Source organism: Pseudomonas aylmerensis (assembly GCF_001702265.1).
Classification (GTDB): Bacteria; Pseudomonadota; Gammaproteobacteria; order Pseudomonadales; family Pseudomonadaceae; genus Aquipseudomonas; species Aquipseudomonas aylmerensis.
The window spans coordinates 170,715-225,756 of sequence record NZ_MAUE01000010.1 but is presented as its reverse complement, the minus strand read 5'-3'; the positions used below and the strand labels follow the sequence as shown (position 1 = coordinate 225,756).

At 62.7% G+C, this 55,042-nt stretch carries 59 protein-coding genes (2 of these 59 only partly in view); 39 read left to right on the top strand and 20 right to left on the bottom strand.

Translation table 11 applies throughout. The annotated features are described in order from the left end of the window. Positions 1-47, bottom strand: partial view of a class II 3-deoxy-7-phosphoheptulonate synthase gene (locus BBG20_RS07200; protein ID WP_065901698.1) — the start only. The gene continues 1,300 nt to the left of window position 1, outside the view; only the first 47 of its 1,347 coding nucleotides appear in the window; its start codon is at positions 45-47; the stop codon falls past the left edge of the window. A 124-nt stretch (positions 48-171) separates the two neighbouring features. On the opposite strand from BBG20_RS07200, the gene BBG20_RS07195 reads away from it, so the two are divergent. Continuing rightward, entirely contained in the window at positions 172-927 is a 756-nt protein-coding gene (locus tag BBG20_RS07195; RefSeq protein WP_065901696.1) for a spermidine synthase, read from the top strand. Between the two features lie 99 nt (positions 928-1,026). Here the strand turns inward: BBG20_RS07195 and BBG20_RS07190 are convergent, their stop codons facing one another. Continuing rightward, entirely contained in the window at positions 1,027-1,818 is a 792-nt protein-coding gene (locus BBG20_RS07190) for a crotonase/enoyl-CoA hydratase family protein (RefSeq protein ID WP_065901693.1), read from the bottom strand. Positions 1,819-2,240: 422 nt separating this feature from the next. Between BBG20_RS07190 and BBG20_RS07185 the strand changes: the two genes are divergently transcribed. Next, positions 2,241-3,914 carry a DEAD/DEAH box helicase gene (locus tag BBG20_RS07185; protein ID WP_065901692.1) on the top strand — a complete coding sequence of 558 codons (1,674 nt, stop codon included), beginning with the start codon at positions 2,241-2,243 and terminating at the stop codon, positions 3,912-3,914. Positions 3,915-4,042: 128 nt separating this feature from the next. Here the strand turns inward: BBG20_RS07185 and BBG20_RS07180 are convergent, their stop codons facing one another. After that, positions 4,043-4,810, bottom strand: coding sequence for a DODA-type extradiol aromatic ring-opening family dioxygenase (locus tag BBG20_RS07180; protein ID WP_065901690.1), 768 nt, complete (start codon positions 4,808-4,810; stop codon positions 4,043-4,045). Positions 4,811-4,913: 103 nt separating this feature from the next. Between BBG20_RS07180 and BBG20_RS07175 the strand changes: the two genes are divergently transcribed. Further along, positions 4,914-5,570, top strand: coding sequence for a thiopurine S-methyltransferase (locus tag BBG20_RS07175; protein ID WP_065901688.1), 657 nt, complete (start codon positions 4,914-4,916; stop codon positions 5,568-5,570). A 190-nt stretch (positions 5,571-5,760) separates the two neighbouring features. Here the strand turns inward: BBG20_RS07175 and htpX are convergent, their stop codons facing one another. Beyond that, positions 5,761-6,648, bottom strand: coding sequence for a protease HtpX (gene htpX / locus BBG20_RS07170; RefSeq protein ID WP_034102803.1), 888 nt, complete (start codon positions 6,646-6,648; stop codon positions 5,761-5,763). 304 nt (positions 6,649-6,952) lie between these two features. Beyond that, positions 6,953-8,164, bottom strand: coding sequence for a pyridoxal phosphate-dependent aminotransferase (locus tag BBG20_RS07165; protein ID WP_025857865.1), 1,212 nt, complete (start codon positions 8,162-8,164; stop codon positions 6,953-6,955). Positions 8,165-8,366: 202 nt separating this feature from the next. Here BBG20_RS07165 and msrB point away from each other — a divergent pair, with 202 nt between their 5' ends. From msrB to BBG20_RS07150, 3 genes are all read left to right on the top strand, one after another. Then, entirely contained in the window at positions 8,367-8,759 is a 393-nt protein-coding gene (gene msrB, locus BBG20_RS07160) for a peptide-methionine (R)-S-oxide reductase MsrB (RefSeq protein ID WP_065901686.1), read from the top strand. A gap of 191 nt (positions 8,760-8,950) precedes the next feature. Further along, a complete protein-coding gene (locus BBG20_RS07155; RefSeq protein WP_065901684.1) occupies positions 8,951-9,436 on the top strand; it encodes a glutathione peroxidase in 486 nt (161 codons plus the stop codon). Beyond that, positions 9,433-9,924 (top strand): MarR family winged helix-turn-helix transcriptional regulator, encoded by a 492-nt coding sequence (locus BBG20_RS07150; RefSeq protein WP_065901682.1) that lies wholly within the window; start codon positions 9,433-9,435, stop codon positions 9,922-9,924. Before BBG20_RS07155 ends, BBG20_RS07150 begins: the two co-directional genes overlap by 4 nt. Here the strand turns inward: BBG20_RS07150 and BBG20_RS07145 are convergent. Beyond that, positions 9,878-12,187 carry a hybrid sensor histidine kinase/response regulator gene (locus BBG20_RS07145; RefSeq protein ID WP_065901680.1) on the bottom strand — a complete coding sequence of 770 codons (2,310 nt, stop codon included), beginning with the start codon at positions 12,185-12,187 and terminating at the stop codon, positions 9,878-9,880. The genes BBG20_RS07150 and BBG20_RS07145 overlap by 47 nt on opposite strands. A gap of 162 nt (positions 12,188-12,349) precedes the next feature. Here BBG20_RS07145 and BBG20_RS07140 point away from each other — a divergent pair, with 162 nt between their 5' ends. Together BBG20_RS07140 and BBG20_RS07135 are read left to right on the top strand one after the other, a co-directional pair. Further along, a complete protein-coding gene (locus tag BBG20_RS07140) occupies positions 12,350-13,240 on the top strand; it encodes an ATP-binding protein (protein WP_065901679.1) in 891 nt (296 codons plus the stop codon). Then, positions 13,237-13,719 carry a GAF domain-containing protein gene (locus tag BBG20_RS07135; protein WP_065901677.1) on the top strand — a complete coding sequence of 161 codons (483 nt, stop codon included), beginning with the start codon at positions 13,237-13,239 and terminating at the stop codon, positions 13,717-13,719. The genes BBG20_RS07140 and BBG20_RS07135 overlap by 4 nt, the downstream gene beginning before the upstream one ends. A 26-nt stretch (positions 13,720-13,745) precedes the next feature. Here the strand turns inward: BBG20_RS07135 and BBG20_RS07130 are convergent, their stop codons facing one another. The 8 genes from BBG20_RS07130 to BBG20_RS07095 form a co-directional block, all read right to left on the bottom strand. Continuing rightward, on the bottom strand, positions 13,746-17,381 hold the full coding sequence (locus BBG20_RS07130; protein WP_065901675.1) for a transporter substrate-binding domain-containing protein: 3,636 nt from the start codon (positions 17,379-17,381) through the stop codon (positions 13,746-13,748). Between the two features lie 8 nt (positions 17,382-17,389). Beyond that, a complete protein-coding gene (locus BBG20_RS07125; protein WP_065901673.1) occupies positions 17,390-18,016 on the bottom strand; it encodes a response regulator transcription factor in 627 nt (208 codons plus the stop codon). 249 nt (positions 18,017-18,265) lie between these two features. Continuing rightward, complete coding sequence (locus tag BBG20_RS07120) at positions 18,266-18,667, bottom strand: response regulator (protein WP_065901671.1); 402 nt, start codon at positions 18,665-18,667, stop codon at positions 18,266-18,268. 172 nt (positions 18,668-18,839) lie between these two features. Next, the gene (locus tag BBG20_RS07115; protein ID WP_065901669.1) at positions 18,840-20,171 is read right to left on the bottom strand and encodes a deoxyguanosinetriphosphate triphosphohydrolase; all 1,332 of its coding nucleotides are present in this window, start codon (positions 20,169-20,171) and stop codon (positions 18,840-18,842) included. A 71-nt stretch (positions 20,172-20,242) separates the two neighbouring features. Then, the gene (locus tag BBG20_RS07110; RefSeq protein ID WP_065901667.1) at positions 20,243-21,406 is read right to left on the bottom strand and encodes an EAL domain-containing protein; all 1,164 of its coding nucleotides are present in this window, start codon (positions 21,404-21,406) and stop codon (positions 20,243-20,245) included. A 92-nt stretch (positions 21,407-21,498) separates the two neighbouring features. Beyond that, complete coding sequence (locus BBG20_RS07105) at positions 21,499-21,837, bottom strand: hypothetical protein (protein ID WP_065901665.1); 339 nt, start codon at positions 21,835-21,837, stop codon at positions 21,499-21,501. Further along, positions 21,834-22,217 (bottom strand): phage holin family protein, encoded by a 384-nt coding sequence (locus BBG20_RS07100; RefSeq protein WP_065901663.1) that lies wholly within the window; start codon positions 22,215-22,217, stop codon positions 21,834-21,836. The genes BBG20_RS07105 and BBG20_RS07100 overlap by 4 nt, the downstream gene beginning before the upstream one ends. Positions 22,218-22,220: 3 nt before the next feature. Then, entirely contained in the window at positions 22,221-22,535 is a 315-nt protein-coding gene (locus BBG20_RS07095; protein WP_065901661.1) for a DUF883 family protein, read from the bottom strand. A gap of 347 nt (positions 22,536-22,882) precedes the next feature. Here BBG20_RS07095 and BBG20_RS07090 point away from each other — a divergent pair, with 347 nt between their 5' ends. Next, complete coding sequence (locus tag BBG20_RS07090; protein ID WP_065901935.1) at positions 22,883-24,091, top strand: ammonium transporter; 1,209 nt, start codon at positions 22,883-22,885, stop codon at positions 24,089-24,091. On the opposite strand, the gene BBG20_RS07085 is transcribed toward BBG20_RS07090, so the two are convergent. After that, positions 24,078-25,814: a cation:proton antiporter gene (locus tag BBG20_RS07085; protein ID WP_083221340.1), complete on the bottom strand. Its 1,737-nt coding sequence runs from the start codon at positions 25,812-25,814 to the stop codon at positions 24,078-24,080. The two genes, BBG20_RS07090 and BBG20_RS07085, sit on opposite strands and share 14 nt — an antisense overlap. A 358-nt stretch (positions 25,815-26,172) precedes the next feature. On the opposite strand from BBG20_RS07085, the gene BBG20_RS07080 reads away from it, so the two are divergent. The 3 genes from BBG20_RS07080 to BBG20_RS07070 all read left to right on the top strand — a co-directional run bounded on the left by BBG20_RS07080 (position 26,173) and on the right by BBG20_RS07070 (position 27,781). Then, positions 26,173-26,409 (top strand): glutaredoxin family protein, encoded by a 237-nt coding sequence (locus BBG20_RS07080; protein ID WP_065901659.1) that lies wholly within the window; start codon positions 26,173-26,175, stop codon positions 26,407-26,409. A gap of 74 nt (positions 26,410-26,483) precedes the next feature. Next, positions 26,484-26,819: a transcriptional regulator gene (locus BBG20_RS07075; protein WP_065901657.1), complete on the top strand. Its 336-nt coding sequence runs from the start codon at positions 26,484-26,486 to the stop codon at positions 26,817-26,819. A 71-nt stretch (positions 26,820-26,890) separates the two neighbouring features. After that, positions 26,891-27,781: a pseudouridine synthase gene (locus tag BBG20_RS07070; RefSeq protein ID WP_065901655.1), complete on the top strand. Its 891-nt coding sequence runs from the start codon at positions 26,891-26,893 to the stop codon at positions 27,779-27,781. A 57-nt stretch (positions 27,782-27,838) separates the two neighbouring features. On the opposite strand, the gene BBG20_RS07065 is transcribed toward BBG20_RS07070, so the two are convergent. Next, complete coding sequence (locus BBG20_RS07065) at positions 27,839-28,060, bottom strand: YgdI/YgdR family lipoprotein (protein WP_065901933.1); 222 nt, start codon at positions 28,058-28,060, stop codon at positions 27,839-27,841. Positions 28,061-28,140: 80 nt separating this feature from the next. Next, positions 28,141-28,743: a molybdenum cofactor guanylyltransferase MobA gene (mobA, locus tag BBG20_RS07060; RefSeq protein ID WP_065901654.1), complete on the bottom strand. Its 603-nt coding sequence runs from the start codon at positions 28,741-28,743 to the stop codon at positions 28,141-28,143. 76 nt (positions 28,744-28,819) lie between these two features. Here mobA and moaB point away from each other — a divergent pair, with 76 nt between their 5' ends. Continuing rightward, positions 28,820-29,359, top strand: coding sequence for a molybdenum cofactor biosynthesis protein B (gene moaB, locus BBG20_RS07055; protein WP_065901653.1), 540 nt, complete (start codon positions 28,820-28,822; stop codon positions 29,357-29,359). Continuing rightward, the gene (locus BBG20_RS07050) at positions 29,343-30,569 is read left to right on the top strand and encodes a molybdopterin molybdotransferase MoeA (protein WP_065901652.1); all 1,227 of its coding nucleotides are present in this window, start codon (positions 29,343-29,345) and stop codon (positions 30,567-30,569) included. Before moaB ends, BBG20_RS07050 begins: the two co-directional genes overlap by 17 nt. Positions 30,570-30,599: 30 nt before the next feature. Here the strand turns inward: BBG20_RS07050 and BBG20_RS07045 are convergent, their stop codons facing one another. Continuing rightward, on the bottom strand, positions 30,600-30,929 hold the full coding sequence (locus BBG20_RS07045) for an EscU/YscU/HrcU family type III secretion system export apparatus switch protein (protein ID WP_065901651.1): 330 nt from the start codon (positions 30,927-30,929) through the stop codon (positions 30,600-30,602). Then, the gene (gene fliK / locus BBG20_RS07040) at positions 30,926-32,503 is read right to left on the bottom strand and encodes a flagellar hook-length control protein FliK (RefSeq protein ID WP_065901650.1); all 1,578 of its coding nucleotides are present in this window, start codon (positions 32,501-32,503) and stop codon (positions 30,926-30,928) included. Before fliK ends, BBG20_RS07045 begins: the two co-directional genes overlap by 4 nt. Before the next feature lie 200 nt (positions 32,504-32,703). On the opposite strand from fliK, the gene ccmA reads away from it, so the two are divergent. The 10 genes from ccmA to BBG20_RS06990 all read left to right on the top strand — a co-directional run bounded on the left by ccmA (position 32,704) and on the right by BBG20_RS06990 (position 40,054). Next, entirely contained in the window at positions 32,704-33,339 is a 636-nt protein-coding gene (ccmA, locus tag BBG20_RS07035) for a cytochrome c biogenesis heme-transporting ATPase CcmA (RefSeq protein ID WP_065901648.1), read from the top strand. Then, complete coding sequence (ccmB, locus tag BBG20_RS07030; RefSeq protein WP_017734375.1) at positions 33,336-34,004, top strand: heme exporter protein CcmB; 669 nt, start codon at positions 33,336-33,338, stop codon at positions 34,002-34,004. The genes ccmA and ccmB overlap by 4 nt, the downstream gene beginning before the upstream one ends. Before the next feature lie 86 nt (positions 34,005-34,090). Beyond that, positions 34,091-34,846, top strand: a complete 756-nt coding sequence (locus BBG20_RS07025; protein WP_065901645.1) for a heme ABC transporter permease — start codon at positions 34,091-34,093, stop codon at positions 34,844-34,846. After that, positions 34,843-35,019, top strand: a complete 177-nt coding sequence (gene ccmD / locus BBG20_RS07020; RefSeq protein ID WP_003172771.1) for a heme exporter protein CcmD — start codon at positions 34,843-34,845, stop codon at positions 35,017-35,019. The genes BBG20_RS07025 and ccmD overlap by 4 nt, the downstream gene beginning before the upstream one ends. Then, on the top strand, positions 35,016-35,471 hold the full coding sequence (ccmE, locus tag BBG20_RS07015) for a cytochrome c maturation protein CcmE (RefSeq protein WP_065901643.1): 456 nt from the start codon (positions 35,016-35,018) through the stop codon (positions 35,469-35,471). The genes ccmD and ccmE overlap by 4 nt, the downstream gene beginning before the upstream one ends. A 3-nt stretch (positions 35,472-35,474) precedes the next feature. After that, positions 35,475-37,463 (top strand): heme lyase CcmF/NrfE family subunit, encoded by a 1,989-nt coding sequence (locus tag BBG20_RS07010; RefSeq protein ID WP_065901642.1) that lies wholly within the window; start codon positions 35,475-35,477, stop codon positions 37,461-37,463. Continuing rightward, entirely contained in the window at positions 37,460-37,996 is a 537-nt protein-coding gene (locus tag BBG20_RS07005) for a DsbE family thiol:disulfide interchange protein (protein WP_016972113.1), read from the top strand. The genes BBG20_RS07010 and BBG20_RS07005 overlap by 4 nt, the downstream gene beginning before the upstream one ends. After that, positions 37,993-38,466, top strand: coding sequence for a cytochrome c-type biogenesis protein (locus BBG20_RS07000; protein ID WP_065901641.1), 474 nt, complete (start codon positions 37,993-37,995; stop codon positions 38,464-38,466). The genes BBG20_RS07005 and BBG20_RS07000 overlap by 4 nt, the downstream gene beginning before the upstream one ends. Then, complete coding sequence (gene ccmI, locus BBG20_RS06995) at positions 38,459-39,643, top strand: c-type cytochrome biogenesis protein CcmI (RefSeq protein WP_065901639.1); 1,185 nt, start codon at positions 38,459-38,461, stop codon at positions 39,641-39,643. The genes BBG20_RS07000 and ccmI overlap by 8 nt, the downstream gene beginning before the upstream one ends. A 15-nt stretch (positions 39,644-39,658) precedes the next feature. Further along, complete coding sequence (locus BBG20_RS06990; protein WP_065901637.1) at positions 39,659-40,054, top strand: hypothetical protein; 396 nt, start codon at positions 39,659-39,661, stop codon at positions 40,052-40,054. Between the two features lie 291 nt (positions 40,055-40,345). On the opposite strand, the gene BBG20_RS06985 is transcribed toward BBG20_RS06990, so the two are convergent. Beyond that, positions 40,346-41,551, bottom strand: coding sequence for an MFS transporter (locus BBG20_RS06985; protein ID WP_065901636.1), 1,206 nt, complete (start codon positions 41,549-41,551; stop codon positions 40,346-40,348). Between the two features lie 110 nt (positions 41,552-41,661). Between BBG20_RS06985 and BBG20_RS06980 the strand changes: the two genes are divergently transcribed. The 15 genes from BBG20_RS06980 to BBG20_RS06910 form a co-directional block, all read left to right on the top strand. Continuing rightward, a complete protein-coding gene (locus BBG20_RS06980) occupies positions 41,662-42,564 on the top strand; it encodes a LysR family transcriptional regulator (protein WP_065901635.1) in 903 nt (300 codons plus the stop codon). A 751-nt stretch (positions 42,565-43,315) separates the two neighbouring features. After that, on the top strand, positions 43,316-44,149 hold the full coding sequence (gene phnC / locus BBG20_RS06975; RefSeq protein ID WP_065901634.1) for a phosphonate ABC transporter ATP-binding protein: 834 nt from the start codon (positions 43,316-43,318) through the stop codon (positions 44,147-44,149). A gap of 32 nt (positions 44,150-44,181) precedes the next feature. Continuing rightward, positions 44,182-45,183, top strand: coding sequence for a phosphonate ABC transporter substrate-binding protein (gene phnD, locus BBG20_RS06970; RefSeq protein WP_065901633.1), 1,002 nt, complete (start codon positions 44,182-44,184; stop codon positions 45,181-45,183). Between the two features lie 148 nt (positions 45,184-45,331). Further along, positions 45,332-46,114 carry a phosphonate ABC transporter, permease protein PhnE gene (gene phnE / locus BBG20_RS06965; RefSeq protein WP_058427920.1) on the top strand — a complete coding sequence of 261 codons (783 nt, stop codon included), beginning with the start codon at positions 45,332-45,334 and terminating at the stop codon, positions 46,112-46,114. Between the two features lie 36 nt (positions 46,115-46,150). Next, positions 46,151-46,855, top strand: a complete 705-nt coding sequence (gene phnF, locus BBG20_RS06960) for a phosphonate metabolism transcriptional regulator PhnF (RefSeq protein WP_162946071.1) — start codon at positions 46,151-46,153, stop codon at positions 46,853-46,855. A gap of 11 nt (positions 46,856-46,866) precedes the next feature. After that, positions 46,867-47,304 (top strand): phosphonate C-P lyase system protein PhnG, encoded by a 438-nt coding sequence (gene phnG / locus BBG20_RS06955; protein WP_106804714.1) that lies wholly within the window; start codon positions 46,867-46,869, stop codon positions 47,302-47,304. Further along, the gene (phnH, locus tag BBG20_RS06950; RefSeq protein ID WP_065901627.1) at positions 47,304-47,894 is read left to right on the top strand and encodes a phosphonate C-P lyase system protein PhnH; all 591 of its coding nucleotides are present in this window, start codon (positions 47,304-47,306) and stop codon (positions 47,892-47,894) included. Before phnG ends, phnH begins: the two co-directional genes overlap by 1 nt. After that, positions 47,894-48,970 (top strand): carbon-phosphorus lyase complex subunit PhnI, encoded by a 1,077-nt coding sequence (locus BBG20_RS06945; protein ID WP_065901624.1) that lies wholly within the window; start codon positions 47,894-47,896, stop codon positions 48,968-48,970. Before phnH ends, BBG20_RS06945 begins: the two co-directional genes overlap by 1 nt. After that, a complete protein-coding gene (locus BBG20_RS06940; protein WP_065901622.1) occupies positions 48,963-49,829 on the top strand; it encodes an alpha-D-ribose 1-methylphosphonate 5-phosphate C-P-lyase PhnJ in 867 nt (288 codons plus the stop codon). Before BBG20_RS06945 ends, BBG20_RS06940 begins: the two co-directional genes overlap by 8 nt. Next, positions 49,790-50,599 (top strand): phosphonate C-P lyase system protein PhnK, encoded by an 810-nt coding sequence (phnK, locus tag BBG20_RS06935; protein ID WP_168167060.1) that lies wholly within the window; start codon positions 49,790-49,792, stop codon positions 50,597-50,599. The genes BBG20_RS06940 and phnK overlap by 40 nt, the downstream gene beginning before the upstream one ends. Beyond that, on the top strand, positions 50,596-51,318 hold the full coding sequence (gene phnL / locus BBG20_RS06930) for a phosphonate C-P lyase system protein PhnL (protein ID WP_065901619.1): 723 nt from the start codon (positions 50,596-50,598) through the stop codon (positions 51,316-51,318). Before phnK ends, phnL begins: the two co-directional genes overlap by 4 nt. Continuing rightward, positions 51,308-52,453, top strand: a complete 1,146-nt coding sequence (locus tag BBG20_RS06925; protein ID WP_065901617.1) for an alpha-D-ribose 1-methylphosphonate 5-triphosphate diphosphatase — start codon at positions 51,308-51,310, stop codon at positions 52,451-52,453. Before phnL ends, BBG20_RS06925 begins: the two co-directional genes overlap by 11 nt. Then, the gene (phnN, locus tag BBG20_RS06920; protein WP_065901615.1) at positions 52,453-53,025 is read left to right on the top strand and encodes a phosphonate metabolism protein/1,5-bisphosphokinase (PRPP-forming) PhnN; all 573 of its coding nucleotides are present in this window, start codon (positions 52,453-52,455) and stop codon (positions 53,023-53,025) included. The genes BBG20_RS06925 and phnN overlap by 1 nt, the downstream gene beginning before the upstream one ends. Next, complete coding sequence (phnP, locus tag BBG20_RS06915; protein ID WP_065901613.1) at positions 53,016-53,765, top strand: phosphonate metabolism protein PhnP; 750 nt, start codon at positions 53,016-53,018, stop codon at positions 53,763-53,765. The genes phnN and phnP overlap by 10 nt, the downstream gene beginning before the upstream one ends. A 348-nt stretch (positions 53,766-54,113) precedes the next feature. Next, positions 54,114-55,042, top strand: the 5' portion of a protein-coding gene (locus tag BBG20_RS06910; protein WP_065901610.1) for a M10 family metallopeptidase C-terminal domain-containing protein. Its footprint extends 568 nt past the window's final position; 929 of the gene's 1,497 nt are visible here — the first part of the coding sequence; its start codon is at positions 54,114-54,116; its stop codon lies off the right edge, out of view.

Here is a 55,042-nt window from a genome sequence, read left to right as displayed (position 1 = left end):
TGGATCGGCAGGGCGCGCCAGCTGTCGGGGCTCCAGGGTTGGCTCATCATGAACTCGATAGGGTGGTTGACGGTCGGGCGTCAATGTTATCAGCAATTAGTGCGTGACCTGTTGCCGCCGGTTGGCCGACAATCGCGCCTTTGCCGTGCGGTAAACCCTTTAGGAGTAGTGATGACCGAGGAGCGTGTCGAGCGCCTGCTGGCCGAAGTCCATGATGATTTCGGTATGATCCGTGTGCTCGAAGTGGCCGATTACCGCTTTCTCGAATTTGGCGACGCCATCGAGCAAAGCTGCGTGTTCACCGCCGACCCCAGCTGGCTGGAGTACGACTACACCCGCGCGATGCTGATCGGCGCGTTGTGCCATGAGCTGCCGGAGAGTGCACTGTTCCTCGGCCTGGGCGCCGGCACTTTGACCCAGGCGTGCCTCAAGTTTTTGCCGCTGGAAGACGTCGAAGCCATCGAACTGCGCCCCGACGTGCCGCGCCTGGCCATCGAGTACCTGGGGCTGGACGACGATCCGCGCCTGTACATCCGCATCGGCGACGCCCTGCAATTGCTCGATACAGCCGAGTCGGCCGACCTGATTTTCGTCGACCTTTATACCGATGTCGGCCCAGGCGTCGGGCACCTGGCCTGGACCTTCCTGGAAAACTGCCAGAAAAAACTCAACCCCGGCGGCTGGCTGGTGATCAACCAGTGGGCCACCGACGACGGCAAACCCCTGGGGGCGGCGTTGTTGCGCGGGTTGTACCACCGGCATTACTGGGAACTGCCGGTGAAGGAGGGCAATGTGATTCTGCTGGTGCCTTCGGAACTCGATCAGGCGCTGGACCTGGATGCGCTGTCGGCGCGTGCCGAGGCGCTGGCACCGCGATTGGGTTATTCGTTGCAGCCGTTGATCAAGGCGATTCGGCCGGCAACTTAGTCGCCTGCTTTAACGCTATCGCGGGCAAGCCCGGCTCCCACAGGTGGAAATGCGCACCGTGTGGGAGCGGGCTTGCCCGCCATAGCGCCATCAGCCGGTTCAGATCCCCTTGAACACCCCGGGACGCTTCTCGATCATCGCCCGCACGCCTTCCTTGGCATCCTCGCTGTTGAGCAACTTATCCACCATCGGCGGCAAGGCGGCGGCCGCGACGGTTTCGCCTTCGATGCGCGCCAGGCGTGCCGACATCAAGGTTGCCTGCACCCCAAGCGGTGCCTGGCGGGCGATGCGGCTGGCGAGCTCGATGGCGCGCGGCAGCAGGTCTTCACTCGCCATCACCTCCTGCACCAGGCCCAGGCGCAGGGCATCATGGGCGTCGAACTCATCGCCGGTGAGCAACCAGCGCATGGCGTTGCCCCAGCCGGCGACCTGATGAAAGCGCAAGGTCGCACCGCCAAAAGGAAAGATCCCACGTTGCACTTCCATCTGTGCGAAGCGGGTATTGCTCGCGCACAGGTTGATATCCGCCGCCAGCATCAACTCGATGCCGATGGTCAGGCAGTAACCCTGGGCCGCCACGATCACCGGTTTGCTCACCCTGGGACCGGCGAACACGCCCCACGGATCGCAGCCGCCCAGCGGCGGTTGCCAGCCTCCCGCCATCACGCCGCTGACGTTGGCCAGGTCCAGCCCGGCGGTGAAGTGGTCGCCGTGGGCGAATACCACCGCCACGCGCGCGTCTGCATTTCGATCAAATTCGCCATACGCCAGGCTCAGCTCATTGAGCAGATCCAGGTCGAACGCGTTGCGCTTGGCGACTCGATCCAGGCCCAACAGCAGGACATGACCCTGGAGTTCACGACTGACGCGGCTGCTGCTGGGTTGATTCATCGGGGGTGCCCTCGGGCGCAATGGAAGGTTTCGGACCAAAGGTGTTGATCGCCAGGTGAACCGTTTAAGCGTTACGACCAACGGGGCCGGGCCTTTGAAAAATAGACCCTTGCGGGCCGCCGCGCAAAGACTGTGGCGCAGCGCGGTTTATCGGCACTTTGCGATAAAAAAAGCTCCCTTTTTCAGCTATTTCCGGTATAGTGCGCGCCGGCCTTTAACCGGGCCGCGTTTAGGTAGCGCAATTCCCCGAAGTCAGCTTCGGCTGCACGTCCGCACAGCGGACTCTCCCTTGACGAATCTTTTTCATTCATTCGTTTTCGCAAATCCCCGCCGACAAAGCAGCCAGGGCGACTCTTGAGTCTCAACACGGCATGCGCAGCTTTGGAGCATGGGTCTTTGCGGATGCACTTAGAGGCAGACCCATGACCCAGGAAACCGGCGGCTTCGCCGCTTTTAATCTTAACCCGAATATTCTTGCAGCCGTCGCAGCGACCGGCTACGAAGAGCCTTCGGCGATTCAGCAGCAATCGATCCCGATCATCATGGCCGGCCAGGACATGATTGGCCAGGCGCAAACCGGTACCGGTAAAACCGCCGCGTTCGCCCTGCCTATCCTGCACTGCATCGATCCTGCCAAGCGCGAACCGCAAGCCCTGATCCTCGCGCCAACTCGTGAGTTGGCGCTGCAAGTAGCAACCGCTTTTGAAACCTACGCCAAGCAAATGCCAGGCGTTACCGTTGTGGCTGTCTACGGCGGCGCGCCGATGGGCCCGCAACTGAAAGCTATCCGTAACGGCGCACAGATCGTCGTTGCCACCCCGGGCCGTCTGTGCGACCACTTGCGTCGTGACGAGAAAGTCCTGTCGACCGTGAACCACCTGGTTCTGGACGAAGCCGACGAAATGTTGAAGCTGGGCTTCATGGATGACCTGGAAGTCATCTTCAAGGCACTGCCACCGACCCGTCAGACCGTACTGTTCTCGGCCACCCTGCCACAGTCGATCCGTGCCATTGCCGAGCGCCACCTGCGCGATCCGCAACACGTGAAGATCCAGACCAAGACTCAGACCGTTACCGCGATCGAACAGGCTCACCTGTTGGTTCACGCTGACCAGAAGACCTCGGCTGTATTGAGCCTGCTGGAAGTCGAAGACTTCGACGCCCTGATCATGTTCGTGCGCACCAAGCAAGCGACCCTGGACCTGGCCAGTGCCCTGGAAGCCAAAGGCTACAAGGCCGCTGCGCTGAACGGTGACATCGCCCAGAACCAGCGTGAGCGCGTAATCGACTCCCTCAAGGATGGCCGCCTGGACATCGTTGTGGCAACCGACGTAGCCGCTCGTGGTCTCGACGTTCCACGTATCACCCACGTGTTCAACGTGGACATGCCGTACGATCCAGAGTCCTACGTTCACCGTATCGGCCGTACCGGCCGTGCTGGTCGCGAAGGCCGTGCACTGCTGCTGGTGACTCCACGTGAGCGCCGCATGCTGCAAGTGATCGAGCGTGTAACCGGTCAGAAAGTCGCCGAAGTCCGCCTGCCGGATGCCCAGGCCGTTCTCGATGCCCGCATCAAGAAACTGACCAACAGCCTGTCGCCGCTGGTGGCTGATGCTGAATCGACCCACGGCGACCTGCTGGACCGCCTGACCGCCGATATCGGTTGCACCCCGCGTGCCCTGGCTGCAGCGCTGCTGCGCAAGGCTACCAACGGTCAGGCCCTGACCCTGGCAGCGATCGAGAAAGAACGTCCACTGGTGCCGAACAGCGCGCCACGCGGTGATCGTCCAGAGCGTTCCGGCGACCGTCCAGAGCGTGGTGATCGTGAGCGTCGTGCTCCGGTTCCATTGGCTGAAGGTCGTGCCCGTTGCCGTACCGCGCTGGGCGCGCGTGATGGTATCGCGGCCAAGAACCTGCTGGGCGCTATCCTCAACGAGGGTGGCCTGGCACGTGAAGCTATCGGTCGCATCCAGGTCCGTGACAGCTTCTCCCTGGTGGAGCTGCCGGAAGACGGTCTGGAGAAACTGCTGGCCAAGCTGAAAGACACACGCGTTGCCGGTAAGCAGCTGAAGCTGCGTCGCTACCGCGAAGATTGATCCGCCCCTGGGCTGATTGATCGCACATAAAAAATCCCCGACTGGTTCGGGGATTTTTTTTGCCTGTTATTTTTGGTCGGTCTGCGCGCCCGTAGGAGCCGGCTTGCCGGCTCCTACAAAGGGTTGCTTCAGCCGAAGCGGTAGATGTCCATGCCCAGCGCCCCAAGGGTGAAACCCTGATGCGCCACGCTGAAAGCGCCACCGGCGCCGCGCGCAAAATACAGCGGCAGCAGATGCTCATCGCTGGGATGGCTGCGCACGGCATTCGGAGCCTGGCGGCGATAGTCGTGCAAGGCGTTTTCATCGTTGGCTGCCAGCTTGTCGACGACCCAGTCGCGAAACTCCAGCGCCCATGGCGTGATGGTCTCGGGCCCGGCGCGCCAGTCAAGCTCACCGAGGTTATGGGTGATGCTGCCCGAGCCGATCAATAACACGCCTTGCTCGCGCAGGCTGGCGAGGGCGTGCCCGACGCGGGTCTGCAGGGCAGGGCCCATGCGGCTGGGCAGGGACACCTGCACCACCGGAATATCTGCCGCCGGGTACATCAGCGACAGCGGCACCCAGGTGCCGTGGTCAAAGGGCCGGCGCTCATCAATGCGTGCGTTCAGGCCGTCGGCATGCAGCAGTTCGACAATTTCTCCGGCCAATTGCGGGTTGCCCGGCGCCGGGTACTGCACGGCAAACAGCTCGGGGGGAAAGCCGCCAAAGTCGTGCCAGGTTTCGGGTGCGGGGCTGCCGGTGACCAGCAGCTCCTGGCTTTCCCAGTGCGCCGACACCACCACAATCGCCCGCGGTCGTGGCAGTTCGGCAGCCAGACGCTGGAGGGCAGGGCCGCTGTCACCGGGTTGCAGGGCGAGCATGGGCGAACCGTGGGAAATAAACAGGCTGGGGAGCATGGGGAGGGTCCTGAGCGTTAACATGGGCCCATCTTCAATCAGATCATTGATCTAAATCTAATATAAGTTTTAGCACCATTTGATCGAATTTTCGGAGTGATCCATGGAGCCTAAGTTTTGGCAGGAGCGCTGGGCGCGCAATCAGATCGGTTTTCACTTGCCTGAGGTCAACCCTTACCTGCAACGGCACTGGCCGCAGTTAGCCCTCGCGCAGGGCGCCCAGGTGCTGGTCCCCTTGTGTGGCAAGAGCCTGGACTTGATGTGGCTGGCCAGCCATGGGCTGCGGGTACTCGGCGTGGAGCTGTCGGAACAGGCGGTGAAGGCGTTTTTCAGCGAGCAGAACCTGGTGCCGCGCATCACACGGCGCGGCGTCTTCAGCGTGTACCAGGCTGATCTGATCGAGGTGTGGTGCGGCGATTTCTTCGCCCTGGACGCAGAGGCCGTGGCCGATTGCGCCGCGCTTTATGACCGCGCCGCACTGATCGCCTTGCCGCCGTTGATGCGCGCGCAGTATGCCGAGCATCTGCACCAGTTGCTGCGTCCCGGTTGCCAGGGGCTGCTGATCACCCTCGATTACGATCAGACGCAAAAGGCCGGCCCGCCGTTTGCGGTGACGGATGACGAGGTCAAGGTGCTGTTCGGCTCGCAATGGACGCTGCGCGTGCTGGAAGAGCAGGACATCCTCGGCGAGAGCTGGAAGTTCGTTCAGGACGGCGTTACGCAGCTGGATGAGCGTGTCTATCAGCTGACGATGCGTTGACCAGGCCTGGGTATTTACACCGCTTCGGGTACGCTGCCAGACCTGTGGCGGGGGAGATTGCTCCCGCAGGCGGCCTGGCATCTGGCCGCTACGCGATCCAAATGTGGGAGCCGGGCTTGCCCGCGATGACGATATAAGCGCCCACAAAAAAGGGGCGATCAGATCGCCCCTTCTTGTCTTGCGCCGGCTGTCAGCCGCGACGACGCAGTGCGTCGATACGCTCTTCCAGCGGTGGGTGGCTCATGAACAGGCGAGCCATGCCCTGTTTGATGCCACCGTTGATGCCGAAGGCAGTCAGGCTGTCCGGCATATGCACCGGCAGGCCTTGTTCGGAGCGCAGGTGTTGCAGTGCTGCAATCATCGCCCCGGTACCGGCCAGGCGTGCACCGGCTTCGTCTGCACGGAACTCGCGTTTGCGCGAGAACCACATGGTGATCGCGCTGGCCAGGAAGCCCAGCACCACTTCAGCGAAGATCGTCGCCACGAAGTAGGCAATACCGCGGCCTTCTTCGTTCTTGAAGATCACCTTGTCGACAAAGTTGCCGATGATCCGCGCGAAGAACATCACGAAGGTGTTCACTACCCCCTGAACCAGCGCCAGGGTGACCATGTCACCGTTGGCGACGTGGCCGATCTCGTGGGCCAGCACGGCTTTCACTTCATCGTAGGAGAAGCGTTCGAGCATGCCCTGGCTCACCGCAACGAGTGCGTCGTTCTTGTTCCAGCCGGTGGCAAAGGCGTTGGCTTCATATGCCGGGAAAATCCCGACCTCGGGCATCTTGATCCCCGCCTCGCGGGACAGCTGCTCCACGGTTTGCAGCAACCATTGCTCATGCCGGGTGCGTGGCTGGGTGATGACCTGGGTGCTGGTGCTCATTTTCGCCATCCACTTGGAGATGAACAGCGAGAACAGCGAGCCGGCAAAACCAAAGACGGCACAGAAAACCAGCAGCTGATTGAGGTTCAGGTCAACCCCGTTGGCCGCCATGAACCCGTTGAAGCCGAAAAGGCTCAGGGTGATGCTGGCAATCAGCACGACCGCCAGGTTAGTGGCCAAGAACAGCAGGATGCGCATCATGGTTGTAGAGTTCTCCTCATGCTTAATATGTCGCGTACTGCGGGGTATATAAGGTGCGGCATGGGGTGATTCAACCGAGCGACTATTTCAAACTGTGTCCTACAGCCTGAATGTAGAGTCTTGAAGGGATTTTCCGGCTCGCTAGCCGCGGTTGGATCACTTCGCCGTTGCCTTGCAGCCCTGTAATTATAGGGTGCAAGTGCCGGACTGGGCGCCACAGGTGCCAAGGCTTGGGGCGCGGGTAGAGAAGTGTTGCCAGATACTCGCCGTACGACCGCATGTCGGTCGTACTGCGACATCTACCCTACTGGCGATAGGACTTGAGGAAGTTGCCGATGCGACCAATGGCCATGTCCAGGTCATCCACACGCGGCAGGGTCACCACACGGAAGTGATCCGGCCACGGCCAGTTGAACGCCGTGCCTTGCACCACCAGCAGCTTTTCCGACAGCAGCAGGTCGAGCACGAACTTCTCGTCGTTGAGGATCGGGCAGACCTTCGGGTCGATGCGTGGGAAAGCGTACAGCGCCCCCATGGGCTTCACGCAGCTTACGCCCGGGATCGCGTTCAGCAGTTCCCAGGTGCGGTTGCGCTGCTCCAGCAGGCGGCCCTGGGGCAGTACCAGGTCGTTGATGCTCTGGTAGCCGCCGAGGGCGGTCTGGATGGCGTGCTGGCTCGGCACGTTGGCACACAGGCGCATGTTGGCCAGCATGTCGATGCCTTCGATATAGCTCTGGGCGTTGTGCTTGGGCCCGGAAATGGCGATCCAGCCAGAACGGAAGCCCGCCACGCGATACGACTTGGACAGGCCGTTGAAGGTCAGGCACAGCAGGTCAGGTGCCAGCGACGCGGTGCACACATGGACGGCATCATCGTAGAGGATTTTGTCGTAGATCTCGTCGGAGAACACCACCAGGTTGTGCTGGCGCGCCAACTCGAGCATGCCCAGCAGCACTTCCCTGGAGTACACGGCGCCGGTGGGGTTGTTCGGGTTGATGATCACCAGGGCCTTGGTGTTGGGGGTGATCTTGGCCTTGATGTCGGCCAGGTCCGGGAACCAGTCGGCGCCTTCATCGCACAGGTAATGCACCGGGTGGCCGCCGGCCAGGGTCACCGCTGCCGTCCACAGCGGGTAGTCGGGTGCCGGCACCAGCACTTCATCACCGTTGTTGAGCAGCGCCTGCATGGACATCACGATCAGCTCGGACACGCCATTGCCCAGGTAGATGTCTTCAATACCGACGCCTTCGACCTGCTTCTGCTGGTAGTACTGCATCACCGCCTTGCGCGCGCTGAACAAGCCCTTGGAGTCGCTGTAGCCCTGGGCGGTGGGCAGGTTGCGGATCACGTCCTGGAGGATTTCGTCCGGCGCTTCGAAACCAAACGGCGCCGGGTTGCCAATGTTCAGCTTGAGGATGCGATGGCCTTCCTCTTCCAGGCGTTTGGCGTGCTTGAGCACTGGGCCGCGAATGTCGTAGCAGACGTTGGCGAGCTTGTTCGATTTGCTGACCTGCATGGCGATGTGATCCTGAAAATGAACGATCCAGACGGTGTGGACACTACCGTACTGCGAATCCTGCGGGGCCCGCACCCATAAATACGTTTGAATGCCGGTTGCGCGGGTGCCAGACTGGCGTTTTGAAGAGGCGCAATCATACGTGCCGCCTGATCCATGGAAAAGACACAGATCAGGCTTTTTCAGTTGCCGAGGTGTACCGATGGATAAGTTGCAGAAAACCCTTGAAGAGTGGCGGGACATGCTCGATCCCGCGCAGTACCAGGTTTGCCGTCTCAAGGGCACCGAGCGTCCTTTCAGCGGCAAGTACAACGAAACCAAGACCGATGGCGTGTACCACTGTATCTGCTGCAACGAGCCCCTGTTCGATTCCACCACCAAGTTCGATTCCGGCTGCGGCTGGCCGAGCTTCTACGCGCCGATCGCCGAGAGCGCGATGGTCGAGATTCGCGATGTCAGCCACGGCATGATCCGCACGGAAGTCACCTGCGCCAAGTGCGATGCGCACCTGGGACACGTGTTCCCGGACGGCCCGCCGCCGACCGGCTTGCGTTACTGCATCAACTCGGTGTGCCTGGACCTGGTCCCGCGCTGAGCGATATAGGCCAACGTAAACCCCTGTAGCAGCCCGGCTTGCCGGCGATGGCATCCATGGGATCGCAAGCGCCGCAAGCCGGGCGCCTGCAGGGAAAAGGTGATAGTGGGGTATCAATGCCGCCAATTAAATTGCATGCAATTTAATTGCCTACTATGTTTACCTTCTTTTCTCCCTATCGAGACACTGCCATGAGCGACAACCTGCTGAGCATCCCGTGCACCACCATCAAGGGTGAGCAAAAGACCTTGGCCGATTTCGCTGGCAAGGCCATCCTGGTGGTCAACACCGCCAGCAAGTGTGGCTTCACCCCGCAGTACAAGGGCCTGGAGCAGCTCTGGCAGCAGTACAAGGACCAGGGCCTGGTGGTACTGGGCTTTCCCTGCAACCAGTTCGGCAAGCAGGAGCCGGGCAACGAAGGCGCGATTTCCGAATTCTGCGAGCTGAACTACGGCGTCAGCTTCCCACTGTTCAAGAAAATCGACGTGAACGGTACTGAGGCCCATCCCCTGTTCGTGCAACTGAAAAAACAGGCGCCGGGCCTGCTGGGGTCCAAGGGGATCAAGTGGAACTTCACCAAGTTCCTGATTGGCCGCGACGGCCAGGTGGTCAAGCGCTTTGCCCCGACGACCAAGCCGCAGGACCTCACCCAAGAGATTGAAGCCCTGCTCAAATGACCGACCTGCCTACCGTGTCCCTGGCCCTGGACGATCAGTTGTGTTTCAAACTGTATGCCGCCTCCCGGGCCGTGACCCGCGCTTATAAGCCGATGCTGGATCAGCTTGGCCTGACCTACCCGCAATATGTGGTAATGCTGGTGCTGTGGGAGTGGCACGAAGTGGCTCCGGCGCAACCGACGGTCAAGGCCCTGGGCGAGCGCCTGATGCTCGACTCGGGCACGCTGACGCCGCTGCTCAAGCGCCTTGAGCAGCTCAAGTGGGTCAGGCGCCAGCGCAGCGCCAGGGACGAGCGCGAAGTGCACCTCAGTCTCAGTGATGCCGGTGTGCACCTGCGCGACCAGGCCCATGGCCTCAAGACCCGATTGTTATGTGACAGCGGCATCGACCTGAACCAGGCCGACGCCTTGCGCCACGGCCTGGACCAGTTGCTTGGGCAGATCAGAGACTTGTCGTCGTCGGCACCCACAGGTCCAGCAGGCCCTTGAGTTCTTCGCGGCGAAACGGCTTGGCCAGGTAGTCATTCATGCCCGCTGCCCGGCAACGCTCGCGCTCTTCGGAAAGGGCGTTGGCGGTCAGCGCGACAATCGGCAGGTCCGGCCAGCGTCCGCTTTGGCGGATCTGCCGGCTGGCCTCATAGCCATCCATCACCGGCATGTTGCAGTCCATCAGCACCAGGTCAAAGCGTTGGTCCTCGAGGAACTTGAGCGCTTCGCCACCATGGGCGGCCACGACCACTTCGCACCCCAGCTTGCTCAACATGCCCTTGGCGACCAATTGGTTGACCGGATTGTCCTCCACCAGCAGGATGCGCGCCCGGTGTGCCAGGGGCGCGGCTTCCAATTGGAGGGGGTCGAGGATCAGTTGCGGGTCGCTGCGTAAATTGCGCTGCAGGATCTGGTACAACGCATTGCGGCTCAAGGGGCGCGCCTGTTGCTGCAAGGGCGCCAGCGCCGCCACTTCTTCGCTGGGCATGAAGTTGCCATAGGCAGTCACCAGCAGGATCGGTGCGGTAATGGCAGGCCGCAGGCGGAACAGGCATTCCGGACAATCGGTGATCAGCAGGTCCGGGGCCAGGCCACTCAAATCCTCGTCCTGCGAGTAGCAGCGGGGTGTCAGCCCCCAATGCGGCAGCAAGGTGCTGAGCAGTTCCGTCAGGCCACTGCCGGCGCTGGTTATGGCGATGACCTCACCCGCCAGAGGCGCCTGTTGCACGGCGGGCAAATGCAGGGGCAAGGGCAGCTCGGCGCAGAACTGGCTGCCAAAGCCGACCTCCGAACTGATGCTCAGACGGCCTTTCATGGCTTCGCACAGGTTGTGCGTCAACGCCAGGCCCAGCCCCGTGCCGCCAAACTGGCGGGTGATGCCCGCGCCGGCTTGGGTGAAGGGCTGGAAGATTTTCACTTGGGCTTCCTGCGCAATGCCGATACCGGTATCACACACTTCGATGCGCACCCGGCCATTCAGGGCGCTGAGGCGCACATCCACACGACCGAAACGGGTGAACTTCAACGCATTCGACAGCAAGTTGCTGACGATCTGCCGCACGCGCGTCGGGTCGCCCAGCACCTGGGCAGGAAACTGCGGGTCGATCAGGCAGGTCAGCTCGACGCTCGGCGCGGCGTTCTGCGACAGCAGGTTGGCGGTGTCTTCGACCAGCGAGCCCAGGTCGAACGGGATCACCTCCAGCTCCAACTGGCCGGCGTCGAACTTGGACAGGTCGAGGATATCGTTGAGCAACTCCACCAGCACCTTGCCCGAGTCATGGGCGATCGACAGTTGCTGGCGCTGCTCGGCGTTCAGCGAGCTGTCCAGTGACAGCGCGATCATCCCCAGCAGCCCATTGAGCGGGGTGCGGATTTCATGGCTCATGTTCGCCAGAAACGCCGCGCGGGCCTGGGCCATGCCCAGGGCGGTCATCTTCGCCGCTTCCAATTCTTCGTTGGACTGGCTCAGGCGCTGGTTGCTCGCCTTGAGTTCGAGGGTGCGCGCGGAGACGATGTTTTCCAGTTGCCCCAAGTATTCGGTCAGTCGGTCTTCGGCATGTCGGCGTTGCTGGATCTCCGTCTCCATGTTTTCAAACTGCTGGTTGGCCACGCTGACCAGCACACCGATCTCGTCGTGTTCATGCCCGGCTGGGCAGTCCAGGCGTGCGTGCCGGCGGTTGCTCAGCTCGCGAATGACGCGTACCAGTGGCTGGGTCAGCATCACGTAGAAGAGGGCCAGGAGAATGCCGGTCAGCAGCAGGCTACGGGCAAACCCGTTGAGCAGGGTGATCTCGGCACGGTGCAGGAAACGGCTGCCGAAGGCGTAGGTGTCCACGTCCAGGCGCAGCACGCCGAGGGATTCGTTGGGCATATGGCTCAGGTACAGCCGGTCTTCGAACTGACGGTTGGCGCCAAACAGGAAATCGCTGATGGGGCGGTAGGGGCTTTCCATGCGCGGCCGTTCGACATCGGCCAGTACCACGCCGTTGTTGTCGATCAACTGCGCGTGAATGATCGCCGGGGAGTGCAGCAGGCCCAGGGTCAATTCCTGGGCCAATTCGGCGTCAATGTTATAGGCAATACGCGACGTAGGATTATGGCTGATTTCGATCAGCGAGCGTATTTCACGGTTGATGGATGCGTCTTCGCTGGCATAATCAATGCCGATTTGGATCAGGCTGAGCAAGGTTCCCAAGACGAAACCGACCAGCACAGTCAATCTGGCTTGTTTATAAGACAAGCGGTGGGCGAACTTGATATCCATCGAGTGTTGAACCACTTCACGTTTCCCTTCGCCCGGCAAGCATAGCTGAACATCCACAGGCTCTGGCTTGCCGGCATGAATCGTTTTTTACGCGGCCTCGTGCGATCCGCCGCAGGGTTGCCAATACGCCATCTTTTGCAAGAACTTGCCAGAGGAATAATCGTGGATTCTCGACTGAATGCTTTTCTTGAGCGGGCCGACGCAGTACTCGCCCGCCTTGAACCCTTGTTGCCCGCGCCACGCCAAGCCATCGACTGGAACCAGTGCCTTGCCGCCCGTTGGCAGCGTGAAGGTCGCACCGGCTTCCTGTTGCCGCTGGAGGTGAGCCTGGACATGCGCCTGTCCGACCTGATCGGCGTGGACAAGCAACGCGAACAACTGGCCCGCAACACCCAGCAATTCATTGATGGCCTGCCAGCCAACCACGCGCTGCTGTGGGGTTCACGCGGCACCGGCAAATCGTCGATGGTGCGTGCCTTGCTGGCCCAGCATGCCAAGGCCGGCCTGCGCCTGATCGAAATCGAGCGCGATCACCTGGCCGACCTGCCACGGGTGGTCGAGCAACTGGTCAAGCTGCCGCAGCGCTTTATCCTGTTCTGCGACGACCTGTCGTTCGAGGCCGGCGAGGGCGATTATCGCGTACTCAAGAGTGTGCTGGATGGTTCGCTGGAACAGGCTCCGGAAAACGTGCTGCTGTACGCCACGTCCAACCGTCGCCACCTGGTACCGGAAAACCAGAGTGACAACGACAACTGGAAACGCGTGGACGGTGAGCTGCATCCGAGCGAGGCGGTGGAAGACAAGATTGCCTTGTCCGACCGTTTTGGCCTGTGGCTGTCGTTCTACCCGTTCACGCAAGAGCATTTCCTGGATGTGGTCGAGCACTGGATCGGCGAGCTTGCTAACAAAGCCGGTTTGCAGTGGCAGCGCGATGAGGCGCTCGACATCCTCGCCGTTCGCTGGGCGACCGGGCGCGGCAACCGCAATGGCCGCTGCGCGTACCAATTTGCCCGTTACTGGGTAGGCCTCAAACTCCTGGAGCGTCAGCCATGATCGATCTACAACACGCCGGCACCGGCCTCGACGGCTACGCGATGCTGTGCGCGCAGCTGGAATCGCTGCTGGCCGATGAGCGCGATTTCATCGCCAACAGTGCGCAGTTTTCGGCGTTTCTGTTTAACCAGCTGGACGACTTGAACTGGGCCGGCTTTTACCTCAACCGCAATGAAGAGCTGGTGCTGGGGCCGTTCCAGGGGCAGATCGCGTGTGTGCGTATTCCGTTCGGTCGTGGTGTGTGCGGAGCGGCGGCGGCGTCGCGCCAGACCCAGCGCGTCGAGGATGTCCACGCGTTTCCCGGGCATATTGCCTGTGACAGCGCCTCCAACAGCGAGTTGGTGGTGCCGCTGGTCAAGGGCGACAGGCTGATTGGCGTCCTCGACCTCGATAGCCCGTCCCTGGCACGCTTTACCGAGCAGGACCAGGCGGGTATCGAACAGCTGGCGGCGATCTTCCTGCGCTTGACCGACTGCTGATCAACGAGGGGGCGGATGCCGCCCCCTTATTGACTCTCCAGCTCCTGCAACTGCACCTGCAGCAGCCGTTCCAGCTCCAGCATCAGTTTTTCCAGGGCTTTCACCTGCGTGTCGATCAGGGGGCGGTCAGCATCCTGCGCGCACACCTGTTCGAGGCTTTCGCATTGCGAAGCCAGCGTTCGGGCTTGAACGATGCGGGCAGCGCCCTTGATCTTGTGCGCCTGTTCGCTGATGTCCCGGGATGAAGCCTGGGTGGCTATCAAGGCGAGCAATTCCTGGCGATCGCGACGACTGCTGCTCAGCAACTCCTCCAGCAGGCGTCGACTCATCTGCGGATCGCCGCCGGTCAAGGCCTCGAAATTACCCAGGTCCAGGATCAGGCCGGCCGAGCGCGGACTGATCTGCGCCAGTTGCCGCTCCAGCGCGGTGAGGCTGATGGGTTTGAACAGGCAATCGTTCATGCCTGCCTGGGCGCAGCGCTGTTTCTCCTCGGGTTGCGCGTTGGCGGTAAAGCCCAGTACGACACAGGGCGTCAGTTGCTCGCGCTGCTCGTACTCGCGGATCGAGCGGCTCAACTCGTAGCCATTCATGATGGGCATGTTGCAGTCGGCTATCACCAGGTCGAAGTGCTCCTGGCGCCAGGCCTGGAAACCGGCCGAGCCGTTGTGGGCGGCGGTGAACTGGTGGCCCAGGTAGCCGAGCTGCTGGCACATCAACAGCCGGTTCGCCGGGTGATCGTCCACCACCAGGACATTCAGCACGGGCGCCGTCGCGGGGGCCTCGGGCTTGAATTCGTCCACCGCCAGCACCGGCTGCAGGCGCGTCATCTTCAGGTTGACGTATACCTGGGTGCCGACCATCGGCACGCTGCTCAGGCTCAGTTGGCCGCCCATCATCGCGCACAGGCTGCGGCAGATCACCAACCCCAGGCCCGCGCCGCTCCTCGCCAGGTGCCCGGAGTTGTCGGCCTGGGCAAAGGGTTCGAACAGGCGCATCTGATCGTCACGGCTGATGCCGATGCCGGTGTCTTCGACCACCAGTTTCATCTCGATCTGCTGCGGCAGTTGGGTGGGTAACACCTCGACCTTGATCTTTACCTGGCCTTGCTCGGTGAACTTGATCGCGTTGCTGACTAGGTTGGACAGCACCTGCTTGAAGCGCAACGGGTCGATCAAGACCTCGGTGGCGTCCAGCTCGGGCTTGAACTCCAGCAACAGGCTGAGGGTTTTCTGCCGGGCGAGGCCATCAAACACGCGCACCACCGACTCGATCACTTCCCGCAGGTTGACGCGTTCGGGCGCCAGGCTCAGGCGGCCGGATTCGATACGGGCGATATCGAGGATATCGCCGATCAGCTCCAGCAGGTCCTTGGCCGAGTTGTACGCCACTTCGATGGCCGGGCGATCGAGATGACCCTGGTCGGCTCGCTTGAGGGTCAGCTCGAGCATGCCGATCACGGCGTTCATCGGCGTGCGGATTTCGTGGCTCATGGTCGCGAGGAAGGTGCTCTTGGCCCGGTTGGCTTCGTCGGCACGCTCCTTGGCGGCGCGCAGTTCGTCGAACAACTGGCGTCGTTCGCTGATGTCGATCCAGCCGCCGATGATGCCCTGGACCTCGCCGACGGAGTCGCGGTACGGCAGGATCCAGTGGTAGATCGTCAGTTTTTTCTCGCGAATGTGCAGGGTGCGGTCGAGGATCAGCGGGTTGCCTTCGGACACCACGCGCTTGTAGTCGGCATGGTATTGCGCCGCCTCCGCCGCCATCGCCGTGCTGATCTGCAGGGCGCTTTTGCCGATCACCTCCTCGCGCTTGACGTCGAACACCTGCAGGTAACTGTCGTTGCAGGTCTGCAGCAGGCCCTTGCGGTCGCGGACGTAGATCGGGTGCGGGGTCTCGTTGACCAGCGCACGCATGAACTCGAACTGATCATTGAGCGCGCGCTCCGCCATCCTGCGGTGCTTGATCTGGCGGCGCATATAAGCGTTCCAGCCCAGGGAAATCAGCAATAGCAGGCCGGTGCCGAAGATGATGCGGGCAATCAGTTGATGGTAGTCGCGCCAGTAACTGTCGGAGGCCGCGGTGTAGCCGCGCCAGCGACTGTTGATCACCCCCAGCTCATCCGGGGCGATGCTCAGCAGGGCCTTGTCGAGAATCGAGGTGAGTTCGGTGGCGCTGCGTGCTGTCGCCAGCGCAAAAGTGGCAGGGGTGGTGCCGATGCTGGAACTGATTTGGAGCTTGTCCTGGAACATCGGCGAAGACAGGAAGTAATTGGCGACCACCAAGGTATTCACTGCGCCGTCCACGTTGCCTTGCACCAGCAATTCGGCCGACTTGAAGGTGTCGCCGGTTTCTACCAGCTGGATCCTGGGAAAGTTGTCGCGCAGGAATGTTTGCAACGGGCTGCCCTGGGTCACCGCCAGCCGCTTGCCTTGCATTTCCTCAAGACTGCTGGGGGCCTGGCCATCCTTGCGCGTCAACATGACGTAGGAGTTTTCCAGGTAGGGGCGACTGAAGTTCAACTGGGCTTCGCGCTCGACGCTGGGGATGACCGCCCCGATGATATCGGCCTTGCCCGCCTCGACCTGATTGATCATCACGTTAACATCACGTTCGCGCTGGACGTCGAAGCGCAAGCCGGTGCGCAGGCGAACCAGTTCCAGCAAGTCGGCGGCGATGCCGCGAAAATTCCCGTCGGAGTCAAAAAACGTCAGCGGTGCAAAGGTTTCGTTGACGATCACCTTGACCACCGGGTTGTCCCGCAGCCAGCGTTCTTCGCGCAAGGTCAGTTGCAGTTTCTGGTCGGTCAGCAGGATGTCGCTGCCGGCACTCCAGCGCTTGGCGATCGTTTCACGTTCGCTGGTGGGCACCGCGCGCAAGACTTCGTCGACGATGCTCAGCAGGGTGTGCTGGTGCTGGGGCATCGCGAAGCTGAACCCATAGGCTTCATGCTTGCCGAAGTTCGCCATCCGCACGTTCTTCAGGTAGCCCTTGTTGATCATGTAATGCGTGGAAATGGTATCGCCGAGAAAAACGTCGGCCTGTTCGAAGGCCACCGCGTTCAGCGCATTCTGATACGAGGGGTAGGCACGGATGATCGCCTTGGGGTACAGCTTTTCCACCTCACCCAGGGGCAGGTAGTGGTAGACCAGTGCCAGGCGCATTCCGGCCAGGCCCTCGCTGAGGCTACGGGTTTCGCCTTCGCGGGTTACCAGCACCGGCCGGTCCACGGCGTACGGCTCTGACAATGCCAGGTGGGGGTTTGCCGCCTCAAAGCTGTTGGAGGAGCCCAGCAAGTCGATCTCCCCGGTTTCAAGGGCGCTGATCGCGGCCTCTCGGGAGGGATAGCGCAGTACCTTGACCGGCAGGGCCAGCGCCTTGGCGAGCAGGCCGGCGTAGTCGGCGGTGAGTCCTTCATAGTCGCGCCCACTGGACGTGAGATCGAAGGGCGGGTAGTCAGGGAAAGCGGTGCCCAGCACCAACTCGCGTTTGTTCTGTAGCCATTGGCGTTGGGCTTTGTTCAGGCGGTTTTCCAGTGGTACGTAGCTCGCGCGGCTCAGCAGGTTGAAATGTTCCGGGCCAGTTTGAGGGGTTGCGGGCACGGCGGCGCTGAAGCACAAGCCGGCACTCAATATAATCAGATAGTCCTTTATACACCTGGGCATCCGTTTTCTCACACTAGCGCGTTTCGTTTTGCCATCTCGATAAGTTCTACCAAGGACTTGGCTTGAAGTTTCTGCATCAGCCTCTTTTTATAAGTGCTTACAGTTTTATTACTCAGAAACATACCCTTGGCTATTTCCTTGTTGGTGCGGCCTTGTGCAAAAAGTTGCAATACCATCAACTCGCGGTCATTGACTGCCTTGAACAGTTCAAGCTCCTGGGTATCCACGCCGTCTGCACCGTGGGAGTTCAAGGCCTGGCTGGGAAAGTAGTTGTAGCCGGACAATACGGCGCGAATGGCGCTCAGCAGTTCGCTCAGGTCGCCTTCCTTGCACACGTATCCGTCGGCGCCCGAGCGCATGCAGCGTGTAGCGAACAGGGTGGGGGATTGGGCGGTCAGGACCAAGGTTTTCATCGAGGTATTCATGGCGTTGAATCGGCACAGCACCTCGAGCCCATCGAGTTTCGGAATGCTGATGTCCAGGATGATCAGGTCCGGCAGGCATTCGCGGACCATTTGTATGGCGTCGCACCCGTTGTCCGTTTCGCCGACGACTTCGTAACCTTCGTGTTCCAGCAACATCCTGATGGCCAGCCTTATAACCGGGTGGTCATCGATAATAAAAACGGTGTTCATAATCACATTCCATGCAAGTGCAAATAAAGCGGGCACATTAGCTCAGAAGTTGAGGGGGGAGCATGAACTCGAGGGGGCATAGATATAAAACAGGAAAGTTCCTACATTAAAAAAGGTAATAGCCTACTGGTCGCTAAGGCTTCGGAAGTCGGGTGGTCAGCGATTCAGCGGCGCGCCGCCCGAATCGTGGTGCCGGGGATTTAACGGCCCTCATACGTGTGCTTTTCGACGGTTTATATGTTTTAAGTCCTACACGTTTAAGCGGGGCAATGAGTGGGTCAAGCGTGAAAACTCATCTTTGTTCAACGGCTTTGATAAGTAACCGAGTAAGGGCAGCCCACGCTCCCGGGCTTGCTCGTGCAGGGTCGATAATTCAGCTTCGGGTAGCCCGCTGAGCAGGATGGCGGCGCTGATAAAACGTCGGCGGCTGGCGATTTCGATCAATTCGAGCCCCGGCAGGTCCGGCAGGCACTGGTCGCAGAGGAGGATATCGAAGGGGCTGTCGGCCAGCGTCATCAAGCGGATCGCCTGTTCGGCGTTTTCCGCCGGGGTCAGTTGCTCGAAACCGAAACTCTTGAGCAGGCACTGGGTGGCAAGCAGCTGGAACGGATGGTCCTCCACCACCAGGATGCGTAAGGGGTAACTGGGCATAGAAGGCACACAGTGAGTCAAGCGTCGATGGGGGGGCACGTAGGAACGGTTCGCCAGGTTGGCCCGGAGTGCGCGCGATTATTCCTCGTGTGGTTGTGCGAATTCGATCAGGCCGCTCTGTTACCGTCGTAGGCAGATTCTGTTCAGGCAACAGGCGGCGTGATCGGCGGGGTTATTGGGGGCTGGAGCGTCCCGTCATCTCCCGCGCCATTTCGGTGGCATAGCTGTCGGTCATGCCGGCGATAAAGTCGATCATGCGCAGGAACGAAGCGTGCAACGGCCACGCAGGGTTCGGCGCGTTGTTGCCCAGCAGGTCGAGAATGCGCCGGTTCTTGAAGGACGGCGTCCGCCCGCCATGTTGCTCCAGGGCTGCGCCGCAAAAGGCGTTCAGGAGGATCTCCAGGGTGGTGTAGGCGCCGATCTCATGCAGGGTCTTGCGCTTGTCCTGGAAGATTTTCTTGCGCGCCATGTCCTTGGCATCCAGTACGCAGCGCTTGGCCGGGCCGTGCATGTGCTCGACCAGGTCGCCGGGCAAGGTGCCGGCCAACAGGGCGTCCTGCTGTTCGACGAAGGCCCGCGCCGCGGCATTGGTCAAATGCTCGATAGCCTTGCCGCGCAGAATCGCCAGCTTGCGCCGACGCGAGTCCTGGGAGCCCAGTTGCCGATAGGTCTGCGGCAGGTCGTCGCCCACCAGGTCGAGCAGCAGCGACTCGACCTCGGCGTATTCCAGCAACTCCATTTCCAGGCCGTCTTCCAGGTCGATCAAGGCGTAGCAGATGTCGTCCGCCGCTTCCATCAGGTAAACCAGCGGGTGACGCGCCCAGCGCTGTTCTTCGAGCTGCGGCAGGCCAAGCTTGTGGGCGATCTGTTCGAGGATCGGCAGTTCGCTCTGGTAGCAGCCGAACTTGTGCTTCTTGTAGCCCAGGGAGTCGGCGTGGCGGGCGGTCCAGGGGTATTTGAGGTAGGTGCCCAGGGTCGCGTAGGTCAGCCGCGTACCGCCATCGAACTGGTGGTATTCAAGCTGGGTGAGCACGCGAAAGCCTTGGGCGTTGCCCTCGAAATTAAGGAAGTCATTGCGCTCGGCGGTGCTCATGTCATCCAGCCAGCCGCGTCCGGCAGCTTGCTGGAACCAGTGGCGGATGGCGTCTTCGCCGGAATGCCCGAACGGCGGGTTGCCGATGTCATGCGCCAGGCAGGCCGATTGCACGACCATGCCCAGGTCGCTCGGATCACACCAGTCGGGCAGGGCGCTGCGCAGGGTTTCACCGACGCGCATGCCGAGGGAGCGACCCACGCAGCTGACTTCCAGGGAATGGGTCAGGCGCGTGTGGATGTGGTCGTTGCTGGACACCGGGTGAACCTGGGTCTTGCGGCCGAGGCGGCGAAACGCGCCGGAAAAAATAATTCGGTCGTGGTCTTTATGAAACGGGCTGCGGCCCAATTCTTCCGGGCTGTGCAGGGGCTTTCCAAGACGTTCGCGGGTAAGCAGGGTGGGCCAATCCAAGGCGGGTACTCTCCGTACGGTGAATGTCCCTCCCAGCTTCCCGGTTCAGCGAGGCCTGGGCAAGCGAAAATCTACAACCCGGCCGCGTCGATATCGATTAACAGCAAGCGCTGACCGTTATCGAAGAATTGTCCGGCGGTGAGGCAATACTGGTTGGTGGTGGCGTCGCGGTAGGTCGAGGACAAGGTCAGGCGGCGTTCTTCCCAGCCTTCGGCCAGCAAGTGATAAAAATACGGGCGCCAGGACCAGTTATGGCCCAGGTAACGGCTGTCGGCTTGCCAGGCGTCCTGGCGCCACTCGAAGTTCGGTGTCAGCTGGGTGCCATGGCGGTCGCACTGATAAAAACGCAACAGCCAGGGAAAGTCCGGCAATTGCGGCAGCTCGCTCAGCGGCGCCTGACCCTGGGCCCAGGCCTGCAGGATCTTCATCAGCTCGGCCAATTGCTGGCGCAGTTGCATGACACGCCCGCGTTCCGCGAGTTTCTGTTGCACATACGCTGCGCGCAGGTGCGCAAAATGCGCCACGAAGGCGTCGGTGGCAAACCAGTCCAACTGCGCCTGCGCGAACAGGTAGCCCTGCACATAGCGCGAACCGCACTCCAGGGCGAAATTCAACTGGGCTTCGGTTTCCACGCCTTCGGCAATGATCCAGCAGCCGGTTTTTTCCGCCATCTGCGCCAATGCGCGCACCACTTCACTGCTCGGCCCACCCTTGGCAGCTTCCTGGAACAGACGCATGTCGAGCTTGAGAATATCCGGCTGCAACGCCAGCACCCGGTCGAGCTGGGAATAGCCGGCACCAAAGTCGTCGATGGCGATGCGCGCGCCCGCCTCGCGATAGCGCGCCACCACCTGGGCCAGGCGCTGGATATCGCCACCCAGCTCAGTGATCTCGAACACGATGCGCCGTGGGTCGACGCCATGCTGGTGGATCTGCCTCAGGCTCGGCAGGGCCTGGCCCGGGCGCAGGCGGTTGATCCAGCGCGGCGAGATGTTCAGGCTCAGGAACCAGTCTTCGGGGGCCTCATGCAAACGGCTCAGCGCATTGTCGCGAATCTGCCGGTCGAGGCGGCGCAAGCCCACACCCGGCGTGCGCGGATCGGCGAACAGCGGGCCGACGGACTGCAAGCGCCCATCCGCCTGGCGCAGGCGGCCGAGGGCTTCGACGCCGGCGATACGGCCCGTGGCGGTGTCGATGAACGGTTGGAAGCAGGCGAGCGGTTGCCCGTCGATCACGGGGCCTCCTTAGATGCGTTGCCGAAAAAAAGGCCCGGCCCTCGAAAACGAGGACCGGGCCGTTTCTGTTAGCAAGAATGCAGCCAGCTGGCTCAGCTTTTGCGCGAACTGCCCTGCATGGCCAATTTGATCAGCGGGATCAGGCCGGCACCGAGGCGCACCAGGCGCGTCAGGCTGCTGATCCCGCCGCCCTTGGCGCCTTTGCCGGTAAAGAAGCCCATCAGCGTGACGGCGGCCACGCCCCACAGCGGCGCGTGCTTGATGCCCAACCCGCCCTGGAAGCTCTGGCCCATGTTGCGCACCTTGTTCAGAGGCACCATCAGTTGCTGGGACTCATGGCGGATCTCCTGGCGGTGCATCTCCATGCGCAGGCGAATCAACGCCTTGCGCATTTCCCGGCGCGAGGTTTGCTGGATTTCATTCGAGCTCATGGCAGCAGGCGCTCCCGATCATTGGCCAACTCTTCGAGGGTGGCGTGGAAGGGCGTGGACTCATCGAACACTGCCGCTTTCAAGCGCACCCCGCAGAAGGCGGCGGCCAGGCTGTAGAAGACGCACAGACAGATGATCCCGGTGAGGCGGTAACCGGTGTCCCACACGAGGATCATCACCAATGTCGACAGCCCCACCAGCAACAGCAGGGCAAACACCAGCGCCAGGCCGGCAAACAGCAGCAGGCTGACAGTGCGCGCCTTCTGCTCCTGCAATTCGATACCAAACAGTTCGACATGGCTGTGCAGCAAGCCCAGCACGGCCGCGCCCAGACGTCGAGAGGTTGTGCCCGTGGACGAGCTGCTTTCGCCGATAGACATGATTTAGCGCCTTGTAGCCAGCAGACCGATCAAGAAGCCCACACCGGCAGCGATACCGACGGACTGCCATGGGTTGGCCTGGACGTAATCCTCGGTGGCCGTGACCGCCGCCTGGCCGCGTTCGCGCAGGGATTCTTCGGTCAGTTGCAGGGTTTCACGGGCCTTGAGCAGGCTCTCGTGGATCTTGCTGCGCAGCTCATCGGCCTGGTCGCCGGCCAGGACCTTGGTGTCGTCCAGCAACCGTTCGGTGTCACTGACCAGGGTTTGGAAATCCGCCATCAGTATTTCTTGAGCAGTCTTTGCAGTTCTTCTGGCCATGGTTATCTCCGTGATTGGCTGATCGGTACGTGTGTTTTCGAGTCACCGGCATCGGTGAAGGTTCAGTTCAATTGTGTGGTACAGCTTTTGCTTTGCCTTGGTGCGCACGCCCCGGGGCCTGCGCTGAATCTGGGCGGCCTGAGGCCAATGCCTTGAAAAACCTTACCCTAAATCACTTAAACCCGCGGAAAAACCCTGTCGGCAACGGCCTGTTGTGTTAATCGCTGCGCTAAAGCGGTTCATGCCCTCTGAAGAGGGGTGGGACCGGTGGTGCCAATTTAGTGCGCGAAACCCTGGCTTGAACCGCTTTGGTGCTTTTTGCCTTTAATGCAGGCCTGCCCACCTCCATGGAAAATTTGCAAAGCGCGGTGGATACCCTTGTCCACAGTTCCAACACCCTGTTCATCCTGATCGGTGCGGTCATGGTCCTGGCCATGCACGCCGGCTTCGCGTTCCTGGAAGTCGGCACCGTGCGCCAGAAGAACCAGGTCAACGCCTTGTCGAAGATCCTCAGCGACTTCGCCATCTCGACCCTGGCCTATTTCTTTATAGGCTATTGGATCTCCTACGGTGTGAGCTTCATGCAACCGGCGGCGGTAATCAGTGCCGACCACGGCTATGGCCTGGTGAAGTTCTTCTTCCTGCTGACCTTCGCCGCGGCGATCCCGGCGATCATCTCCGGTGGCATCGCCGAACGCGCACGGTTTGTTCCGCAACTGTGCGCCACCGCGCTGATCGTCGCGTTCATCTACCCGTTTTTCGAAGGCATGGTCTGGAACGGCAATTTCGGCTTGCAGGCCTGGCTGCTGGCGACCTTCGGCGCCAGCTTCCATGACTTCGCCGGGTCCGTGGTGGTACACGCCATGGGCGGCTGGCTGGCGCTGGCGGCGGTGTTGCTGCTGGGTCCGCGCAACGGCCGTTATCGTGATGGGCGGCTGGTGGCGTTTGCACCGTCGAGCATTCCGTTCCTGGCGTTGGGGTCCTGGATCCTGATCGTCGGCTGGTTCGGCTTCAACGTGATGAGCGCGCAAACCCTCAATGGCGTCAGTGGCCTGGTGGCGGTCAACTCGCTGATGGCCATGGTCGGCGGCACCGTGGCCGCGCTGGTGATCGGTCGCAATGACCCAGGCTTCCTGCACAACGGCCCGCTGGCCGGGTTGGTGGCGATCTGTGCCGGTTCCGACCTGATGCACCCGGTGGGCGCGCTCGTCACCGGTGTCGTCGCCGGTGGGCTGTTTGTGTGGTGCTTCATTGCGGCCCAGGACCGCTGGAAGATCGATGACGTACTGGGTGTGTGGCCGTTGCACGGCCTGTGCGGCGTGTGGGGCGGCATTGCCTGTGGCATTTTCGGGCAGACCGCACTGGGTGGGCTGGGCGGCGTGAGCCTGATCAGCCAGTTGATCGGCACCGCCCTCGGCGTTGTGGTCGCGCTGGGCGGCGGCCTGTTGGTGTACGGCGTGATCAAGCGCCTGCACGGGCTGCGCCTGAGCCAGGAAGAGGAGTATTACGGCGCCGACCTGTCGATCCACAAGATCGGCGCGGTCAGTCAGGATTGATCGGCGCCGCGTCATCGCTGGGCGCCTGCGAGTAAAACCCGTGCAGCAGGCGATAGCGATTGTGCCGCACCTCGTCGACCCGTGCCTGTACCTGTTGGTCGGGCAAGCCGAGCATCACCAGGGCGTGGGAGGCGAGCATCAGGCTCGACTCCAATAGCTCGGGCACCACCTCGCTGGCGCCCGCGGCTTTCAATTCGGCCAACTGGCTGTCATCGCGGGTGCGCACCAGGATCGGCACGTCGGGGTTGATCCGCCTTGCCTCTTTGAGCACCACCAGGGCCACATCGCTGTTGTCCACCGCAATCACCACCAGGCGTGCGCGCTCCAGGCCGACTGCGCTGAGCAGGGCGCCACGCCGACAGTCGCCATAGTGCACGCTGCTGTCTTCGGTGGCCGCTTCCTGTACGCGTTCCGGGTCGTCATCCAGGGCGATAAAGGCTTGCTGTTCGTGCCGCAGGAACCGCCCGATGGATTGCCCGACCCGGCCATAGCCACAGATCACTGCGTGCCCGCGCAATTGGGCGTTGAGGGCGGTGATCGCCTCCAGTTGCACTTGCTGGTTGGGCTTGCGGTGCAGGCGCAGCGCGAGGGCCGGCGCGGCGCGCAACAGCAGCGGAGTGAGCAGCATCGAGCAGAACGTGGCGGCGAGCAGCAGGCCGTTGAATTCATCCGGGATCAATCGACTCTGCTGCATCTGCGCCATCAATGCAAAACAGAACTCGCCGCCCTGGGCCAGGGCCAGGCCGCTGCGCCAGGCGGTCTCACTGTCACTGCCGCGCCATTTGACCAGGGCGGCGACCACGCACGCCTTGACCAGCATGAGTGTGAGGGTGAAACCGAGGATCAGCAGGCTATGGCTGACGAACAGTTGCAGGTCGATCAGCATGCCGATGCTGACGAAAAACAGCCCGAGTAAAATGTCGCGGAACGGGCGGATATCCGCTTCGATCTGATGGCGGTAATGGCTTTCGCCCAGCAGCATCCCGGCGAGGAACGCACCGAGGGCCGGAGACAGCCCCAACAGGTGCGTGAGCCAGGCGGTGAGCAGCACGATCACCAGCGCCAGCAGCACAAACAGCTCGGCCGAATGGGACGCGGCCACCTCATGAAACAGGCGCGGCAAGAGCCAGCGGCTGGCAAACAGCAGGCCGACGAACAGCACCACGGTCTTGCCCAGGGTCAGCGGCAGCGCCCAGTACCAGGCTTGCTCGCTGCTGCCGGCAAACACCGGCACCAGGGTCAGCAGCAACACCGCCACCACGTCCTGGAACAGCAGCACACCAATCGCGTTCTGGCCGTGGCTGCTGAAGATTTCCCCGAGGCTGGTCAGTTCCTTGCTGACGATAGCGGTGGACGACAACGCCAGCCCGGCACCGAGCAACAGCGCAATGCCCGGCGCCACCCCCAGGACCATCAACAAACCACCCAGCAGCGCCCCGCAGCCCAGCACCTGCAAGCTGCCCAGGCCAAACACCACGCGGCGCAGGGCGAGCATCTTGGTCAGGGAGAACTCCAGGCCCAGGGAAAACAGCAGGAACACCACCCCCAATTCGGCGAGGTCGGGCAGCTCTTCGCTGTCGTTGACCCAATCCAGCGCAGTGGGCCCCACGGCCAGGCCCACACACAGGTAGCCCAGCACCGGCGGCAACTGCAGGCGGCGAAACAGCGCAATCACCACCAGGGATGAGGCCAGAATGATCAGCAGGTTGGCAAACACACGCATCTCCGTTGCAGGTGGCGGACAAAAAGCCGCGAGAATCGCTGAATCAGTTATAGGCCATGCTGACCTGGGTCAGGTGTTTCTGTGGGCGATTGGATTTCAAGTGGCAAGCGAGGGTTGTAGTGGCGAGTGGGGTTGGTGTGGAGAGCGGGCATTGTTGGTGATCTGGCTTCCTGTGGCGAGCGGGCTTGCCCCGCGTTGGGGCGCGCAGCGGCCCCGAAACGTATCGCCCCAGTTGTGTCTGGATGAGCGTGGAGGCCTTACTGGGGCCGCTTCGCAGCCCAACGCGGGGCAAGCCCGCTCGCCACAGATATTGGGTGCGCTTAGAATGATCACCTACTTCTGACAGGGTCTATTCGTCATGCTGCCTGAATGCCAATTGTTCGGCACCCTGGGTTGCCACCTGTGTGAGTTCGCCGAAGCCGAAATCATGCCGCTCGTCGAACACGGGCTGCTGGTGGAATTGGTGGATATCACCGACCCCGTCGACCTGACCGAGGCCTACGGCCTGCGAATTCCGGTGCTTCGCCGGGTCGACACCGGGGCGGAACTGGATTGGCCATTCGACACACAACAGGTCGTGGCCTTCCTTCGTTGAGGTTTCTGCGATGGCAGGTTTCCAAATATTGCGTTACTGTATGTTTGTACAGCGATTGAATAGAGGGAACGCCCGTGGTGAATGTTGAACAACTGAAAAGCAGCGTCAATCGCATGTCCGCCGACGTCGTGCGCAACGCGGTGAACGAGCTGCGCCTGGACGGCCTGGTCACGGAAGGCAAGACGCCGTTTAACAAAGTGCATTTCAATACCTGCTTCGCCGAGATCGAGGCCCTGTTCCAGCGCGCCGGTTACCACAAGCAGCTGGACGTGGTGGGTTACCAGGGCTTGCTGTACGCGCTGTATGATCCGGGCCGCTGGGAAGCGGTGGACGTGCTGCGCTGGCTCAAGGAGTTCACCGAGGCCGCGAGTGCTTCGCCGATCCTGCGTGCCGAGTTGGTCAAGGCCTGAGATCCGCCCTAGGCTCAATCCCGCTGCATGCGGGATAATGCCTGCGTGTTTTTCCAGGCTTCGAGCATTTCATGTCCTCTACCGGTTTCTCCGCCTCCCAGCATCAAGCCAGCACCTTGTACCTGCCACCGGGCCCCTGGGCGACGGTGCTGGATTGCCTGTGCGAACACTTCCCGGCCATCAGCCGCGAACACTGGCTGGACCGCATCGCCCGTGGCCGCGTGCTGGACATCAACGGCAGCCCGATCCGCCTGGACCTGGCCTACAAGGAAGGCCTGTGCATCTATTACTTTCGCGAAGTGCCGAACGAAAAGGTCATCCCGGTGCAGGAAACCATTCTGTACGCCGACGAACACCTGGTGGTCGCCGATAAACCGCATTTCCTGCCGGTGACCCCGGCCGGCGAGTACGTCGAGCAAACGCTGCTGCGCCGCTTGATTCGCCGCCTCGACAACCCCGCGCTGGTGCCGCTGCATCGCATCGACCGGCATACGGCGGGGCTGGTGCTGTTCTCGGCCAATCCGGCCAGCCGCTCGGCTTACCAGCAGCTTTTTCCCACGCGCCGTATCGATAAATTCTACGAGGCCATCGCCCCGGCACTGCCCGCGTTGACGTTCCCCCTGGTGCACAAAAGCCGCCTGGTGGAGGGCGAACCGTTTTTTCGCATGCAGGAAGGCGCCGGCGCCAGCAACACTGAAACGGCCGTGGAAGTGCGTGAGAAAAATGCCGATTTATGGCGCTACGGTCTGTTTCCGGTGACCGGCAAGAAGCACCAGTTGCGCGTGCACATGACCGCGCTGGGCGCGAGTATCTGCAACGACCCGTTCTATCCCGAGGTGATCAAGGATGCCGTGGACGACTACGCCAACCCGTTGAAGCTACTGGCCCAGGGCGTGCGCTTCATTGACCCGGTCACCGGCGAAGTACGCCACTTCAACAGCCGCATCACCCTCGACTGGTAACCCCCCGGAAACGACAAGGCCCGCGCGAGGCGGGCCTTGTGGGCAAGCGTTTGAGGCTTACAGGTCTTTAACGGTACGGACCTGGTCCTTGTTGATACGGGTCTGTTTGCCGTCCAACTGCTCGAACTCGTAGAAGCCCGAAGCCTTGTCGAATTTAGGGGTGTCGACGGCCTGGATTTCGCGACCGTCATTCAGGGTGATCACTGTTGGCGAGGCGCAACCGGCGAGAGTGGCGAGGCCCAGTGCAAGCATGAGAGCGGCGATGGTCCGTTGAGTCATGAGTGTGTCTCCGAGAGAATACTTTTTAAATGCTGACCTTGTGACGTGTGAGACGCCGCCAAAGTTCCTTGTGCGAAAGTTCATTCTGACACGTCAGTCCTTGGGTGCAACAGCTCTGGCGTATTAAGGTTGGCCAAGCGTGGATCATCCGCCGGGCATTCCAGGCCCACGCCCCCCAGTTGCAGGAAGATCTTGCGCGGGCTGCGCTCACCGGCGTGCCACGCCTGTTCTACCTCGGTTCGCAGGTGGGTGGGGATGATGCAGATCAAGGGTTCCCAGAATTCACCATGACGCACCATCACGGGCACCTGCGGTTGGCGTTGCGCGGTGTCACGCAGGGCGCTCAGCAATTGCGCGTCGAGGTTTGGCACGTCACACGGCAATATCAACAGGTGTGTATGGCGCGCGGCTGCCAGCCCTGCGCGGATGCCGGCGAGCGGGCCGGGGAAGTCCGGGCTGTCGTCGCTCACCAACTGGTCGGCGTAGGGTGCGTAGCGGTCCTGATTGCGGTTGCAGGAGATGATCAAGTCATCGGTCAATGGCCGGGTCAGGCGTTGCAAATGTGCAATCAACGGTTCGCCGCGCCACGCCAGCAGGCCTTTGTCCTGGCCACCCATGCGTTGGCCACGGCCACCGGCCAGTAACAGGATCGAGCAGGGCAGGGGCGAAGAATCGAGAGACATGGCGGTTCCGCTGCGGCAGGTAAAGAGGGCCCTGTGATATAACATCGGGCTGTTCCTTCGACAACCGGACCGAGCCATGAAAGCCAAGGCTGATGCGCCCTTCGTACCCCTGAATATCGCTGTATTGACCGTCAGCGACACCCGCACCCTGGACACCGACACCTCGGGCCAGGTGTTCGTCGACCGCCTGACCGCCGCCGGCCACGCCTTGGCCGAGCGCGTGCTGCTCAAGGACGACCTGTACAAAATCCGCGCCCAGGTCGCGCACTGGATCGCCGAAGATGTGGTGCAAGTGGTGCTGATCACCGGCGGCACCGGTTTCACCGGCCGCGACAGCACCCCGGAAGCCGTCAGTTGCCTCTTGGACAAGCAGGTCGACGGCTTCGGCGAATTGTTCCGTCAGATTTCCGTGGCCGATATCGGCACCTCCACCGTGCAATCGCGTGCCTTGGCCGGCCTGGCCAACGGCACGCTGGTGTGCTGCCTGCCGGGTTCCACCAACGCTGTGCGCACCGGTTGGGACGGCATCCTCGCCGAACAGCTGGATAACCGCCATCGCCCGTGCAACTTCGTACCCCACCTCAAACAGGCTGAACCCTGTGAATCCCGTGGGTAAGCCTGGCAAGACCGGCGCCCTGATGCCGGTGGAAGACGCGCTCCAGCAATTGCTCGACATGGCCGCCGCCGCGCCGATTCGTGAGCAGGAATCGTTGCTCCTTGCCGAGTGCGATGGCCGCGTCCTGGCGAAGGATCTGATCTCCACCCTCGACCTGCCGCCGTGGCCCAACAGTGCCATGGACGGCTACGCCTTGCGCCTGGCGGACTGGACCGGCGAGCCGCTGGTGGTCAGCCAACGCATCTTCGCCGGCAACGCGCCCCAGCCCCTGGCTGCTGGCACCTGCGCGCGCATCTTCACCGGCGCGCCGGTGCCGCCAGGCGCGGACTGCGTGGAGATGCAGGAAAATGCGGTGGTCCACGCCGATGAGCGCGTGAGCTTTACCGAGCCCTTGCAGGTCGACCAGAACATCCGCCCCCAAGGTCAGGAAACCACCGTCGGCGAATTGGTCTTGAGCGCCGGCACGCGCCTGGGCCCGATCGAGTTGGGTCTCGCCGCTTCGCTGGGGCACGCTCGTCTTGACGTGATCCGCCGCGTGCGCGTGGCCGTGCTGTCCACCGGTGATGAGCTGATCGAGCCCGGTTTGCCGTTGGGGCCTGGACAGATCTACAACAGCAACCGCCGTGTGCTGTGCAGTTGGCTTGAGCGCATGGGCTGTGAAGTGATCGATGCCGGCATCCTGCCGGATGACCTGGAGCAGACTCGCACCTGCCTGGCGAGCCTGGGTGCGGTTGACCTGATCCTGTCCACCGGCGGCGTATCGGTGGGCGAGGCGGACTTCCTCGGCATCGCCCTGCGCGAAGAGGGCGAGCTGGCCTTGTGGAAGCTCGCGATCAAGCCGGGCAAGCCGCTGACCTTCGGGCACTTCCGTGGCGTGCCGGTGATCGGCCTGCCTGGCAATCCGGCGTCGACCCTGGTGACCTTCGCCCTGTTGGCGCGGCCTTACCTGTTGCGCCGCCAGGGCGTGCAAGACGTGGAACCGCTGCGTTTCGAAGTGCCGGTGGGCTTCACCTGGCCCAAGCCGGGCAACCGCCGCGAGTATTTGCGCGGGCGCATCGAGCAGGGCAAGGCGATCATCTACCGCAACCAGAGCTCCGGCGTGCTGCGCAGCGCGGCCTGGGCGGAAGGCTTTGTGGAAGTGCGGGAAGGCACCACGCTGGAGGTGGGCGACAGCGTCAATTTCATCCCGCTGAGTGAAGTCCTGAACTGACAATAGAGAGCTGTGTGGGGGAGTGAGTCGTTAGTAGTCTTCGCCGCGTGCGGTCACATCGCGTTCCGCCGGCTGGGCGTTGGGGTCATAGCCTGCGGGGAACTTGCCCTTCAACGTCCAGGCGAACGCGATGATTTCGGCAATGGTGCGGTACAACTCCTCGGGAATGCTGTCGCCCAATTCCATCCTCGCCAGCAGCTTCACCAGCTCGGCGTTTTCATAGATCGGGACTTCGTTTTCCCGTGCCAACTTCAGGATCGCCTCGGCGAGGGCGTCGTCGCCCTTGGCGGTCAGGGTCGGGGCTTGTTGGCCGTCGTATTTGAGGGCAATCGCCTGACGCGGTGGTGTCGGGTTTTTCATGCGGTCTCATCCACCCAGCGTTGTTCCAGTCCGGTTTTCGGCCCGCGCGGCGGGGTGCCAAGGTGACAATCGAGGTCGCCGACGTTGATGCCCGACGTCACCAGGCGCTCGCGCAGGTTGCCCAAGTGGCTTTCAATCAGGCTGGCGGTAAACGGCCGGGTTGCCCATAACTGGCTGGACAGCTTGCCCTGGGTCAATTGCGCCTGCACCTGCAACGGCCCCAATGGCTCCATATCGAAGGCCAGCTCGACGCGCCAGAGCATCTGCTTGGGATCTTTCTTGTCTTTGCGCTCGGGCTGGTCCTTGTCCGGCGCCGGCTCTTCGCGCTGGAACTTGACCTGCAGCGGCACGATGTCCTGCAAGGTGCGCAGCGGGATTTCCAGTTGCCAGGTGGTTTGCAGGCGGCCATCGGCGGTGGTGCCGGTCTGTTCCAGGCTCGACAACTGGTGGCTCTGCAATCGCGAGATCGCCCCGGCGGCGAGGCGCAGCAGGTTTTCCAGGTCGCCTTCGCCTTCCAGTTTGGCCATCAGCCGCTCGGGCAGCGGGAAGCCTGCGGGTGTCTGCCGGGCGCTGACCTGGCCGAGGGTGTTCAACGGGCTGCGCACGAAGTTCGGCAACACCTGGGCCAGCGTATTGGCGGCGAGGATGGCATTCATATTGGTGCTGGCGGGGAGGGCGGGCAGCAGGTCCGCGACCAGGCGCAGCAGGGCGCCCTTCATGTCCAGCGGCGGGATCTGCGGGTTTTGCCCGGCGAGCAGCTTGGCTTCGAGGAAGGCGCCGCTGTTCTGAATCACCTGGGCCAGCACCTTGGGATTACTGACCTGCGCCAGGTCCGGCAAGGCCGCCAGTAACCGCTCGGCTGCGGCGCGCAGGTCAGCGGAGGTGCTGTCGCCACGTGGCAGGTTCTGGAGCGCAGTGAAGACCGCATCCAGCGAGCCCTGGCGACTTTGCTGGGTGGCGAGTTGCTGGGTCACCGCCAATTGATCCTTGAGCCCGCTCAACGGCACAAAATTCAAGGTCTGTGCGTTCTGCACCACGGCGCTGAGCAAGCTGCCCACGCGCAAGGGTTGCGGGCTTTCCACGGTCAGGGTGGCCCCGACCAGGGCGTTATTGAGCACGGTCACCAGCGAACGGTAGATGGCCGGTTGCGTGGGGCCCTGGGGCAGCATCTGGGTGGTCAGCACCTTGGCTTGTAACAGCGTGCCCACCGGCATTTGCGTGGTGTCGATGCGCGTCAGCGCGGCCACGTTCGCGCTCAAGGCCTGCTGCAGGCTGAGCGTGAGGTTGCCGGCGGGCGTCTGGCTGACGGCCACGTTACTGCCCAGCGGCAAGGGCTGCGCGCTGCTCGCCTGGACCAGGGTCTGGCGGCCACCCTCGAGGGTCAGCTTGAGCAACAGCTGAAAGGCTTCACCGCCTTGTTTCAGGGCGATGACCTCGGCGTTCGCGGTTTTCCCGGGGTCGATCAGGCCGATCTGCGGCTCCAGCAGTTTCAGCAACTCACCGGTCGCGGGCGCCAGGGCAGGCCCGGTTGCCGGAGCAGGTGCTAGCGTAGGAAGGTTGATCTCACCGGTCATCGCGCGCGTCGTCTCTGGGGAAATTGCCCTCTTTAGAGTAGGGCATCACATGTATAATGCCGCCCGTCTGCAAAGAGAGCGGTAAAAACCTCACAACTATTTGATCCAGCTCTCTAAAATCGGTCGCCAAAGCCGTTATTGTGCATTTCTCTTTAACGGCCGCTGCACCGCCGACTTGAACCGTAAAGGCCCGCGATCTCTTGACCAGCCCTCTTCTTGAAGCCGTAGCGCTTGCCTGTGAACGCGACCTGCGTCTGTTGTTCGAACACCTCGAACTGCGGCTGACGGGCGGCGACATGGTGCAGATCAGCGGCCCCAACGGCAGCGGCAAGACCAGTCTGCTGCGCCTGCTGGCCGGGTTGATGCAGCCGACAGCCGGCGTTGTACGCCTCAACGGCAAACCCCTCAATGAACAACGCACCGAGCTTGCCCGCAACCTTGTCTGGATCGGCCACGCCGCCGGCATCAAGGATGTGCTGACGCCTGAAGAAAACCTCAGCTGGCTCAGCGCCCTGCATCATCCGGCCGCGCGCGACGCCATCTGGCAGGCCCTGGCCGCTGTCGGCCTCAAGGGCTTTGAAGACGTTCCCTGCCACACCCTGTCCGCCGGCCAGCAGCGCCGCGTGGCCCTGGCGCGCCTGTATCTGCCCGGCCCGCCGCTGTGGATTCTCGACGAACCCTTCACCGCCCTCGACAAACAAGGCGTCGCCCAGTTGGAAGAGCACCTGGCGCGACATTGCGAGCAGGGCGGCCTGGTCGTACTCACCACCCACCATAACCTCACGCGCATGCCCGCCGGTTACCGCGACCTGGACCTGGGCCGGTGGTCGGCATGAGCGTGTTTGCCCTGTTGGTCGCCCGCGAAGCGCGGCTGTTGTGCCGTCGCCCGGCGGAGTTGGCCAACCCGTTGGTGTTCTTTGCCATCGTGATCGCCTTGTTCCCGCTGGCGGTCGGCCCCGAGACTAAACTGTTGCAAACCTTGTCCCCGGGACTGGTGTGGGTGGCAGCGCTATTGTCGGTCCTGCTCTCGCTGGACGGGCTGTTTCGCAGTGATTTCGAAGACGGTTCCCTCGAACAGTGGGTCCTTTCGTCGCACCCCCTGCCACTTCTGGTACTGGCGAAGGTACTGGCACACTGGGCTTTTTCCGGCTTGGCGCTAGTCTTGCTCTCGCCGCTGCTGGCGATGATGCTCGGGTTGCCCACCGAGTGCCTGCCGATCCTGCTCCTGAGCCTGTTGCTCGGCACGCCTGTACTCAGCCTGTTGGGGGCCGTGGGTGCAGCGTTGACCGTCGGTTTGAAACGGGGTGGCCTGTTGCTCGCCCTGTTGATTCTGCCTTTGTACATCCCGGTGTTGATCCTCGGTAGCGGCGCCTTGCAGGCCGCGCTCATGGGCATGCCGGCGACCGGTTACCTCCTGTGGCTTGGCAGCCTGACCGCCCTGGCGGTAACCCTGACACCCTTTGCTATAGCGGCTGGCCTGAAGATCAGCGTCGGCGAATAATGAGGTCTGGCCAAGCGTTTTAACCGTGGCCAGTAAAGACCCTGAGCCTCCCGCAATGACGGGAGGCCACCGTGATGGAAACAGCAATGAACTGGACCTGGTTTCACAAGCTCGGCTCGCCCAAATGGTTCTACGGCATCAGCGGCAAGCTGCTGCCGTGGTTGAGCGTCTTCGCCGTATTGCTGATCGGCATCGGCCTGGTCTGGGGCCTGGCCTTCGCGCCGCCGGACTACCAGCAAGGCAACAGCTTTCGCATCATTTATATCCACGTGCCCGCCGCGATGCTTGCCCAGTCCTGCTACGTGATGCTGGCCGTGTGCGGCGTCGTCGGCCTGGTGTGGAAGATGAAACTTGCGGATGTGGCCCTGCAATGCGCCGCGCCCATCGGCGCGTGGATGACCGCCGTGGCGCTGGTGACCGGCGCAATCTGGGGCAAACCCACCTGGGGCTCGTGGTGGGTGTGGGATGCGCGACTAACGTCGATGTTGATCCTGCTGTTCCTGTACTTCGGTCTGATTGCCCTGGGCAACGCGATCAGCAATCGTGACAGCGCCGCCAAGGCCTGCGCGGTGCTGGCGATTGTCGGCGTGATCAACATCCCGATCATCAAGTACTCGGTGGAGTGGTGGAACACCCTGCACCAGGGCGCCACCTTCACCCTCACCGAAAAACCGGCCATGCCGGTGGAGATGTGGGCGCCGCTGCTGCTGATGGTGCTGGGGTTCTACTGTTTCTTCGGCACCGTGCTGTTGCTGCGCATGCGCCTTGAAGTGCTCAAGCGTGAAGCCCGCACCAGTTGGGTCAAGGCCGAAGTGCAAACCAGCCTGGGAGCGCGTGGATGAGCTTTGCATCGTTCAGTGATTTTCTCGCCATGGGCCATCACGGCCTGTATGTCTGGACGGCCTATGGCATCTGCCTGGCGGTGCTGGCCCTCAACGTCGCCGCGCCGATCCTGGCCCGCAAGCGTTACCTGCAACAAGAGGCGCGTCGTCTGCGCCGGGAGACCGAAAAGTGAATCCGCTGCGTAGAAAGCGTCTGTTGATCATCCTTGCCATCCTGGCCGGCGTCGGCATTGCCGTGACCCTGGCTCTGAGCGCCCTGCAGCAGAACATCAACCTGTTCTATACCCCGACCCAGATCGCCAATGGCGAAGCGCCGGTGGACACGCGCATTCGCGCCGGCGGCATGGTCGAGAAGGGCTCGCTCAAGCGTTCCGGAGATTCCCTCGACGTGACCTTCGTGGTCACCGACTTCAACAAGGCCGTGACCATCACCTACCGTGGCATCCTCCCGGACCTGTTCCGCGAAGGCCAGGGCATCGTCGCCCTGGGCAAGCTCAACGCCGAGGGCGTGGTGGTGGCCGATGAAGTGCTGGCCAAGCACGATGAGAAATACATGCCGCCCGAGGTCACCAAGGCCCTCAAGGACAGCGGTCAACCCGCGCCAACCCCCGCCAAGGAGGGCTAAGTGATGACGTCCGCACTGTTTATTCCGGAGCTGGGCCAACTGGCGATGATCCTCGCCCTGTGCTTTGCCATCGTCCAGGCCGTGGTGCCATTGCTCGGCGCCTGGCGCGGTGACCGCCTGTGGATGAGCCTGGCGCAACCGGCGGCCTGGGGGCAGTTTGCCTTTTTGCTGTTCGCGTTCGGTTGCCTGACCTATGCGTTCATGACCGACGACTTTTCCGTCGCCTATGTGGCGAACAACTCCAACAGCGCGCTGCCTTGGTACTACAAGTTCAGCGCCGTGTGGGGTGCCCACGAAGGCTCGTTGCTGTTGTGGGCGTTGATCCTCGGCGGCTGGACCTTCGCGGTGTCGGTGTTCTCGCGCCAACTGCCGCAAGTCATGCTGGCGCGCGTACTGGCAGTGATGGGCATGATCAGCATCGGCTTCCTGCTGTTCCTGATCATGACGTCCAACCCGTTCAGCCGCATCCTGCCGCAGATCCCGGTGGACGGGCATGACCTCAACCCATTGCTGCAGGACATTGGCCTGATCGTGCACCCGCCGATGCTCTACATGGGTTACGTGGGGTTTTCGGTGGCCTTCGCGTTCGCCATCGCCGCCTTGCTCGGCGGGCGCCTCGATGCCGCCTGGGCGCGCTGGTCGCGGCCGTGGACCATCGTCGCCTGGGCCTTCCTCGGAATTGGCATCACCTTGGGCTCATGGTGGGCCTACTACGAACTCGGCTGGGGCGGCTGGTGGTTCTGGGACCCGGTGGAAAACGCCTCGTTCATGCCATGGCTGGTCGGCACCGCGCTGATTCACTCGCTGGCCGTCACCGAAAAACGCGGCGTGTTCAAGAGCTGGACCGTGCTGCTGGCCATCGCGGCATTTTCCCTCAGCCTGCTTGGCACTTTCCTCGTGCGTTCGGGCGTGCTGACGTCGGTGCACGCGTTTGCGTCCGACCCTGAGCGCGGCGTGTTCATCCTGATCTTCCTGCTGTTCGTGGTCGGCGGCTCGCTGACGCTGTTTGCTTTGCGTGCCCCGGTGGTCAAGAGCCAGGTCGGCTTCAACCTGTGGTCGCGCGAAACCCTGTTGCTGGGCAATAACCTGGTACTGGTGGTGGCCGCGTCGATGATCCTGCTCGGCACCTTGTATCCGCTGGTGCTGGACGCGTTGAGCGGTGCCAAGTTGTCCGTGGGCCCGCCGTACTTCAACGCGTTGTTCATTCCGTTGATGGGCCTGTTGATGGTGGTGATGGCCGTCGGCGTGCTGGTGCGCTGGAAAGACACTCCGGTGAAATGGCTGGCGGGCATGCTGATGCCGGTACTGCTCGGCAGTGTGGCCCTGGCAGTGATCGCCGGTATTGCCTACGGCGACTTCAACTGGGCGGTACTTGCGACCTTCCTGCTCGCCGCCTGGGTATTGCTCGCCGGTGCGCGTGACATCGTCGACAAGACCCGCCACAAAGGCTTGATCAAAGGCTTGCCGACATTGACCCGCAGCTACTGGGGCATGCAGGTCGCGCACATCGGCATCGCCGTGTGCGCGCTCGGCGTGGTGCTGTCCAGCCAGAACAGCGCCGAGCGCGACCTGCGCCTGGCGCCGGGCGAGTCCATGGACCTCGCCGGTTACCACTTCATCTTCGAAGGCGCCAAGCACTTCGAAGGGCCGAACTTCACGTCGGACAAAGGCACGGTGCGCGTCGTCCGTAACGGCAAGGAAGTGGCGGTGCTGCACCCGGAAAAACGCCTGTACACCGTGCAGAGTTCGATGATGACCGAAGCCGGTATCGACGCCGGTTTCACCCGCGATCTCTACGTGGCGTTGGGTGAACCGCTGGGTGATGGCGCCTGGGCGGTGCGAGTGCACGTGAAACCATTTGTACGCTGGATCTGGTTCGGCGGTTTGCTCACCGGTTTTGGTGGTTTGCTGGCCGCGTTGGATCGGCGTTATCGGGTCAAGGTCAAGAGCCGGGTGCGTGAAGCCCTCGGTCTGCAGGGAGCGGCGGCATGAAGCGTTGGTTGATGGTTTTACCGCTGGCGGCCTTCCTGGTGGTGGCCGTGTTCCTGTATCGCGGCTTGTACCTGGACCCGGCCGAGCTGCCCTCGGCGATGATCGGCAAACAGTTCCCGGCCTTCAGCCTGCCGACGGTGCAGGGCGACAAGACCCTGACCCAGGCTGACCTGCTGGGCAAACCGGCGCTGGTCAACGTGTGGGGTACCTGGTGCATCTCGTGCCGTGTCGAACACCCGGTGCTGAACAAGCTGGCCGAGAAAGGCGTGGTGATCTACGGCATCAACTACAAGGACGACAATGCGGCGGCCTTGAAGTGGCTGGCGGAGTTTCACAACCCGTACCAGCTGGATATCCGCGATGAAGACGGCAACCTCGGTTTGAACCTTGGCGTGTACGGCGCTCCGGAAACCTTTTTCATCGATGCCAAGGGCGTGATCCGCGACAAGTACGTCGGCGTGATCGACGAGGTGGTCTGGCGTGAACAACTCGCCGCCAAGTACCAGGCGCTGGTCGATGAGGCCAAGCCATGAAGCGCCTGTTAGCGGCTGCCGTCCTGGCGCTGGGCTTGGCCGGCGTGGCCCACGCGGCCATCGATACTTACGAATTCGCCAAGGACGGTGACCGCGAACGTTTTCGCGAGCTGACCAAGGAACTGCGCTGCCCCAAGTGCCAGAACCAGGACATCGCCGACTCCAACGCACCGATCGCCGCCGACTTGCGCAAGGAGATCTTCCGCATGCTGGGGGAGGGCAAGGACAACCAGCAGATCATCGACTTCATGGTCGACCGCTACGGTGATTTCGTGCGCTACAAACCGGCCCTTACCGGCAAGACCGCGTTGCTGTGGTTTGGCCCCGCCGGGCTGCTGCTGGCTGGCGTGGTGGTGATGGCCGTGATCGTGCGCCGCCGCCGCGCTGCGCCGACCGATGGCTCCGATGCGCTGTCCCCTGAAGAGCGTAAACGTCTCGACCAATTGCTGGACACCAAGACTGATGATTGATTTCTGGCTCGCAGCCGGCTTGCTGCTTCTGATTGCCCTGAGTTTTCTGTTGATTCCGGTACTGCGCGGCCGCCGCGCCCAACGTGAAGAGGATCGCACCGCGCTGAACGTGGCGCTGTACCAGGAACGCGTCGCCGAGCTGCAGGTGCAGCAGGACGAAGGCGTGCTCAACGCCGCGCAACTCGACACCGGCCGCGCCGAAGCCGCCCGCGAGTTGCTGGCCGACACCGAAGGCGTGGAAAAACCGCGTGAATCGCGCCTGGGCAAGCCACTGCCATTGTTGGCGGCATTTTTGGTGCCTGTCCTCGGCGTTGCGCTGTACCTGCATTATGGCGCCAGCGACAAGGTCGAGCTGACCCGCGAATTCTCCCAGCCGCCGGTGTCCATGGAAGACATGACCCGCCGCCTGGAACGTGCCGCCGCTGCCCAGCCGGACTCGCCGGAAGGCCTGTACTTCCTCGGTCGCGCGTACATGGCCCAGGATCGCGCCGCCGATGCCGCGAAGGTCTTCGAGCGCACCGTGGCCTTGGCCGGGCGCCAGCCGGAACTGCTCGGCCAGTGGGCCCAGGCGCAGTACTTCGCCGACAACAAACAGTGGTCGCCCAAGGTCCAGGCGCTGACGGACGAAGCCTTGAAGCTCGACCCGAAGGAAGTCACCAGCCTTGGCCTGCTCGGGATCGCGGCCTTTGAAGGCCAGCGTTATCAAGAGGCAATCGACTACTGGAATCGTCTGTTGGCGCAACTGCCACCGCAAGACAATTCCCGTGCGGCGTTGCAAGGCGGTATTGATCGGGCAGCGGAGAAACTCAAGGAAAGCGGCGGTACCGTCGCGCAGAAAACCGGGATGAAAGTCCGCGTGGACCTGGCTGCCGAGGTGAAAGCCAAAGCCCTGCCAACCGACACCGTGTTCATTTTTGCTCGCGCCGTCAGTGGCCCGCCGGCGCCGTTGGCCGCCAAGCGCGTCACCGTCGCCGACCTGCCGATCACCGTCGAACTGGGCGATGCGGACGCGATGATGCCGCAGTTGAAACTGTCCAACTTCCCCGAAGTCCAACTGGTTGCGCGCATATCCCGGGCAGGTCTTCCAACTGCTGGCGAGTGGATCGGCCGCAGCCAACCCTTGGCCAGCACCACCACTGCCCTGCAGCAGCTGACCATCGACAGTCCGGACCAGTAAATCGAGGAAACGCCTATGACCGCATTTGCACGCATCACCTTGCTCAGCCTGGTATTGGGCCTGAGCGCTTGTGCGGTCCACCGCCCACCTCCCGCGCCGACCGGCCCGACCATCCCACCGTCGGGCCCGTCGACCCAGCCGAGCACCAAACCATCCGGCCCGGTGACCCCGCCGCCGAAACCCGTGCCCACCTCATCGCCAACCTTCGCCCCACCGCCCGGCGCCGCCAGCCACTGGGACGGCAAGATGCAGGTGTATGTGCTGGAAGAGCAGCCCGACACCTTCTACCGCCAGCGCACGTATTACCGCTGGAGCAACGGCTGGAGCCGCTCCATCAGCCCGAACGGGCCATGGGAAGAAACCAATGTCCAGGGCGTGCCGCCGGGATTGAGCAAGCAGTACGCGCAGTGACAAACAGGCGACCTTTGAAAGGTCGCCTTTTTTATGCCTGACTTGAAGTGCAGTCGCCTGTGGAAGCCGGGCTTGCCCGCGATGGCGGTGTGTCAGGTGCCGAATCAATTGCAGCTATACCGCCATCGCAGGCAAGCCAGCTCCCACATTTGATCTGCGTACACCCAGGAGCCCAAGCCATACCCGGATCCCCTGTGGGAGCGGGCTTGCCCGCGATGGCGGACTGGCAGTTGATGCAGTGGGTGCCTGATCTACCGCAATCGCAGGCAAGCCAGCTCCCCCATTCGAGCTTCATTCGTTCTGGAGTTTGAGCGAACGCTCGAAGCCACCGAGCCAGTGAATCAACCCGGCCAACACGCCCAGCACCACCCCGAACTCCACAATCCCCATCCACCCAAACTGTGCCATCAACCACCCACTCACCGTCGCCCCAATCGCCCCACCCACAAACGTCGCGGTCATGTACAAACTATTGATCCGCCCCTGCGCCTTCGGGTCTACCGCAAACGCCCGCGTCTGATTCGCCACCAACCCCGCCTGCACGCCGATATCCAGCACGATCACGCCCACCACCAGCAAAACCAGCGACGTCTGCGCACCGGCCAGCAACAGGTACGCCAAGGTCACAATGCCCACGCTGGCGCCGATCACCTTGCGACAGCCGACCTTGTCCGCCGCCCGACCACCGTACGAGGCGGCGAATGCGCCCATCGCGCCGATAATCCCGAAACCACCGGCCCAGGCACTGCCCAGCTGCCACGGCCCATTGGCCAGCAACCCCGCCAGATTCACCCAAAACGCGTTGAAGCACGCCCACAACAACGCCTGCACCATCATCGATTGCCGAATTGGGCTGTTATCGCGCATCAGCGGCCAGAGCGAAGCCAGCAGGTGCGGGTAGGAAAGATTGCTGCTCGGCACGCCCGGCGGCAGCAGCTTGGCCGCGATAAACCACACCGGGATCATGAATGCCGCCTCAAGCGCATACACCGCGCGCCAGCCATAGGCCTCGCCGACCACGCCGCTGATCGTGCGCCCGAGCAAAATCCCCAGCATGATTCCGCTGACCACCGTGCCCACGTTGCGCCCGCGCTCATGCGGCGGCGACATCACCGCCGCGAACGGCACCAGTTGCTGTGGCACGCAACACACCATTCCCAGGCCAAACGAGGCACCGATCAGCGCCCAGATACTCGGCGCAACGGCCGCCGCCAAGGCAAAACAAAACGCCAGTGCGATTTGGCCCAGCACCAACTTGCGCCGATCGAAGCGGTCGCCCATCGGCAGCAACAGGGCCAGCCCGGTGGCAAATCCCAGCAAGGCCGCGCCCGCCACCAGGTTGACCGTCGACACGGGGACGCGCATGTCCGAGGCAATCAACGGCAGCACCGGCTGCGTGCAATAAATATTGGTCACCACCGCCCCGGCGATCACCGCCATCATGATGATCTTGCCTCGCGGCGGGGAACTCTCGGACGTTATCGGCAGGCTGCTCACGGCACTTTCCTTTTGTTGCAGGGGGTTGAGTGAGCAACCTTACGCAGTCGCATTTGTGTCGATAATCCCCTAGGATCGGGAATCATCCTTCCAAAATTTGATAGGGCGTCATGAACCGTCTTGAGTCGATGTCGGTGTTTGTTGCAGTGGTCGACGCGGGCAGCCTGTCGGCGGCCGCACGCAAGTTGGACATGCCGCTGGCGTCCGTCAGCCGCAAAGTCGCGGAACTCGAAGCCCACTTGAAGTCCCGGCTGCTGCACCGCACCACGCGGCAGTTGTCGCTGACGGACGTGGGCGCGTCTTATCTGGCCGCGTGCCGGCGAATTCTTGAGGACATTGGTGAAGCAGAGCGGGCGGCGACCGGTGAATATGCGGAGCCCAAGGGCGAGTTGGTGGTGACCGCGCCCATCGTGTTCGGGCGCCTGCATATTGTGCCGGTGGTGGCGGAGTTTCTCGCGCAGTACCCCGAAATCAGCATCAACCTGATGCTCACCGACCGCGTGGTGCACTTGATGGAAGAACAGTGCGACGTGGCCGTGCGCATTGGTGACCTGCCGGACAGTTCGCTCAAGGCCGTGCAGGTCGGCACGGTGCGGCGGGTGGTGTGTGCCAGTCCCGAATACCTGCAAACCCATGGCCTGCCGGCCACGCCGCAGGCGCTGGCAGACCATAACTGCATTACTTTCGAAGTGCTGGCCTCGGTGGGCGCCTGGGTGTTTGGTGCGGGTAAAGCGCAACAGACCGTGCCAGTGCATTCGCGGCTGTCGGTGAACACCGCGGAAGCGGCAATCACGGCGGCGACACTGGATGTTGGTGTGATTCGGGTGCTGTCGTATCAAGTGGCGGATGCAGTGCAAAAGGGTGATTTGCAGGTGGTGCTGCAGCCGTTCGAATCGGCCGCGTTGCCCATCAACCTGGTGCATAAAGGCCAGGCACCATTGCCGCTGAAAGTGCGCGCATTCCTGGATTTCGTCACCCCGCGACTGCGCGCGCGTGACGCCAATATTCCCTGATGCACACGGAGCAAATGTGGGAGCTGGCTTGCCTGCGATAGCAGTGTGTCAGCCATAAATCTGCCAACTGACCCACCGCCATCGCAGGCAAGCCAGCTCCCACATAGATCGCCTCAGCCATCAGGCCACGGGGCACTCCCGATTCAGCGCTTGATCTACCAACAACTGCGCAATCGCAACCCTCTGCACCACATCCGCGACCAAGCAGAAGGGTGGCGAGCTATACGCAGGTTGGTCGACCAGGGAATGGAAACCCGGCAGGGCCTGAGCCCTCCCACGCACAGCTCGCCACAACGCGAACACAATAATGCCGCTTACGCGGCACTGTGCGCCATTCTAACCCAGGCGACCAAGCCTGATCGCTGAGATGAGCAGCGACTGCGAGAGGCCAACGGTGCGTTATAGCAACCGCAACCCACACGGGTTGTAGGACAGTTCCTAGAAGCAGCGGACAGGTTGTGGCGAGCAGGCTTGCCCTGCGTTGGGCTGCGAAGCGGCCCTGAAGCCTGACGACGCGTTCTGCCTGAATAAACGCGGTGGTCTTATTGGGGCTGCTGCCCAGCCCAGCGCAGGGCAAACCTGCTCGCCACAATAAGACCACGCAGGGTCGCATCCAACCTTTCACAAAACCTTCATCCAACCGACCCCCTGTAGTCATGTGCAAGTCATAGGGCTGACACAGCCCAGGCCTACTGTCGTTTGAACTCAACCGCAGCCATCCATTGGCTGTTCAAACAAGACAGAGAAGCCCATGACTCACGCTATCCATGTCGATCACTTGAACAAGACCTTTGCGAAGAAATCCGCATTGGTCGACCTCGAACTCACCATTGCCGCCGGTGAGATGGTCGCGCTGATTGGCGCTTCCGGTTCCGGCAAGTCCACCTTGTTGCGCCACCTGGCGGGCCTGGCCTGTTGCGACAAGAGCAACGGCGGCAGCGTCAAGGTGCTGGGCCGGGAGGTGCAGGCCAGTGGACGGTTGAACGGCAAGGTACGGCGGTTGCGCGCGGACATCGGCTACATCTTCCAGCAGTTCAACCTGGTCAATCGCCTGAGCGTGCTCGACAACGTGCTGCTCGGTTGCCTGGGCCGCATGCCGCGCTGGCGCGGCAACCTCGGGTTGTTCAATGCCGAGGAGAAGGCCTTTGCGCTCGAGTCCCTGGCGCGTGTGGGCCTGGCCGACCTGGCTGCGCAACGCGCGTCCACCTTGTCCGGCGGCCAGCAGCAACGCGTGGCGATTGCCCGGGCATTGACCCAGCGTGCCGAGGTGATTCTTGCCGATGAACCGATCGCCTCGCTCGATCCGGAGTCGGCGCGCAAGGTCATGGAGATCCTCGCCGACATCAACCGCCGCGACGGCAAGACCGTCGTCGTGACCCTGCATCAAGTCGATTACGCCATGCGTTATTGCCCCCGCGCCGTGGCGCTCAAAGGCGGGCGCATTCACTTCGACGGGCAGGGCAGCGCGATGAGCAGCCAGTTCCTGAATGATTTGTACGGTGCCGACGTCGACACCAGCCTGATGTTTTCCGACCAGACCCGCCGCACCGAGGTGACCCCTCGGCTGGCCCTGGCGCGCGCTTGAAACCCTACTCACGACCCACAGGAATCCCGTCCATGTTGAACCGTATCGGCCACGTGTTTCTGTCTGCCGCGTTACTGGCGAGTGCCGCGATGGGCAATGCCTACGCGGCGGACAAAGCCATCAACTTCGGCATCATGTCCACCGAGTCTTCGCAGAACCTCAAGAGCATCTGGCAGCCCTTCCTGGATGACATGCACAAGAAGACCGGCCTGACCATCAACGCCACCTTCGCCTCCGACTACGCCGGCCTGATCCAGGGCATGCGGTTCAACAAGGTCGACGTGGCCTGGCTCGGCAACAAGGCCGCGATGGAAGCGGTGGACCGCTCCAACGGCGAGATCTTCGCCCAGACCGCCGCCGCCAACGGCGCCGCCGGTTACTGGAGCGTGCTGATCGTGCGCAAGGACAGCCCGATCAACAACGTCGACGACATGCTCAAGAACGCCAAGAACCTGACCTTCGGCAACGGTGATCCGAACTCGACCTCGGGCTACCTGGTGCCGGGCTACTACGTGTTCGCCAAGAACCACGTCGATGCCGCCACCGCCTTCAAGCGCACGCTGAACTCCAGCCATGAAGTCAACGCGCTGAGCGTGGCCAAGGGGCAGTTGGACGTCGCCACCTTCAACACCGAAAGCTGGGACCGTCTGGAAGTCACCCAGCCGGACAAGGCCGCGATGCTCAAGGTGATCTGGAAGTCGCCGCTGATCCCGGCCGACCCGATGGTGTGGAGCAAGGCGCTGAGCGACAGCGAGAAGACCAAGATCCGCGATTTCTTCGCCCACTACGGCGACACCGATGAAGAGAAGGCGGTGCTGAAGAACATGCAACTGGGCAAGTTCCTCGCCTCCAACGACGACCAACTGTTGCCGATCCGCCAGCTGGAGCTGTTCAAGCAGCGCACCACGATCAGCGCTGACGACCACCTCGAAGCGGCTGACAAGGCCAAGAAGCTGGCGGACATCGACGCCGACCTGGCCAAGTTGCAGCAGCGCATCAGCGAGCTGGACAAGAAAACCGCAGCCAACGGCTAACCCCCTGTAGGAACCGGGCTCTAGGTGGGAGCGGGCTTGCTCGCGAATACGGTGTGTCATTCAACGCATCCGGCGACTGATTCTCAGCATTCGCGAGCAAGCCCGCTCCCACATTAAGCAGGTTCCAACCATATACCGAGAGTGACCCATGACGACTTTGCACGCTGAAGCGGTTGGCAAAAGGACCTGGCCGCAGTACCTCGGCTGGGGCCTGTTCCTGGTCCTGCTGGCCTGGGCCTGGCACGGCGCGGAAATGAACCCGCTGGCGCTGTACCGCGACTCCGGAAACATGGCGACCTTCGCCGCGGACTTTTTTCCGCCGGATTTCCACGAATGGCGCTCCTACCTCAAGGAGATGATCGTCACCGTGCAAATCGCCCTCTGGGGCACGGTGTTGGCCATCGTCTGCTCAGTGCCGCTGGGCATCCTGTGTGCCGACAACATCACCCCCTGGTGGGTCCACCAGCCGCTGCGCCGGGTCATGGATGCCTTCCGCTCGATCAATGAAATGGTGTTCGCGATGTTGTTCGTGGTTGCCGTCGGCCTCGGTCCCTTCGCCGGTGTCCTGGCCCTGTGGATCAGCACCACCGGCGTACTCGCCAAGCTGTTTGCCGAAGCCGTCGAGGCCATCGACCCGGGCCCGGTGGAAGGCGTGCGGGCCACTGGCGCGAGTGCTTTGCAGGAAGTCATCTACGGCGTGATCCCGCAGGTCATGCCGCTGTGGGTGAGCTACGCGTTGTACCGCTTCGAAGCCAACGTGCGGTCGGCCACGGTGGTGGGCATGGTCGGTGCCGGCGGGATCGGCGTGATCCTCTGGGAAAACATCCGCGCCTTCCAGTTCGTACAAACCTGCGCGGTGCTGCTGGTGATCATCGTGGTGGTGAGCCTGATCGACGTGCTGTCCCAACGCCTGCGCAAGCAGTTCATCTGACCTTGGAGGGGTGCCCGCGCGGCGCTTTTTTTAAGCATGCAGTTGTCTAGACAAGAAGAGCCGGTGTACCGCGAACTCGCGGATATCCTGCGCCGTGAACTGAGCAGCTACCAAGCCGGCGACTTCCTCCCCGGCGAGGTGCACATGGCCGAACGCTTCGGCGTCAACCGCCACACCCTGCGCCGCGCCATCGATGAGCTGGTGTTCGAGGGCAGCCTGTTGCGCCGCCAGGGCAAGGGCACCCAGGTGCTCGACCGGCCGCTGATCTACTCGATGGGCGCCGAGACCTCCTACAGCCAATCCTTGTCGGCCCAGGGTGTCGGTGTCGAGGCGGTGCTGCTCAAGCGCCGCTACTGCTACGCCAGCCGCGAGGAAGCCGGGCACCTGGGCATCGCCGAAATGGCGCCGATGATCGAGCTGCAAACCCTGCGCAAACTCGACCACCAGCCCGTCAGCCTGATCCGCCATCGCTACTGCGCCAGCCGCGCGCCGTTGCTGGCCGACTACACCGGCGGCTCGTTGCGCCAGTACCTGCGTGAGCGTGACCTGCCGCTGACGCGCACCCAGAGCCTGATCGGTGCGCGCTTGCCCAACCGTGATGAAGCCGCGCTGCTGCTGATGCCCCGGCATTTGCCGGCCCTCACCGTGTTTACCCTTTCCTGCGATCGCGACGGCCGCCCGGTGGAGCTGGCGCAGTCCACCAGCCGTTCGGATCGCTTCCAGTACCAAGTGGTGACTTGATGGAGACCACGATGAACCTGTCCCCGCGTCAACACTGGATTGGCGTGCTTGCCCGCGCCCAACTCAGTGAACTGCAACCGCATGAAGCCGCGTTGAAAGACGTGGAATACCAGACCATTCGCGCTCCGGAAATCGGCATGACCCTGGTGCGCGGCCGCATGGGCGGTAATGGCGCGCCGTTCAATCTCGGCGAAATGAGCGTGACCCGCTGCGTGGTGCGCCTGGCTGATGGTCGCACCGGCTACAGCTACCTGGCCGGACGCGACAAGGTCCACGCCGAACTGGCCGCCCTGGCCGACGCCCACCTGCAAGGCGCTCATCCGAGCATTTGGCTCAGCGACCTGATCACCGCGCTGGCCAGTGCCCAGGCACAACGCCGCGCGCAAAAAGAAGCCGACACGGCGGCCACCAAGGTCGAGTTTTTCACCCTGGTGCGAGGAGAAAACTGATGAGTGCTCACCTGTTGCAACCGGCGTTTGTCGACCCGGTCCTGGATGCCCAGCGCGGCTTTCGCGCCGCCCTCAAGGCCCTGGCCGAACCGGGTTTGATCCAGCACCTGCCTTCGGCCCCGCGCCTTGACGGGCTGGCGCCCGCCACCTACGCCTTGTGCCTGGCGCTGCTGGATGTGGACACGCCGCTATGGCTGGCGCCGAGCTTCGACACGCCGCTGATCCGCGCCAACCTGGCCTTCCACTGCGGTTGCCCGCTCACGGATAAGCGCGAGGACGCCGTGTTTGCACTGCTGGGCGAGCAGGACCTGCTCGACCTCGGCGGCTTCGACCACGGCAATGACCGCTATCCCGATCAGTCCTGCACTTTACTGGTGCAGCTCACCGACCTGGAAGCCGGTCGCGGCCTGCTCTGGCGCGGTCCGGGTATCCAGGCCCAGCGCCGGGTGCACGTGCCGGTGCCACAAGCTTTCTGGCACGAGCGTCAGCGCCGCGAAGCCTTCCCCCGTGGCCTGGACGTGCTGTTCGCCGCCGGCCATCACCTGATCGGCCTGCCGCGCAGCAGCCGCATCGCAGAGGAGCACGCCTGATGTACGTAGCCGTCAAAGGTGGCGAACAGGCCATCGACAATGCCCACCGCCTGCTGGCAAAAAAACGCCGGGGCGATACCGCGATTCCTGAACTCAGTGTCGAGCAGATTCGCCAGCAACTGCCCCTGGCCGTGGCCCGCGTGATGACCGAGGGCTCGCTGTTCGACGCCGAACTCGCCGCGCTGGCGATCAAGCAAGCGGCGGGGGATCTGGTGGAGGCGATTTTCCTGTTGCGCGCCTACCGCACCACGCTGCCGCGCTTCAGCCCGAGCCTGCCGATCGACACCGCGCAAATGTCCTTGAGCCGGCGCTTGTCCGCCACGTTCAAGGACGTGCCCGGCGGCCAATTGCTCGGCCCGACTTTCGACTACACCCATCGGCTGCTGGATTTTGCGCTGCTGGCCGACGGCGAATATCCGGGGCCGCAGACCACACCCGAGGCGACGCTGGAAGCCTGCCCGCGCGTGCTCGGTTTGCTCGCCAAGGAAGGCCTGATCAAGCACGAAACCGACGACAACGCGCGTGTCGCCGACATCACCCGCGACCCGCTGGAGTACCCCGCCAGCCGCGCCGAGCGCCTGCAGGCCCTGGCCCGTGGCGATGAAGGGTTTCTGCTGGCGCTGGGGTATTCGACCCAGCGCGGCTACGGCCGTAACCACCCGTTTGCCGGCGAGATTCGCATCGGCGACGTGGAGGTGTGGATCGACCCCGAAGAGCTGGGCTTCCCGATCTGCCTGGGCAGCATCGAAGTGACCGAGTGCGAGATGGTCAACCAGTTCGTCGGCTCGGCCACCGAGCTTGCGCAGTTCACGCGCGGTTATGGCCTGGCGTTCGGGCATGCCGAGCGCAAGGCCATGGGCATGGCGCTGGTCGACCGCTCACTGCGCGCCGGGGAATACAACGAAGAGATCGTCTCGCCGGCCCAGCGCGAGGAGTTTGTGCTGGCGCATTGCGACAACGTCGAGGCGGCGGGCTTTGTTTCGCACCTCAAATTACCGCACTACGTGGACTTCCAGTCCGAACTGGAACTGATCCGCAAACTGCGCCAACCGGCCGAGGGCACCCGCCATGAATGACCTGACGCAAGCGCCGGTACGCGACCCGGCCTACAACTTCGCCTACCTCGACGAGCAGACCAAGCGCATGATCCGCCGCGCCTTGCTCAAGGCCGTGGCGATCCCCGGTTACCAGGTGCCGTTCGGCGGTCGCGAGATGCCGTTGCCGTATGGCTGGGGCACCGGCGGCATGCAACTGACCGCCGCGATCCTCGGCGCCGATGACGTGCTCAAGGTCATCGACCAGGGCGCCGACGACACCACCAACGCCGTCTCGATTCGCCGCTTCTTCGCGCGCACTGCGGGCGTCGCCACTACCGAGGCGACCCCTGAAGCAACGGTGATCCAGACCCGCCACCGCATCCCGGAGACCCCGCTGCAAGCCGGCCAGGTCATGGTTTACCAGGTGCCGATCCCGGAACCGCTGCGCTTTATCGAACCGTCGGAAACCGAGACGCGCACCATGCACGCGCTGAATGATTACGGGGTGATGCACGTGAAGCTCTACGAAGACATCGCCACCTTTGGCCATATCGCCACCAGCTATGCGTACCCGGTGATGGTCGATGAGCGCTACGTGATGGACCCGTCGCCGATTCCCAAATTCGACAACCCCAAGCTCGACATGAGCCCGGCCTTGATGCTGTTCGGCGCCGGTCGCGAAAAGCGCCTGTACGCGGTGCCGCCCTACACCCAGGTCACCAGTCTGGACTTCGAGGATCACCCGTTCGAAGTGCAGCAGTGGGAGCACAACTGCGCCATCTGCGGCAGCCATGAATCGTTCCTCGATGAGCTGATTCTGGATGACGCCGGGACCCAGAGTTTCGTGTGTTCCGACACCTGGTATTGCGCCCAGCGGGTCAAGGAGAACAACCAGTGAGCCAGCCGTTATTGCAAGTCCGCGACCTGTCCCTGTTGTACGGCCCGGAGAAGGGTTGCCAGGGCGTCAGTTTTGACCTGTACCCCGGCGAAGTGCTGGGCATCGTCGGCGAGTCCGGCTCGGGCAAATCCACCTTGCTCTCGCTGCTGAGCGGGCGTTTGCCACCGCAGGCGGGGAGCATCGGCTATCGCAGCAAGGACGGCGAATGGCTTGACCTCTACAGCGCCAGCGAAGCCGAGCGCCGCACCTTGCTGCGCACCGAATGGGGCTTTGTCGAGCAGAACCCCCGCGACGGCCTGCGCATGGGCGTGTCGGCCGGCGCGAATATCGGCGAGCGCCTGATGGCCCAGGGCGTGCGCAACTATGCGCAACTGCGCGGTGCCGGCCTGGACTGGCTGGGCCAGGTGGAAATCGATCCGCAGCGTATCGATGACCTGCCGCGCACTTTCTCGGGCGGCATGCAGCAGCGCCTGCAAATCGCCCGCAACCTGGTTTCCAGCCCGCGCCTGGTGTTCATGGATGAGCCTACCGGCGGCCTGGATGTGTCGGTGCAAGCGCGGCTGCTCGACCTGCTGCGCGGCCTGGTGCGTGAGCTGGACCTGGCGGTGGTGATCGTTACCCACGACCTGGCCGTGGCCCGCCTGCTCGCTGATCGCCTGATGGTGATGCGTCGCTCGCGGGTGGTGGAAACCGGGTTGACCGACCAGATCCTCGACGATCCACAACACCCTTACTCTCAACTGCTGGTGTCTTCGGTACTGCAGCCATGACGAATGCCTTGATCGAGGTCCTTGACCTCTCGAAAACCTTCACCCTGCACCAGCAGCATGGGGTGGTGCTCAACGTGCTGCGCGGCGTGGGGTTCAGCGTGCAGGCGGGCGAATGCCTGGTACTGCATGGCCAGTCCGGCGCGGGTAAGAGCACCTTGCTGCGTACCCTGTATGGCAACTATCTGCCGGCGGGCGGCAGCATCCGCGTACGTCATGCGCAGGCGTGGCTGGAGCTGGTCGGCGCGGCGCCGCGCGACATTCTGCAGGTGCGCCAGCAGACCCTCGGTTACGTCAGCCAATTCCTGCGGGTGATCCCGCGCGTGGCGTGCCTGGATGTGGTCATGGAGCCGGCGCTGGCGCGTGGCTGGTCCAAGGCCGATGCGCAGTCGCGTGCCGAGCACTTGCTGGCGCGCCTGAACATCCCCCAGCGGCTGTGGCAACTGGCGCCCGGGACCTTCTCCGGTGGCGAGCAGCAGCGCGTCAACATCGCCCGTGGCTTCATGGTGGAGTGGCCGGTGATGCTGCTGGACGAACCCACCGCGTCGCTGGATGACAGCAACCGCCAGGTGGTGCTGGAACTGATCAACGAAGCCAAGGCCGGCGGTGCCGCGCTGATCGGCATCTTCCACGACCGCGCTGCCCGTGAAGCGGTTGCCGACCGCCATTTCGACATGACCCCCACGCCCGTTGCCGAAGAGGAATACGCACATGCCCGCTGAACAGATCCTCAGTAATGCCCAGGTGGTCACCGCTGATCGCATGTTCCTCGGCTGCGTGGTGCTGCGCGACGGCAAGATCGTCGACATCGCCGAAGGTCGCAGCCAGTTGCCCCAGGCCCAGGATCTGGGCGGGGATTGCCTGCTCCCCGGCCTGGTGGAATTGCACACCGACAACCTGGAAAAACACATGACCCCGCGCCCGGGCGTGGACTGGCCGTCGACCTCGGCGGTGCTCAGCCACGATGCGCAAATTATCGCAGCGGGCATCACCACGGTGTTCGATGCGGTCTCCATCGGCGACGTGAACCCCAAGGGCAATCGCATGAAGAAGCTGCCGGCGATGCTCGACGCGATCGCTGCGGCAGAAGGCGCCGGCCTGACGCGCGCCGAGCATCACCTGCACCTGCGCTGCGAGTTGTGCCATCCCGATACCCTCAGCGTGTTCCGCGACCTGGTGGAAAACCCGCTGGTGCGCCTGGTCTCGGTGATGGACCACTCGCCGGGCCAGCGCCAGTTCGTGCTCGAATCCAAGTACCGTGAGTACTACATGGGCAAGTACCACCTCAACGACGAAACCATGGACGCTTTTATCGTGCTGCAGATGGCCAACTCGCGGGAGTACAGCGACCGTTATCGCGCGGCCATCGTCGAGCATTGCCTGGGGCGCGGCCTGTCGGTGGCCAGCCATGACGACGCGACCCTGGCGCATGTGGAAGAGTCGGCGCGCTACGGCATGACCATCGCCGAATTCCCGACCACGCTGGAGGCGGCGAAGGGGTGTCAGGCACTCAACATGAAAGTCTTGATGGGCGCGCCGAACGTGGTGCGCGGTGGGTCGCACTCGGGTAATGTGGCCGCCGCCGGCCTGGCTGCCGAGGGATTGCTGGATATACTTTCCAGTGATTACTACCCGGCCAGCCTGTTGCAGGCTGCGTTCGTGCTGGCCGACCAGCAGGACGGCGGCGACCTGTCGCGGGCGGTCAAGATGATCAGCCTGGCGCCGGCGCAAGCGGCCGGGCTGACGGATCGCGGTGAAATTGCCATTGGTCTGCGCGCGGACCTGGTACAGGCCCGCAGCCGCGAAGGGCTTCCTGTAGTGCAACAAGTCTGGCGACAGGCGAAGAGGGTGTTTTGATGGTGGGCAGGTTGATCTATCTCATCGGGCCATCCGGTTCGGGCAAGGACAGCCTGCTGGATGCCGCACGCCCGCGCTTGGCCGAGCGCGGCTGCCGCATCGTGCGCCGCGTGATCACCCGCTCGGCGGAAGCGGTGGGTGAAGCGGCCCAGGGCGTGAGCCCGCAGCAGTTCGCGGCGCTGCAGGCCGAGGGTGGGTTTGCCCTCAGTTGGCAGGCCAATGGGTTGTCCTACGGGATTCCCCGGGAAATCGACGACTGGCTGGCGGCGGGGCAGGACGTGCTGGTCAACGGCTCGCGTGCGCACCTGGCGCAGACCCGCGAGCGCTATCCGAACCTGCTGGTGCTGTTGCTGACGGTGGATCAAGCCGTGTTGCGCCAGCGCCTGGTCGCGCGAGGACGCGAGTCCCTGGCGGATATCGAGGAGCGCCTGGCACGCAATGCACGCTTCACGGCGCAACTGATCAGCGGCAATGGCGCGGGGTTGTTCGTGCTGGACAATTCCGGCCCGCTGGAACACACCGTCGAGCGCCTGCTGTGCTGCCTCGACCACGGGCACTCGGCATGCGCCTGACCCTGCTCGGCACCGGTGACGCGCGGCAAGTCCCGGTGTATGGCTGCGAGTGCGCGGCGTGCGCAATGGCGCGCAGCGATGCAAGCCTGCGCCGCCGACCGTGCAGCGCGCTGATCGAATGCGGCGACCAGCGCTGGCTGATCGACAGCGGCTTGCCCGACCTCACCGAACGTTTCCCGCCGCGCAGTTTCAACGGGATTTTCCAGACCCACTATCACGCCGATCATGCGCAAGGCTTGCTGCACTTGCGCTGGGGCCAGGGGCTGGTGATACCGGTGCACGGCCCGGCGGATCCGGAAGCTTTGTCCGACCTCTACAAGCACCCCGGCATCCTCGATTTCAGCCAGCCGTTTACCGCGTTCGAAACCCGGCAGTTCGGCGCGCTGAGCGTTACCGCGTTGCCGTTGCAACATTCCAGGCTGACCCTGGGTTACCTGCTCGAAGGCGAGGGGCGCCGCATCGCCTACCTTACCGACACCGTCGGCCTGCCGCCTGACACGCTGGCCTGGTTGCAACGCCAGCCGCTGGAAGTGCTGGTGCTGGATTGCTCCATGCCGCCGCAGCCGCAAGCTCCGCGCAATCACAATGACCTGACGCTGGCGTTGCAGAGTATTGCCGACACCGGTGCGCAGTTGGGGGTACTGACCCATGTGGGGCATACGCTGGATGCATGGCTGCTGGAACATCGGCGCGAGTTGCCACGGCATGTGACAGTGGGGTGGGATGGCCGGGTGCTTTAGCGCAGGCGCCTGTCAAGCGGCAAGGTCCTGGCCCACGGGAAAACCGCCATGAAAAAGTTGAGCGAATGTATCCGTGTCAGGGCGGCTTTGAAGCAGTAAGTGCCGGTCAATTGTGTGGGTTTATATTTTTATCGCGTGGAATCAACAGGTTTTCAGCCTCGCCCATGTGTGTCTGGTTTTTTGAAGTGCAAGTGTTTTTTCGCGTGTTTTAGCAGGTGTTGCCCCACGCCGCGCTGTTTCAGGACGAACTAAATAAAGGCTGTTGCGCACTCATTTTTGCAGGGAAATTCAATCAGCCGATGCTCACGTGTCTGGCTCATTTATCCTCTAAAAAGAGCGCAAATTCCCATGATCAGTTCTGAGTCTTTATCGCGTACACCCCCACAGCAAACCTTGCCGCTTGCCGATCCCGGACCGTTTGGCGTGGGCGCCAGCGGCAAACCGACCTACACCACCGACCAGGCGGGCAAGCACATCACCCGCGATAACCTGCACTTTCACGACCGCAATAACGACAACAAGATAGATCTTTCCTACACCGTCGATCCCACTTTCTCTGCTGCGCAGCAGCAACGTGTGCGCCAGGCCGCGCAGTCCTGGCAGGACGTGGCCAATATCAGTTTCAAGGAGCGGGCGGCAGGTGCGGACTGCACGGTTCACGTCAGGAACAACCCACGTGGAGACCGTGGCGTCGCCATCTCACCCACGCGCGCCACCAGCAGCACCACCGCGACGATTGGCACATTGAAATCAGGCAGTTCGCCGGGGCTGGACAGCCACTTTTCGCTCACCGCCGTGCATGAAATCGGACACGCCATCGGCCTGCAGCATCCGGGTAACTACAATGGCGGTGATTCCACTTATGACAAGAGCGCTGTGTATGCCGGTGACACCAAGGCGCGCAGTGTCATGAGCTACTGGTCTGAAAAGCATCAGGCCGGTCACGATTTTCGCCACTGCAACCCCAGCGCGCCGATGATGGATGACATTGCCGCGGTGCAGCGGCTGTATGGGGCCAATCACCAGACCCGCAAGACCGACACCACCTATGGCTTCAACTCCAATACCGAGCGCGAAGCCATGACCCTCAAGAGCGCCACGGACAAACCGATCTTCTGCGTCTGGGATGGCGGGGGGGACGATACCCTGGATTTTTCCGGGTTTGCCCAGAACCAGAACATCAGCCTGAAGGCCGAGTCGTTTTCCGATGTGGGTGGCTTGAAGGGCAATGTCTCCATCGCCAAAGGCTGTACGGTTGAGAACGCCATCGGCGGCGC

Excerpts from the sequence above, each read along its gene's own strand:
- BBG20_RS07195 (WP_065901696.1), top strand. The coding sequence starts at position 172 with ATGACCGAGGAGCGTGTCGAGCGCCTGCTGGCCGAAGTCCATGATGAT.
- BBG20_RS07190 (WP_065901693.1), bottom strand. The coding sequence starts at position 1,818 with ATGAATCAACCCAGCAGCAGCCGCGTCAGTCGTGAACTCCAGGGTCAT.
- BBG20_RS07185 (WP_065901692.1), top strand. The coding sequence starts at position 2,241 with ATGACCCAGGAAACCGGCGGCTTCGCCGCTTTTAATCTTAACCCGAAT.
- BBG20_RS07180 (WP_065901690.1), bottom strand. The coding sequence starts at position 4,810 with ATGCTCCCCAGCCTGTTTATTTCCCACGGTTCGCCCATGCTCGCCCTG.
- BBG20_RS07175 (WP_065901688.1), top strand. The coding sequence starts at position 4,914 with ATGGAGCCTAAGTTTTGGCAGGAGCGCTGGGCGCGCAATCAGATCGGT.
- htpX (WP_034102803.1), bottom strand. The coding sequence starts at position 6,648 with ATGATGCGCATCCTGCTGTTCTTGGCCACTAACCTGGCGGTCGTGCTG.
- BBG20_RS07165 (WP_025857865.1), bottom strand. The coding sequence starts at position 8,164 with ATGCAGGTCAGCAAATCGAACAAGCTCGCCAACGTCTGCTACGACATT.
- msrB (WP_065901686.1), top strand. The coding sequence starts at position 8,367 with ATGGATAAGTTGCAGAAAACCCTTGAAGAGTGGCGGGACATGCTCGAT.
- BBG20_RS07155 (WP_065901684.1), top strand. The coding sequence starts at position 8,951 with ATGAGCGACAACCTGCTGAGCATCCCGTGCACCACCATCAAGGGTGAG.
- BBG20_RS07150 (WP_065901682.1), top strand. The coding sequence starts at position 9,433 with ATGACCGACCTGCCTACCGTGTCCCTGGCCCTGGACGATCAGTTGTGT.
- BBG20_RS07145 (WP_065901680.1), bottom strand. The coding sequence starts at position 12,187 with ATGGATATCAAGTTCGCCCACCGCTTGTCTTATAAACAAGCCAGATTG.
- BBG20_RS07135 (WP_065901677.1), top strand. The coding sequence starts at position 13,237 with ATGATCGATCTACAACACGCCGGCACCGGCCTCGACGGCTACGCGATG.
- BBG20_RS07130 (WP_065901675.1), bottom strand. The coding sequence starts at position 17,381 with ATGCCCAGGTGTATAAAGGACTATCTGATTATATTGAGTGCCGGCTTG.
- BBG20_RS07125 (WP_065901673.1), bottom strand. The coding sequence starts at position 18,016 with ATGAACACCGTTTTTATTATCGATGACCACCCGGTTATAAGGCTGGCC.
- BBG20_RS07120 (WP_065901671.1), bottom strand. The coding sequence starts at position 18,667 with ATGCCCAGTTACCCCTTACGCATCCTGGTGGTGGAGGACCATCCGTTC.
- BBG20_RS07105 (WP_065901665.1), bottom strand. The coding sequence starts at position 21,837 with ATGAGCTCGAATGAAATCCAGCAAACCTCGCGCCGGGAAATGCGCAAG.
- BBG20_RS07100 (WP_065901663.1), bottom strand. The coding sequence starts at position 22,217 with ATGTCTATCGGCGAAAGCAGCTCGTCCACGGGCACAACCTCTCGACGT.
- BBG20_RS07095 (WP_065901661.1), bottom strand. The coding sequence starts at position 22,535 with ATGGCCAGAAGAACTGCAAAGACTGCTCAAGAAATACTGATGGCGGAT.
- BBG20_RS07090 (WP_065901935.1), top strand. The coding sequence starts at position 22,883 with ATGGAAAATTTGCAAAGCGCGGTGGATACCCTTGTCCACAGTTCCAAC.
- BBG20_RS07085 (WP_083221340.1), bottom strand. The coding sequence starts at position 25,814 with ATGCGTGTGTTTGCCAACCTGCTGATCATTCTGGCCTCATCCCTGGTG.
- BBG20_RS07080 (WP_065901659.1), top strand. The coding sequence starts at position 26,173 with ATGCTGCCTGAATGCCAATTGTTCGGCACCCTGGGTTGCCACCTGTGT.
- BBG20_RS07070 (WP_065901655.1), top strand. The coding sequence starts at position 26,891 with ATGTCCTCTACCGGTTTCTCCGCCTCCCAGCATCAAGCCAGCACCTTG.
- BBG20_RS07065 (WP_065901933.1), bottom strand. The coding sequence starts at position 28,060 with ATGACTCAACGGACCATCGCCGCTCTCATGCTTGCACTGGGCCTCGCC.
- mobA (WP_065901654.1), bottom strand. The coding sequence starts at position 28,743 with ATGTCTCTCGATTCTTCGCCCCTGCCCTGCTCGATCCTGTTACTGGCC.
- moaB (WP_065901653.1), top strand. The coding sequence starts at position 28,820 with ATGAAAGCCAAGGCTGATGCGCCCTTCGTACCCCTGAATATCGCTGTA.
- BBG20_RS07045 (WP_065901651.1), bottom strand. The coding sequence starts at position 30,929 with ATGAAAAACCCGACACCACCGCGTCAGGCGATTGCCCTCAAATACGAC.
- fliK (WP_065901650.1), bottom strand. The coding sequence starts at position 32,503 with ATGACCGGTGAGATCAACCTTCCTACGCTAGCACCTGCTCCGGCAACC.
- ccmB (WP_017734375.1), top strand. The coding sequence starts at position 33,336 with ATGAGCGTGTTTGCCCTGTTGGTCGCCCGCGAAGCGCGGCTGTTGTGC.
- BBG20_RS07025 (WP_065901645.1), top strand. The coding sequence starts at position 34,091 with ATGAACTGGACCTGGTTTCACAAGCTCGGCTCGCCCAAATGGTTCTAC.
- ccmD (WP_003172771.1), top strand. The coding sequence starts at position 34,843 with ATGAGCTTTGCATCGTTCAGTGATTTTCTCGCCATGGGCCATCACGGC.
- BBG20_RS07010 (WP_065901642.1), top strand. The coding sequence starts at position 35,475 with ATGACGTCCGCACTGTTTATTCCGGAGCTGGGCCAACTGGCGATGATC.
- BBG20_RS07005 (WP_016972113.1), top strand. The coding sequence starts at position 37,460 with ATGAAGCGTTGGTTGATGGTTTTACCGCTGGCGGCCTTCCTGGTGGTG.
- BBG20_RS07000 (WP_065901641.1), top strand. The coding sequence starts at position 37,993 with ATGAAGCGCCTGTTAGCGGCTGCCGTCCTGGCGCTGGGCTTGGCCGGC.
- ccmI (WP_065901639.1), top strand. The coding sequence starts at position 38,459 with ATGATTGATTTCTGGCTCGCAGCCGGCTTGCTGCTTCTGATTGCCCTG.
- BBG20_RS06990 (WP_065901637.1), top strand. The coding sequence starts at position 39,659 with ATGACCGCATTTGCACGCATCACCTTGCTCAGCCTGGTATTGGGCCTG.
- BBG20_RS06980 (WP_065901635.1), top strand. The coding sequence starts at position 41,662 with ATGAACCGTCTTGAGTCGATGTCGGTGTTTGTTGCAGTGGTCGACGCG.
- phnC (WP_065901634.1), top strand. The coding sequence starts at position 43,316 with ATGACTCACGCTATCCATGTCGATCACTTGAACAAGACCTTTGCGAAG.
- phnD (WP_065901633.1), top strand. The coding sequence starts at position 44,182 with ATGTTGAACCGTATCGGCCACGTGTTTCTGTCTGCCGCGTTACTGGCG.
- phnE (WP_058427920.1), top strand. The coding sequence starts at position 45,332 with ATGACGACTTTGCACGCTGAAGCGGTTGGCAAAAGGACCTGGCCGCAG.
- phnF (WP_162946071.1), top strand. The coding sequence starts at position 46,151 with ATGCAGTTGTCTAGACAAGAAGAGCCGGTGTACCGCGAACTCGCGGAT.
- phnG (WP_106804714.1), top strand. The coding sequence starts at position 46,867 with ATGAACCTGTCCCCGCGTCAACACTGGATTGGCGTGCTTGCCCGCGCC.
- phnH (WP_065901627.1), top strand. The coding sequence starts at position 47,304 with ATGAGTGCTCACCTGTTGCAACCGGCGTTTGTCGACCCGGTCCTGGAT.
- BBG20_RS06945 (WP_065901624.1), top strand. The coding sequence starts at position 47,894 with ATGTACGTAGCCGTCAAAGGTGGCGAACAGGCCATCGACAATGCCCAC.
- BBG20_RS06940 (WP_065901622.1), top strand. The coding sequence starts at position 48,963 with ATGAATGACCTGACGCAAGCGCCGGTACGCGACCCGGCCTACAACTTC.
- phnL (WP_065901619.1), top strand. The coding sequence starts at position 50,596 with ATGACGAATGCCTTGATCGAGGTCCTTGACCTCTCGAAAACCTTCACC.
- BBG20_RS06925 (WP_065901617.1), top strand. The coding sequence starts at position 51,308 with ATGCCCGCTGAACAGATCCTCAGTAATGCCCAGGTGGTCACCGCTGAT.
- phnN (WP_065901615.1), top strand. The coding sequence starts at position 52,453 with ATGGTGGGCAGGTTGATCTATCTCATCGGGCCATCCGGTTCGGGCAAG.
- phnP (WP_065901613.1), top strand. The coding sequence starts at position 53,016 with ATGCGCCTGACCCTGCTCGGCACCGGTGACGCGCGGCAAGTCCCGGTG.